We start from the raw sequence: 57,298 nt of genomic DNA on the forward strand, positions 1-57,298 counted from the left end.
TACCTCCAAGATGCTGTTCACCACCCTGACCAACGTGAACTTCGACCCCGCCCGTTTCCAGACCTTCATCAACGAGATCGTCGCCAAGCGTGACGAGATTCTGGCCAAGGGCGGCGCTTCCTTTGCTTCCGGCCCCGCAACCTTCAAGCCCGCCGCCACCATCGACGGCCTTGTTGCCCAGGCCGAAGGCCATGGCGTAGCCGAATTCGACACCAACGAAGACATCCGTTCCGTCAAGCAGCTTCTGGTATACGGCCTGAAGGGTCTTGCCGCCTACACCGACCATGCCGCCGTACTCGGCCAGCAGGATCAGGTAGTATACGACTTCCTCTACAAGGGCCTCGCCGCCGGTTACGACGGCGTTGAACGTGATCTGAATGCATGGGTCGGCCTGCTGCTCGAATGCGGCAACGTGAACCTGCGCGCCATGGAACTGCTGGATGCCGGCAACACCGGCACCTACGGCCACCCCGTGCCCACCGAAGTTCCGCTGGGTCAGAAGAAGGGCAAGGCCATCCTCGTTTCCGGCCACGATCTGAAGGATCTGTTCGAACTGCTCAAGCAGACCGAAGGCAAAGGCATCAACATCTACACCCACGGTGAAATGCTGCCTTGCCACGGCTACCCTGAACTGAAGAAGTTCCCCCACTTCTACGGACACTACGGTACCGCATGGCAGAACCAGCAGAAGGAATTCCCCGCATTCCCGGGCGCAATTCTCTTCACCACCAACTGCATCCAGAAGCCCGCAGACAACTACTCTGCCAACGTGTTCACCACCGGCCTTGTGGGCTGGCCCGGCCTCGTACACTGCGAGAATCAAGATTTCAGCCCTGTCATCAAGCGTGCTCTGGAGCTGCCCGGCTTTGCTGAAGACACCCCCGGCAAGACCGTCCTGACCGGCTTTGGCCGCAACGCGGTTCTCGGCGTGGCCGACAAGGTCATCGACGCCGTAAAGGCTGGCGCCATCCGCCACTTCTTCCTCGTAGGCGGCTGCGACGGTGCAAAGCCCGGCCGTAACTACTACACCGAATTCGTGGAAAAGACCCCCAAGGACACGGTTGTTCTCACTCTCGCCTGCGGCAAGTTCCGGTTCTTTGACAAGCAGATCGGCGACATCGGCGGCATTCCCCGTCTGCTCGACGTGGGCCAGTGCAACGACGCCTACTCCGCGGTACAGATCGCCGTAGCCCTTGCCGGCGCATTCAACTGCGGCGTGAACGACCTGCCCCTGTCCCTGGTGCTGAGCTGGTACGAGCAGAAGGCAGTGGTCATCCTGCTCAGCCTGCTGGCACTGGGCATCAAGGACATCCGCCTCGGACCCAGCCTGCCCGCCTTCGTGAGCCCCAATGTGCTGAACTTCCTTGTAGAAAACTACAACATCAAGCCCATTACCACGGCTGATGAAGACCTGAAGGCAATCCTCGGCTAACCTGAAGTCTTATAGAATAAATCGGGAGGGGAACCTCCTCCCCTCCCGATTATCCCTCTGCCCCCTCGCCAAGGCAGCAGGAATGATTAGCATAGTCAAAGGCGCTCGCCCCTTCCGGCGATGGCCGGTCGAAGCTACCGGCTACCGCCCGAACGGGTGAAACCGACAGAATCAACACTACCGCCGCCCGCAATGCGGCATGAAAACAAACAGACAATCTCTACGGGGGAAATTCATATGTCCAAGCAAGTACGCAAGATCATCGAAATCGACGAAGAAAAGTGCACCGGCTGCGGCCTGTGCATCATAGACTGCGCAGAAGGCGCGCTGGCCATTGTGGACGGCAAGGCCAAGATCGTGAAGGACTCCTTTTGTGACGGCCTTGGTGCATGCCTCGGCGCATGCCCCGAAGACGCCCTGAAGATCATTGAGCGTGAAGCAGACGACTTTGACGAAGAAGCCGCCATGGAATGGGTGGCCCAGCGTGACGGCAAGGCTCCCGCGGCTCACCACGGCACGCCCGCACATGCCCCCATCGCCCCGCACGGCCACGGCCATGCCCATGCACATGGTCAGGCTCAGAATCACGGCGGCGGCTGCGCATGCGCCGGCTCCATGGCCAAACAGGTAAAGCCCATTCAGGCAGCCGTTGTTTCCGGCGGCCCCGTATCCGGCCCCGGCCACTGGCCGCTGAAGATTCGTCTCGTGCCGCCCACGGCTGACTACCTGAAGGGAGCCGATGTGCTGGTGGCCGCAGACTGTGCTTCTGCCGCATCCCCCATCTTCCACAGCGAATTCGCCCGCGGCAAGGTCGTGCTGATCGGCTGCCCCAAGTTCGACGACACCGACGCCTACGTGCAGAAGATCACCGACATCCTCAGCACCAGCGGCATCAAGTCCATCAGCGTGCTGCGCATGGAAGTACCCTGCTGCCGCGGCCTCTCAGCATCCGTATTCGAGGCTGCCAAGCGCGCCTTCGCCAATACGGGCAACAGCACCCCCGTGCAGGAAATCATCATGACCTGCGGCGGCGCCCGCGCCGAACAGACCCTGTTCGGTCAATAACAGGCCCCAACCTCCTTGCCATATACGAAAAAGGCCACCCGATCGGGTGGCCTTTTTCAGTTCAGCAGCAAAAATCGTTACTTGCCGCAGCCGCAAACCTTGCTTTCGAGCGGACCGACGGGCCGCACCTGCACGGGCTGATCTTCTGGCCACACTAAGGCCTGCGCCACGTAGGCAACACCCTTTTCAGGATGAAAGGTGATAGCGGGGGAACCGTGCAACACGTAGCCCTCTTCCAGCGCATCGGAAACACGCTTGCAGAAGGCGGAATCATCGGGACCGGTAAACAATCTGTATTTCTGTTTCATGGCAGTACCTGTCTTGGGGTTATCCGTCTTTCCAGCTCAAAACAAATTACAAACTCTCCAGACCGGATGCCAATGCTTCCAGCGCATTGCGATCCAGAATGGTGATCTGCCTGCCTTCCACACGCACCATGCCTTCTTCAGCCATCTTGGTCAGCGCACGGGAAAGGGTCTCACGGGCCGTGCCGAGCATGCCTGCCAGCAGCCCCTTGGCAATATCAAGGGTGAAGGAATCCGCACCGTCCTTCAGTTCGCTGGCTGTGACAAGATATGCCGCCAGACGCTGCGGAGTCTCTTTGAGCGTAAGGGCTTCAATCTTGTTGGCGAACTGACGCAGGCGGCTTGAAAGCGCCGCCATCATGTTCAAGGCAAGAGCGGGGTCTGAAGAAATGCGGGAAACAAGCCCTTCGCGCGGCAGAAACAGCAGGCGCGATTTTTCCACGGTAACGGCGTGGGCAGGATAGGTGCCGCCCTGAAATACAGCCACTTCACCGAAGGGCTCACCGGGGCCAAACACATGCAGAATGGCCTCGCGACCATCGGGGGCGCTTTTGTAAATCTTCACATGCCCCTGCGCCACAACATAAAACCCCTTTGCCGGGGTTCCTTCAAAAAAGACCATCTCACCCTTCTCATAGGGCTTGTCCACAATGATGGAGGCAAGGCCTTCCAGCTGAGCTTGGGTAAGCCCGTTGAACAGGGGCAGATTGGCAATGACGTTTTGTACGAACATCCGTTGTATCCTGCGCCCTGCAATTCCGTCCGGCCCGCCTTAGCGGCAGGCCGGACAACATTCGGGCGATTAGAAGGTCCTGGCGATCTCCGCCGCCTTTTCCATGGCGGCCTTGCGCCGCTCCGCGGCCACTTCAGGACCGCCGCCGAGAGTGGGTTCCACCACTACGGAGGAGATGTCCGTGAAGCCGACAAAACCGAGAAAGGTTTCAAAATACCGCTTCTGGAAATCATAGTTCTCATACGGCGTACCCGCAGGATACTCTCCGCCGCGGGAATAGGCAACAAAGGCGGGCTTGCCTGTCACAAGGCCAAAGTAGCCGTTTTCATTGTACCCGAAGGTATGAGTGGGATGCGCCACCAGATCGACATACTGCTTCAGGCGGTACGGAATCCCGAAGTTCCACATGGGCACGGCAAACACATACTTGTCCGCAGCCTTGAACTGCTCGATAACGCGGAGCACCTTTTCCCACGCAGCCTTTTCTTCCGGCGTCGCCTCAATGCCCTGCCCCAACTTGTACCGGCCGGATACGGCATCGGCACCGAAGTCCGGCAACTGTTCGTCAAACACGTTCAGCACGGTCACTTCCACAGCGGGGTCCTTTTCCCTGTACGCAGCCACAAAAGCGTCGGCAGCGGCTATGGCGTGAGAACGTTCCTTACGGGGAGATGCCTGTATATACAGAAGCTTGGTCATGACAGCCTCCTATGGTTCAATATTAAATCAATCAAATTTAAATCAAATATAATTCCTTGTTTCACCAAGGCAAGAGGCGTCTCCCCCACAAAACAATCTTACCGGGAGAGAGCCTCTTGCAGGAAAGCGGTTTGCCAGATAGACCACCCTGCCTTATACTCCCCACATATTTCGAGGAGAATGCCAAATGAACAAGATGTCACAAAAGGTGGCTGCCCGCGTTGAGGAACTGCTCCGCGAGCAGCTTGAAGAAATGGGCGTAGATATTTCAAAGCTTGAGCCGCATGTCATTTCCGAAAGCATGCGTTGCGACGTGTATCCCGATGAAAGCATGGTTTACAGCTGGAAGGAAACCCAGCTCCTGCGCGTGGTGCCGGAAAAGGACGAGGAAGGCCTTGTCATCCGGTGGCGCATGTTCACCAAGGACGACACCGAGCCCATGGTCCACTAGTCTCACCGGAAAGACACAAAAAGCCGCCGGAGTATCCTGACTAGCGATACTCCGGCGGCTTTGTCGTATGATTCAATCAACCGCCCCGTCTGACCAAGGCAAGGGGGACAGTCTGCCGTTATGCGTTCACCTTCTCCCAGAAAGCGGGCCACTTTTCCAGCAACGCCTTCAAGGCGTTACCACGGTGCGAACGACGGTTCTTCTCGTCCTTGGGCAACTCGGCAGAATGCTTGCCGTCCACAGGGTCGATGAACAGAGGATCGTAGCCGAAGCCGTTATCGCCCTTGTACGCATGGCCGATACGGCCTTCCCATGCACCGTAGGCGGTGATGTAGTCACCATTGGGGGCGTAGGCGGACATGACGCAGCGGAAACGGGCAGTACGCTTCTCATCCGGCACATCGGCCAATGCTTCCAGCAGCTTCTGGTTATTGCGATCATCGGTGCCCGGCCCGGGCAGGTCAGGACGGTCGTCGCTGTAGCGGGCGGAGTATACGCCGGGGGCACCGTTCAGGGCATCCACTTCCAGACCGGAGTCGTCTGCCACGGCTATATGGCCAGTTGCCTGCGCCACGGTGCGCGCCTTGATAAGGGAGTTGTCCTCAAAGGTCACGCCGTCTTCCACTATCTCGCCAATCTCGGGAAAGGCATCCAGACCGATAACGGTCAGGCCGAAATCGCAAAGAGTGCGCTCCAGTTCAGCTATCTTTCCCTTGTTTCTGGTCGCCAGTACTATCGTCGTTGTCATCAGGCTTCTTGAGTTCCTTGCATGCGTTTAAGAGAATCTGGTCATCGGACGACATGTCACGCGGGACGGCAGACGCAATAGTGACACTCGCCCCCGTTGTTACCGTCTTGGAACGGGTGTGCGGGGAGTCCCCTCCTGCGCCGAGTCCGGATGCCCCAGCCCCGTCGTACGGGGGAATGGCAGAAATACCCTTGCCGGAGCGATCGTCGCCACCTTCAACCGCCAGAGAAGGCAGCAGGTAGAGAGTGACAGTTGTGCCCTCCCCTTCCTTGCTGACCAACTCCACGTAGCCGCCCATTTCTTCCACAATCTTCTTGGTCATGGCAAGCCCGAGTCCGGCCCCCTTGTCCTTGGTTGAGAAGAATGGCGAAAAAACCTTTTCGCGCAGGGTGTCGGGAATACCGTGACCGGTATCTTCCACGGTCACGAACACATGAGTCTGGGTCATTCCCGTAATAACGGTGAGCTTGCCGCCTGCGGTCATGGCCTCCAGCGAGTTCTTCACGAGGTTGATCAGACACTGCTTGATCATGCCCGCGTTCCCCTTGGCAAGGGCGATAGCAGGAGCCAGCCGCACGGAGAAGGTCAACCCGCGCTCGTCACAACCGATGCGCATGAGCTGCAGGGTTTCCGCAGTGACAAGATTGAGGTCCACTTCGCCTTCGTCGGAATCCGTAGGGCGGGCAAAATTCAGGGTAGTTTTGAGAATAGCATCCAGTCTCTTGGATTCCTTGAGAATAATCTCAACCTTCTCACGTGCTGCTTCGTCCAGAGATGGGGACCGCAGCAGCGAGTTGGCGAATCCGCCGATGGCGAAAAGAGGGTTGCGTATTTCGTGCGCAATGTAGGTGGAAAGCTCCCCTATGGCGGCCATCTTCTCGGCCTGCTGCAGACGTTGCTCCATGTGGGTGCGGTGCGTTATATCGCGCCGCATTTCGATAATGCGGGAAATGAGTCCGTCCTGCCCGAACACAGGGTACGTATAGATACGGTAAAATTGCACTTTGCCGTCTTCCGTAACCCTGGAGTGAATACGTTCCGCCTTGCGGCCGGTTTGCAGGGTTTCACGGAAGGTGCACCCGCCCTTTTCAGGCGGACAGCAAAAACTGCCCCCGTCCAGTTCCCAGCAGTTGCGACCTATATAATCCTGTTTAGCGCCCCCGCGCACGGCCATGATCGAGCGGTTCACATCCACGATCCGGCCGTCGGCATCGAGCAGCAAAATATCTTCATCCACCTGATCAATCAGGGTGGCGAATAGATCCTGAGCCCGTCTCAAATCACGCATACAGGTATGGCACAGTTTCTCCGAAATCAGCAGTTCCCAGATAAGGCTGGCGGCATCGCCATGCAGCACGGAACAACCAGAGGGGGCATCCTTGCGTAGCACGTCAATAAACACACCATCGTCGGAAAGGTCGATGACCATGTTGACTTCCGGCAAAGCCTGGAATAGGGCCGTGTGGGTTTCAAACATCGGCAGTGAGTCAAAACAGGGCAAGGCTCGCAAGGACACTTTGGGAATGTGGGCCAGCGCTGCCACGGTCATCCCGGGAAATGCCTCCTGAAAATCCGGCCTGCACACGATCTTTGCGAATGCCTTGAATGGCTTTCCATCTCCCACAAGGGCTATCGCAAAACGCGTTTTCGCTGTAATGTCATTATGATACTTTTGCATGGTGTTCGCCATTCCCGCCTCCGGCAGCCGACACGCGTTTGAAGAGACTATTCCGACGCAAAAACCGGATCCGTACCAAGGCCAACCGCAATGCCCCGCGGCACGCTTGCATGCCTATCCAGCGAGCCAATATACAGTTTATGACACAATAACCGGAATATCGACATATGATAAGCATTTATTCCATCAGCCTGGGCTGCCCCAAAAACAGAGTGGATACTGAATGGCTCCTCGGCGCCGTTCCCGGTGACGTACAGCCTGTTGACGACCCCGCGCAGGCGGACCTTGTGGTCATTAACACCTGCGGCTTCATCCAGCCCGCTGTGGAAGAATCCGTACGCACCATTCTGCAGGCCATCAATGATGTGGAGGACGCGAAAAAACGTCCGTTACTCGCGGTAACCGGTTGTCTTGTGGGCCGCTACGGCCAGAAGGAACTGGCTGCCGAACTGCCGGAAGTGGACCTGTGGCTGACCAACCTCGACATGGTCTGCTGGCCGGATATGGTTGCCAAGGCTCTCGGTCTTCCTCCCAAGGAAAACCCCATGCGCCTGCTTTCCACCGGTCCCTCGTACGCCTATCTCAAAATCAGCGACGGTTGCGACCACAACTGCGCCTTCTGCACCATTCCGTCCATCAGGGGCAAGCTGGCGAGCGCATCCGTGGACAGCATAGTGCGTGACGCCCGCCACATTCTTGATCAGGGCGTGAAGGAACTGATCTTTGTGGCGCAGGACGTAACCGGCTACGGCAAGGATCTTGGCATGAAGCACGGCCTGCGCGACCTGCTGGACCGCATTCTGCCGCTGGACGGTCTTGCCCGGCTGCGCCTCATGTACCTGTACCCTGCAGGGCTGACGAAGGAATTTCTGCACTACCTGCGAGATGCGGGTGCTCCGTTCGTACCTTACTTCGACGTGCCGTTGCAGCATGCCCATCCCGATGTGCTTTCCCGCATGGGCAGACCCTTCGCCCGTAACCCCCGCGAAGTCGTGGACCGCATTCGCGACGTGTTCCCCGAAGCAGCTCTGCGCACCAGCTTCATTGTGGGCTACCCCGGCGAAACCGAAGAGCACTGGGAACACCTGCGCGATTTCATTCTTGAAACCCGTTTCCACCATATGGGCGTTTTTGCCTACAAGGCGGAAGAAGGCACCCCCGCAGCGGAAATGCCGGAGCAGATTGACGATGCCGTCAAGGAATGGCGTCGTGACTCGCTCATGGAGCTTCAGGCCGAAATCAGCGAAGAGATTCTCGCCACCTATGAGGGAGAGCGCATGTCCGTGCTCGTAGATGCCGAACATGAGGAATGGCCAGGTCTGCACGTGGGCCGCACATGGTTCCAGGCACCCGAGGTGGATGGCGTGACCTACATCAGCGGTCCCGGCGTGGAACCGGGGGCTCTTGTCGAGGCGGACATCGTGGAAACCCGCGAATACGATCTTGTGGCTCTGAGTTAACTTTTTTTAAAAAAAATTGTCGGCGAACCGCCCCGCATTCAGTGCATGACGGTTCCGCTTCTGTCAGTGCGTGCCACATCAGGTCGCGATTGCAGGTCTTTTCCGGCAGTCGCGGCCTTTTTTCTCTACAAAGAGTCCGAGCCTTACGCCGCAAAGCTTTTCGGGCTTTTGCGGTTGAGTTTCCTTGCGCAATCTGATAATAGACCCAATCCCGCCGTAAAGGATGGGAAAATATTCGTTGGTTGGAGGATTTCGTATGGAAACCATGGAAAACAACAATTTCGACGCTGACATCAGTTTCGAAGCTGCCCTTGAGGACTACCTTAGCTCGGATTTCGGTGATCTGGACGAAGGTTCCATTGTCAAGGGCGAAGTCGTTCGCGTAAGCGGCGACTATGTCCTCGTGGACGTAAATTTCAAATCCGAAGGGCAGATTCCTGCTGCCGAATTCATCGGCGCTGACGGCAACATGGCCGTTCAGGTTGGTGACAAGGTGGACGTCTTCGTTGTTCGCAAGAACGAAATGGAAGGCACCATCACCCTCTCCTTCGAAAAGGCGAAGCGCATGCAGCTCTTCGACCAGCTCGAAGAAGTTCAGGAAAAAGAAAGCACCATCAAGGGCCGCATCATGCGCCGCATCAAGGGTGGTTACACCGTTGATCTGGGCGGCGTTGAAGCCTTCCTGCCCGGCTCCCACGTGGACCTGCGCCCCGTGCCGGACATGGACGCCCTTGTTAATGAAGAATTCGAATTCCGCGTTCTCAAGATCAACCGCCGTCGCAGCAACGTTATCGTTTCCCGCCGCGTGCTGCTCGAAGAAGAACGCGATTCCAAGCGCTCGGAACTGCTGGTGAACCTGGAAGAAGGCCAGATCGTGAAGGGCAAGGCCAAGAACATCACCGAGTACGGCGTATTCGTCGACCTCGGCGGTCTGGACGGTCTGCTCCACATCACCGACATGTCCTGGAAGCGCATCCGTCATCCCAAGGAACTCGTTTCCCTGGGTCAGGAACTCGAACTGAAGATTCTGAGCTTCGACAAGGAAAACCAGAAGGTTTCCCTGGGCATGAAGCAGCTCATCACCGATCCGTGGCAGGACATCACCACCAAGTTCCCCGAAGGCGCACGCCTCTCCGGCAAGGTTACCAACCTTGTTGATTACGGTGCGTTCGTCGAACTGGAGCCCGGCGTGGAAGGCCTTGTGCACATTTCCGAAATGTCCTGGACCCGTAAGCTGCGTCATCCCTCCCAGATGGTCCGCGTGGGCGACGAAGTTGAAGTCGTCATCCTCGGCGTGGACGAAGACAAGAAGCGCATCTCCCTCGGCATGAAGCAGGTTAAGCCGAATCCGTGGGAAGTTGTGGCCGAGAAGTACCCCGAAGGCACCATCCTTGAAGGTGTCATCAAGAACATCACCGAATTCGGTATGTTCATCGGTATCGAAGACGGCATCGACGGTCTTATCCATGTTTCCGACATCAGCTGGACCAAGAAGATCCGCCATCCCAACGAAATGTACAATGTAGGCGACACCGTTCAGGCCAAGGTTCTGACTGTGGACCAGGAAAACGAAAAGTTCACCCTGGGCGTGAAGCAGCTGACCGAAGATCCCTGGACCAAGGTGCCCACCAACTACCCCGTTGGTGCCATCATTGAAGGCCTGGTAACCAACATCACCGACTTCGGTCTGTTCGTGGAAGTGGAAGAAGGCATTGAAGGCCTCGTTCACGTTTCCGAAATCAGCCAGAAGAAGGTGAAGTCTCCCAACGAAATGTTCAAGGAAGGCGTTACCATTCAGGCCAAGGTCATTCACGTGAGCGCAGAAGAGCGTCGTCTCGGCCTCTCCATCAAGCAGCTCAAGGATGACGAAGACCGCAAGAAGCCCCGTGAGTTCCGCGCCGGCACCGCAGAAGCCGGTCAGAACCTCGGCGACCTTCTGAAGCAGAAGTTTGAAGAGGATGCAGCAGAATAAGCTGCCCTTTTACCAGAAGCATCCGCTTCTGTTCTGCCTCGCGCTAATACTGGCGGCCGTGGCCCTGTTCGCAGGTGCCATGGCCGCCTTGCGGCTTTCCGGCTCCCACGCTACCGGCGGTATCTTCAAGGAAAAGCGTGTGGGGGTCTGCCATATCGAAGGCTTTATCGCCGACTCTTCCAAGGTCAATGCATGGCTGCGCGAACTGCGGGACGACCACTCCATTGTGGGAGTTCTTCTGCGCATTGATACTCCCGGCGGGGCCGTTGCGCCCTCGCAGGAAATGTACAATGCCGTGCGCCGTCTTTCCGCCGAGAAGCCCGTGGTTGTTTCCATGGGCTCGGTGGCTGCCAGCGGCGGATATTACATCGCTGCCGCAGCCGACCACATTGTCGCCAACCCTTCCACCATTACCGGCTCCATCGGCGTAAAGATGGAACTGGCCAACATGCAGGGCCTCATGGACAAGATAGGCATCTCGCACGACGCCCTGACCAGCGGCGACATGAAGAATGCGGGAAGCCCCTTCAAGACCATGACCGATGAAGAACGGACCTACCTGCAGGGGCTGGTGGGCGACATGTACGAGCAGTTCCTTGAAGCCATTGTCAACGGCCGCCACATGCAGATCGAAGATGTGCGCAAGGCAGCTGACGGCAGGGCCTATACGGGACGTCAGGCGCATGCGCTCGGCCTTGTGGATACCCTCGGAGACATGGAAACCGCCTACGACAAGCTCATGGAGCTGTGCAACGCCACCGATCAGGCTCCCCTGCCCTTTGTGGAAGGCCCTGTGGAGGAATCCAGCTTCCTGCGCGACATGCTCCATTCCTATCTGGGACTCGATCCCGCCAATTCCCTCTCAGACTCTCTGCGACGACGATCGGACATCCGTTTCCTGTACTATTAGGAACGCCGGTCGCATAAGCCTCCAGAATTCATCGCCGCATTAGTTCGGCGCATTCACCTCCAGCCATCCGCATTCCTGACAGTACACACTGTCGGCCTTCTGCCGTGACGTTTAGCCATCCGTCACCCATTTCCTCATTCCGGGAACACAACCGTAACCATCCGGTGACAACATCCCACAAACCGCACAGCACAGAAAAACCTCTCTGTCGCAGGCGGCAAGCAGGAATCGACAATGCGGCACAGCAATGCAGTCTTCCCCCCACACGCATCCACCACCATGACGTCGGAATCCGTAGTGCCGACGCCACTCCCCCCCGCATCCCATCCTTCGCCTTCCGTGCTGGAGGCAGCATCCATGAAGGCGTGGCCCGCCTATGAAGAAAGCCCGATGGGCCCCTTGATGCTCCGCTATGCCGGAGGCTTCACCAAACGCGCCAACAGCGCAGTACTCGTCCGGCAGTCCAAGGTAACGCTGACGCAAATCTCCGCCGTAGAAGCATGGTATGGTGCACACGGGCAACAGCCCGTCTTCCGCCTGACGGAACACCAGAACAGCAACCTCGACACCACGCTTGCCAAGCGCGGCTATCAACTTGCAGATCCTTCGCTTGTCATGGCGAACGACCTGTCGCGCATTCCTGAAAACAACCACGCGAACGACGTGCGGATCATACAGGGAGAAGAATGGCTTGAGCATGAGCGCATTCTCAGCAACCGTCACCATGGCGACCAGCAGATGATGAAATACATTCTTGCCTGCAATGCCCCGAGCAACGAGTACGTTGTGCTTGAACATGAAGGGCTGGTTGTGGCCTGCGGTCTTGGTGTCCGGCAGAAAGACCTGTACGCCATCTTCTGCATCCGTACGGGCGAAGCCTACCGCAGGCAGGGTTTCGGCACGGGACTCATCTGCGCCATGCTTCAACGGGCACGGCAATCAGGCGCAAGCTGTGCATGGCTGCAGGTACTGGAATCCAACATTCCGGCCATCAGCCTGTACCGCTCCCTGCACTTTACCTCCCGATACCGCTACTGGTACCGTATGCATCCGTAACGGACTTTTCGCGCTGGCGGCACGCATCTGCCTGTGATATATTGCAGGATGCTTCGCCGCCCGCCTGCAGAGATGCGAGGCATGACACCGCTACAAGCACTACGGAGGGTTACCGCATGTTTACGCGTGCCAGCGGCCTGCTGCTGCATATAACCTCGTTGCCATCCCGATACGGCATTGGCGATATGGGCCCTGCAGCCTACAACTTTGTCCGACTGCTCAGGGATATCGGCCAGCTCTACTGGCAGATTCTCCCGCTGGGGCCTACGTCCACTGCCATCGGCAACTCCCCGTATTCAAGCTGCTCCGCCTTTGCGGGCAATCCCCTGCTCATCAGCCCGGAAAAGCTGGTCGAAGACGGCCTGCTTTCATGGGCCGACATTGAATACCCACCCGGGACGGATCCCTCCCGCGTAGACTTTCACACCGTGGAAAGACACCGCCATCGCATCCTGCGCGCAGCTTTTGAACGTAACCGGCACTGGCTGGAAAAGGACCATACCTTCTCGGCATTCCGGAAAAAACACGATCACTGGCTGCTGGATTATGTGCGCTTTGTCAGCATCAAAAACCACCATGGAGGGGCCATCTGGTCGGAGTGGCCGGAACCGTTCCGCTTCCGGCATGACAACGCCCTTGCCCATTGGGACGAGAAGTACCGCGAAGAACTGCTCTTTGAAATATTCGTGCAGTATGTCTTCTTCCGCCAGTGGCATGACCTCAAGGACTACTGCTCGGAAATGGGGGTCCGTCTCGTGGGCGACGTCCCCATTTATGTCACCTACGACAGCGCCGATGTATGGGAGCACCCCGGATTCTTCAAACTGGACGAGCAGCGCAAGCCAGTCATGGTAGCGGGCGTGCCGCCGGACTATTTCAGCAAGACAGGCCAACGCTGGGGCAACCCCGTGTACAACTGGGACGCCCTCTCGCTCAACGGCTTTGCATGGTGGGTACGGCGCATGGCCCACAACTTTGCCCTTACAGACCTCGTACGTATTGACCATTTCCGCGGATTTGCAGGCTACTGGGAAATTCCGGCCGAAGAGGATACCGCCATCAACGGCGAGTGGGTAGACGCCCCGGGCCAGCAGCTCTTTGCCACGCTCAGCCGCCACTTCACCGTGCTGCCTCTCATTGCCGAGGATCTGGGCATCATCACGCCAGACGTGCGGGAACTGAAGGCGGCCTTCAACCTGCCGGGGATGAAGGTACTACAGTTCGGCTTTGGCGGCGACAAGCTGATCAACAATCCCGACGCCCCGATGAATCATGAACGGCACAACGTGCTCTACACCGGCACCCATGACAACTCCCCCATGCGACACTGGTTCACGCACGAGGCAGGCGATCAGGGGCGCGCCAATTTCAGCACGTATGCAGGGCATGACGTCGTGGAAAGCGGCGCAGCAGAGACGGCCATCCGCATCGCCATGAGCAGCGTTGCCAACACTGCCATTTTTCCCGTACAGGACGTGCTGGGGCTGGATGGTACAACCCGCATGAACACACCGTCCGTTCCCGAGGGCAACTGGGAATGGCGACTGCGGCCGGAAGAACTGGAGTTGCCGTTCTACAAGAGCTTTGCCCGCATGACCGAATTTTACGGAAGATGGACCTGATCCCCGATTCCAGACCGCAGCCGCTCAAACACACACGGAACACGATATGCGCAAACTCTACATAGCCATGGTGGGCCTCCCTGCGCGAGGCAAGACAACCGTTTGCTCCAAGCTCAAGGAAGGACTGGAACAGGAAGACCTCAACGTCCGCATCTTCAATAACGGCGACCTGCGCAGACAGATTCTGGGCGAGGCGTCATCCCGCGCGGAGTTCTACAACCCCGAGAACAGGGACGGCCTTGAAGCCCGTGAAGAGCTGGCGCGCATGAACATGGAGCGTGCACAACAGTTTCTGGCAGAAGACGGTGACGTTGCCATTCTGGATGCTACCAACGTCAGCGCCGAGCGCCGGAAGGTTGTGCAACAAACACTTACAGACCATCCCCTGCTCTGGGTGGAGTGCGTAAACGACGATCAGGATCTGCTGGAGGCAAGCATTCTGCGCAAGACAAAGCTGCCGGAATTCGCCAACCTGAGTGAAGCGGACGCCGTGGCCAGCTTCAAACGTCGCATTGCCTACTACGAGCACATATATTCGCCTTTCGGGCCGGAACCCTGCTGGATCCGCGTGGATTCTCTGCGCAACCGCATCATCGACGAACAGATCAGCCACACCATTCCCTATTACGTAAACATCCGTGACATTCTGGTTTCCGACTGGATACGCAACCTCTACCTCGTACGCCACGGCCAGACCCGCTACAATCTGGAAGGCCGCATCGGCGGCGATTCGGAACTCACGCAGCAAGGACTGGAACAGGCTGATGCGCTGGGGCGCCACTTCAGAGGCTTCAGCATTCCCTACATATTCACCAGCACCCGACAACGCTCTCACCAGACCGCCACGCCCATCTATCAGGGGCAGACCCACTGCACGGTCAAGGCCCTGCCGGAGTTTGACGAAATCAACGCGGGTATCTGCGAGCATATGCGCTATGAGGAGATCAAGCGCACATGGCCCAACGAATACCGTCGACGCCAGAAGGACAAGTACAATTACATCTATCCGGAAGGTGAAGGCTACATCACCATGAAGGAACGGGTGGACAAGGGACTGCGCAAGGCCCTGTACCTTTCCGGCAACGCGGAAGCCCTGATGATTGTCGGGCATCAGGCCATCAACCGCATGATCCTTTCCTACTTCCTGTTCCGCAGGACCGAAGACGTGCCTTTCATCTACATACCGCAGGATCAGTACTTCCACATCGTCTCAACGCAGAAGAAGAAACTGTTTGAGCAGGTACGATTCACAGGCCGGCGGGAACGCCAAGGTATTTGAGCGGTACAGGACGGCAGGACTAGAAAATAATCTCGCGTTCCAAGTCGAAGGAAAAACGCTTGGGCAGGAAAATCGTAAGCCGCGCGCCCTCTCCCGCAGGGCAATGTGCCAGCGCGCGCACAGCCTGCACGGGGCGGTCGCTCAAAGCAGCGGCCCCGGGCATGTCCGGCAGGCAGAAGAGTTCCCCCCAGCTCGTCAGATAAACCAGTGATGCGGTTTCCGGCTTGCGTACATCCTTTGGTGTGCCGTAGTTCACCAGCGCCACCGCCCGCACAAGCGTCTCGCCCATGAGATAGTCCCCCCACGGACGTTCAAAGCTCGCAGGTGTACACAACTCGTACAGAGCTTCCAAGGCTCCCTGCACATCGCCGATGCTCACGTTGGGAGCAAGATTGCTGCCCGTCACAAGCACCCCGGGCTGCCAGTATTCGTTGGCGATGAGCCAGCAGAACAATTTGGCGGGACTCTTCTCGCTCCGCAGCATCTCCCGCGCGGCCTTGCGTCCGGCCAATTTCGGCAATCTGGCCTGCACCGACCACACCGGGGGGAGAGCCGGGCTCATCTCACACTGAAATTCCAGACTCTCGATAAAGCCGTAAGGCGGCTCAATGAAGGGCAGACGCATAATCTTGTACGGGCGCGGTTCGAGCCAGGCAAAAATCTTGCGGCCTGCCATGGTCAGGTCTCTGGCGGAGAGTCCTGATTCTGCCGGAATCTCCATGGATGCAAAATCCGGAGCCCGTCCTTCGGATGCGTGATCTGCCTTCAGCCCGAGCAGTCCACTCACGCGCACATAGGTAGCGAGCAGATAACCATTCAGCCGCTCCCCCAGCTCGCTCATCTCCAGCAGAGTAGGCAGTGAATCATCCCCCTGCATGACAGGGTCGGCCAGCTTGCGCCCCACGGCATCTTCCGAGAAGGGGAGGAAAAATTCCAGAAACTCCGCGCCAAGATGCAGCGTATCTGCAGACCGGATGGTTGCCGTGGACACGCCCGTGGCATAGCCGCACTTGCGCAAAAAGGCCTGCCGGATGAGATCCAGCACATCCAGCCGCCCTTCCTTCTGATAAAAGGCGTACAGGTCGCGCAATGGCACGGCCAGCGGGTCTGCATGCCAGACACCGCAGAACCCGTTATGCAGATTCCGCTTGATGCGGTTGCATATGAGATCAACCATGCTCGCCTGCTCCCCTGCCGCACCGCCCTCTCCCGCAAGAGAAGTCTGACCGGCCACGGCCGCTTCCAGCTGCCCGAAGGCAAGCAGGGAAAGAAACGGGACGGAAAGCGCACGGGCAATGTGCCAGAACAAGGTACCCAGCAACGCCTCTTTTGGTATGTTCTCCAGCGGGCCCAGATCTACCGGAGGCGTCGGAAGCAGCCCCTGCCCCAGATAGGGCAGCCTGCGCACATACTCGGCATCGTCAATGCCCGCAGGGGTGCACCACCACGCGGGCATGCGGCCCGCAAGCAAGACCATGAAGCGGTACAACTCGGCCTTCAGCAACATGGACTGCGAAACACCCGCCTCGGCATCGCCTTCAGATCCATTGAATCCGAAGGTATTGGTACGGATGCTTTCTGCGGACACCACATGGAATCTGATGCTCAGACGCAAATCAACACGCGCCCAACGGGCAATGGCATCCAGCTTCTCACGGAAGCTTTCAAGCAAGCCCTCAGCCCCGTCTTCAGCTGTGTGGATAACCCAGATATCCAGCGGAGCCTCCGCCGTCTGGGCAATGGAACCTGCCGCGCCGGAAAAATACACGGCTTCCACGATCAGATTCATATCTTCCGCAGGAAGGAAGGGAGCACCGATCCGCCGCTCCATGGCATCCAGAGCCCCTCTGTGAGGAACGTACCCCGCGATGCGGCATGGCACCCCGGTCCTCGTGGCAGAAGCCGCTGCGCCTCGTCCCGATGGGGCAGGAATCACGGCACTCTGCAGCAGCAGCGGCAATATGGAAACGATATCGCCATGACGTCCCAGCTTTGCGCGGCACCAATCCAGCCTGCGGCGGTTCTGCACCAGCATCCGCACGGCGCGGCGTTCCCCATCCGCCATCTGCAGCCACCGCTGCAACAAAAGATACAACGCAGCACTGGCAGGAGGCATAGCCCTGTCTGCCGTATCCTCAGCAATGGCTAAAAAGGCGTCTGTCCGCCAAAGCTCCGCCATATCCAGCAGGAAGGGGGAATCCGTCACAAGGCCCTGAGCCCTGCTCATGGGGGCCGCACAGCCGGAAAAGACCGTGCCGTGCGCCGTCAGGGAACGCAGGTCGGCCCGAACAAACATGCAGTCCCCGAACAGGCTGCCATCAAGCACCACATCCCGCATGGCCACGCAGCCGAAGTCGGTGTACTCCGCGATGGAGTTGCGAAACCGGCTTCTGCGCCACCAGCTTCCCCACAGACGAACGCTGCGCAAGGTGGCGTTCCGGAAATCACACCCCGTCAGGCGACTCTCACCAAAATCCACAGTTTCAAGCAAACTGCCGTCAAAAGTTACATCCTGCAGAAGGCAGGTATCCGCAGGCATGAGCGCCAGTTCACAATCCTTGAACGTCACTGCGTTAAAGCGCGATTCCGTGAACCGTACGCCATGCAGGCGGCATTTCTCGAAACGGACCCCGTTCATGGCGCAATAGGAAATATCTACCCCGCTAAATGTGCATTCCTTGAATGTCACATTCTTCAGCTGCAATCGCGCGATGCTCCCCGGGCCGAACTGCTGCCCAGAAACCTGCTCTCCGTCACCGATGGCCGACAAGGGGTGCGGCCCCTCTTCCTGCTTTTTTTCGCGGGAGAAGAACGAACGTACGTTGGCCAGCAACCCTCCGGCATCCGCCTCGTCACCATCGGCCGGCGGTTCCGTGCGGGGCATGGAGGGGGTATGGAAAGGGGTGAACTCCACATTGGCATTAACGGACACAAATCCACGCACGTGGGCTGCGGCCTCTTCCGCCGTGGCAGTGCGCGTGGCGGGAATATCCAACCCTTTGAGCACTTCCAGCAGTCGCTGCTGATCGAACGAAGCCAGCACCACGGCAAGGCGGGACACAAGAGCGGGACGGACAGAGGAATCCAGCCTCTTGAACACATTCTTGAAGGTGTCCGAATCAAGCCTGAGCAACAGGGCGCACAGGGCCGGAGACACTCCGCCCTCTGCAGAACCTGCCAGATTCGCTGCCAACGGCTCATCCGCCTCGGGCAGGCCCAAAGCCACCTGCGCCTCAATGGCGGCATCGCGAACTTCCTGCAGACGGTGGCCAGTAGCCGCAATCAGCAGCTCCCGTATTTTCGCATCCTGCGGTTCGGCGCAGGCAGCAAAACAACGAATGAGCGGAACCAGTTCCTCTTTGCGCATGCGGGGCCAATGACGCACCAAAAGCACGGCCAGCCCATGCGCCCGCAATACGCGTACGGCATTTGCCATGTAGCCGATCTGTTCGGCACTCAGTTCCATGCGGAGCAGCTCTTCCAACCACAGGCCGAAGCGGCTGCCCAGCATGGCATGCTGCACGGCGCAGGCTGGTTCCAGCCCGCGCTTGCCCAGCGCATCCAACAGGACGAGCCCCTCTTCAGGCTCTTCATTGATGGTCTCCGCCAGATTCCGGCGCAGGGAGGGAATAAGGGCCTCACCGCTGCCGCCACGCGGTCGCCGCAACAATGCATTGAGCAGCAGGAGACGGCTTTCCGCCGGTATGGACTGCACCATGCCCACAAGCACTTCAGGGCGCGTCTGCCCCGACAGAAGGTAGCCAACGGCATACGCCTCACCCGCGTCACCGAGTGAACAGAGAAGGCTCAGGCAACGGCGGTGCAAGCCCTCTTCAGCGGAAGAAGCCAGCAACACGGAAAGAATATGGGAAAAGTCCGCCATGTCCCGTTCATGCAGAATGGGATCCGGCGCTTCAGCGGAGTCCGCCTTGAGCAAAGCCGTCTGCGATTTGAGCAGGGATTCCGCCTGATTCAGCAAGCCGGAAAGGCTCTGGGAATCCACATGCTTTCCCGCACGCACAGCCTCGCGCAAAGCCTTCAGGAAGGTTCGGGCGGCATAGGCAGGAACATCGCTCATACGCTATCAGCTCCCCTTGGGCATGGACTCGGCGTAGTAATTGTATTGGGAAACAGGCGACAGGTAGGCATAAACCTCGCGGGGCAGTTCCTCAGCCTTGACCGTTGAGGTCACCTCCAGCTCATCTTCCACGGCCAGATCAACCACCAACGCCTCCTTGCGAGGCACTTCCGCGTGATAGATAAGCACGGTGGGCCGCGCCGCCTTGGCCGGATTGGTGGCGAGCACCATGCCCGTAGCTCCGTTGGACAGCTGCACCAACGTGCCGGGAGGATAGACCCCAAGACAACGGATGAAAATGGATACGATGCGCGCATCCAGCGTGCCCGCCTTCTTGGCCATGGCAAAGAGCTGCTTGAGCGCCTCGTGCGGGGTTACTCCGCCGTCCTCGCCATTCAGCAGGTTCTCGTAGGTATCCACGGCGTGAACGATTCGGGCATACGGCATGATGGCTTCACCGGACAGTCCCTTGGGAAACCCCGAACCGTCCATGGCTTCATGGTGCTCCAGAATGATGCGCACCGAATGGCGGGGGAACCCCGGCATTTCAAGCGCCAGCCGCGCCCCCTGTTCGGAATGCGCCTTGTAGTGGGACTTGAGCACGGAACTCATGGCCGTAGCCTTGCCGCCCTTGAGTTGCTGTATGGGCACCCTGCCCTTGCCAATGTCATGAAACAAGCCACCCATGCCCAGAATATGCATGGTTTCGGCATCAAGGCCCAGTTCCTTGCCGATCATCATGGACAACACTGTGATATTCAGCGCGTGGTAGTGCTTCTTCTCATCCGTGGGCTTGTTGGTCATAAGCCCCACCACCACGTCGGCATCGCCGAGAAAAGTATCCACCATGGATTTGACCAGCTCCGATGCCTCGTCCACCGCTTCACCGGATTTTGCCGAGATGCGGCGCATCACCTTGTTCACGCTGATCATGGTCTGATCATACTTCTTCTCGAAACGGGCGAATCTGGCCTTGCGCTCCTTGTTGCGCTCTATGGTTTCACGCTTAAGGCCCAACAGTTCCTTGGAGACGGGGGTGCGGGGGCCTGCTTCGGCCTCCTTGGAACCTGACTGCGTTTCATCAAAAGGAATGGGGAGTTTGTCGCACTTGTCCAGCACGCAGATGACATGCTTGAGACCAGACGCACGGATGACGTCTATCTGCTCCTGCTTTTCTATCTTGAAACTGCGGGAGGGGAAGGGAAGCGAAATCTCAACCGTATCCAGACGCACAAACACGCCCACACACAGTTGATCCACATGTATCGGATATTCAGTGAAGCCCATCCGCAATACACCTTGAAACGGTTGCAGCCGGACCGGATTGTCCGCGAGGAACCATTTTCCGCGGACAGGTATGGTGATGCATCACCTTGACCAGCATATTGTCTTTCACCCCAACTATATACCACATTACCCCCGGTGGCATGAGGGGTCAACAGGACTTTGTTTTTTGAAAGGTTGTAAACAAACAAAAGCCCCCGATCCGAAGACCGGGGGCTTTGAACTTGTTCCAGCTTTCGTGCTGAGACTGCGCGTAAACTCTACAGAGCCACGGCGCGGTCCATACGGGCGAGGGTGCGTTCCTTGCCGAGCAGTTCCATCACGTCGGGCAGGTTGGGGCCACCCATGGCACCGACAAGGGCCACTCGCAGGGGCGGGCCAACAGCCTTGAACTTCAGGCCGTTGTCTTCCACGTACTTGGCCATCACATCATGCGTGGTCTCCTTGGTGAAGGATTCCAGCGCTGCGAAGAGTTCACGCAGTCCGGCCACGTGCTTTCTGCCTTCTTCGGTCAGGGCCTTGCCCACGGCGGCTTCGTCATAGGCGAGCTCAGCATCGGCAACCAGCATGAAGCGCATGGCTTGTGCAAGCTCCGGCAGATCCTTGGCGCGCTCCTTGAACAGCGGTACCAGCGCGGCGATGAACGCCTTGTCTGCACCGGCGAATCCTGCGGCTTCCACAAAGGGATACACCAGCTCCGCCAGTTCCACATCGGGAGTTGCCTTCATGTAATGGGCGTTCAGCCACTGCAGCTTGTCGGGATCGAAACCGGCAGGGGAACAGCTCAGTCCGTCGGTCGAGAACTTTTCAATAAGCTCCTGCAGTTCGAAGATTTCCTGATCGCCGAAAGACCAGCCCAGACGCACCAGATAGTTCACCAGCGCCTGCGGCAAAAAGCCCATCTTCTCGTATTCCATGACGGAAAGCGCCCCATGACGCTTGGAAAGCTTCTTGCGGTCGGAACCCAGAATCATGGGCACATGGCCGAACTTGGGCACGGGGAAGCCCAGCGCCTCATACAGCATGATCTGCTTGGGCGTGTTGCTCACATGGTCGTCACCGCGCAGCACGTGGGTGATGTTGAGTTCGTAGTCATCCACCACAACTGCGAGGTTGTAGGTGGGCGAACCGTCACTGCGGCGAATGATCATGTCGTCCAGTTCGGCGTTGTCAAAGCCCAGAGGGCCCTTCACAAGGTCAACCCACGAGGTCTTGCCGCTGACAGGGGCCTTGAAGCGTACCACGCGGCCTTCACCGGGGCCGAGGTTCCGCGCACGGCACTTGCCGTTGTACTTGGGCTTGTCGCCAGCTTCGCGGGCAGCCTCGCGCATGGCCTCCACCTCTTCGGGCGAGCATTCGCACCAGTAGGCCTTGCCCTCATCGATGAGCTGGTCGATGTACTTGTTGTAAATATCGTCACGCTGGCTCTGATAGATGGGGTCCGCATCCCAGTCCAGCCCCAGCCAGCGCATGGATTCCAGAATGGCGTCCGTATACTCCTGTCTGGAGCGTTCACGGTCGGTATCTTCAATGCGCAGCACGAACTTGCCGCCCATCTTGCGGGCCAACAGCCAGCTGAAAATGGCGGTACGCGCACCGCCGATATGCAGATGCCCCGTGGGAGAGGGAGCGAAACGGGTGACAACCTGACGGGAATCTTCGGGATTCGTCATGGATATATTCTCCGGAAACCGCACATCACGCCGTCAGCAAGAGACGCATGGCGGATTGAATTCTCATTGGTACTGAACAATCTGAGCGGGCATGAGGGCAGCACTCCGCTGCACTGCTCATGGCTCGGGGCGACTACTCGTCGATGTTCTCCACGCCCTTTACCTCGCGCACTTCCTTGAGCACGAAACGCTCAACAGTGTTGCGCAGGGTAACCTTGGACATGGGGCATCCCTTGCAGCGGCCGGTCAGACGAACCATCACAATGCCCTTGTCGGTGATGTCCACCAGCTCAACGTCGCCGCCGTCGTTCTGCAGATAAGGACGAACCTTGGCCAATGCGGCTTCAACTTTATCTCTCATAAGCCTGCTCCTGAAAGGATGTTCGGGGTATCGCCCCGGGCGCAGTCGTTCTAGCGCCCTTGAAATGGAGTGTCAAACAATGATGGCGTTCATGGCGTTCACGGATTGCACCTAACAGCCTGCGGCGCTTTTCAAAGAAGGTCCGCAGCCGTCACTCCGGCGAGACAGTCACCGTATATTTCTTGAGAAAGTCCACGGGGTGATAGCTCAACTTGGCCTTGCGCAACCCCTCGTCATCAAGATCCTGTTCGCGGTTGATGTAGGTGCAGTCCGCGCCTTCCGCAGAGACAAAAAGGTTGTTGATGGCCTGATACACCCCGCGGTAGCCGTTGCGCCCCTTTTCGAAGTGCACCACCAACGTATCATCGGTGAGCTTTTCGCCCACGGTGTAGGCCACCATTTCCCCGTCAATGTAGATAGCGCCGCCCACAAGGCCGGGAATGACGTCCCACTCTTCCAGCACGCGCACGATAGCCTCGTTTTCCGCGAGCAGGGCTTCAGATTCCTCGCACTCGCGCCACTGGCACCACTCTTCCTGCAGGGCAATCACATGCTCCACGCAGTCGGGGGTAAGCGGGTGATATTCGAAGAGGTACTGCTTTTTGAACTGGTTCACATGGTTCTTTTTCTTGTGGAACTTGTTCCCGCTCAATGAGGCCAGCTCTTCCGCATTGTAAAGATAGTCCCATTGTCCGCGGGCTTCTTCCACGCTCACGCGACCGCCCAGCTGGGTCTGCCAACGCTCCATGAGTTGCTGCGGCACTCGGTGAAACACGCGTTCTTCCACCTTCAGGTGCGGGCACTGAGACCAGTCCACCTCGTGCCATGGGCCCAACGGCGCCCAGTAGCGCACATCAGGTCGGGTCTGGCGCACCCATACGTGTGTTTTGCTCCACGCCCATTCAAGGCCGTACTCATCGGCCCAGCCCCACAGGTTGGTGAAGCTGTAGTCCGAAGACGGCGCAGGACACTTGGCAAAACGTTCGTTGTATTCTTGCATCCGATCCAGCGAGATCGGGCTAAACTGCAGTTCTGACATTGGTCTTCGCTCCTTCAAGCGGGGGAGGACCGCATTCTTCAGCGGCCTTGCACCCCTTGTTGTTGCGCTTGATCATGCTGAACCGGTACCAGTCGCGCCTGAGCAGGATGTACATCATGGCTGTTGACTGGAACACCTGAGAAATCAGCATGGCAAGATAGACACCTTCCGCATCCTGCCACACCCAATGGCCCAGCGTGTAGGCAATGGGCAGACGCACCAGCCACGTGGCGGAACTGTATACCGCAAAGGTGTAGATGGTGGCTCCCGCCCCCATCATGATGCCACCAAGGGTCATGCTGGCCACGGTGAAGGGGATGGAAAGGAGGTTGTAAATCAAATAGTTCACCGCCTGTCTGGCAACGGCGGGTTCCGGCGCCAGAAACGCGGATAACGGATCAATGAACGGATACATGCACACGGCCACCACGGTCATGGAACCGCAGGCTATGCCGATAAGCCGCAGGGCGATACGAAGGGCTTCATCCTTACGGCCTGCGCCAAGGCTGTTGCCCACCAGAATGCTGCCCGTCATGTTGAAGGCGAATGCTGGCAGGAACAGCAGGGATTCCACCCGCATGCCGGCGGTCATGCCCGCCAGCGCGTTCACGTTGTCAAATGGCAGCGAGGCGGTAATGGCAAAGAGCACCATGTAGCCCAGATGCCACAAAAGCTGCATGCCGCCGGAAGGCAGAGCCACCTTCACCAGATACGGCAGGGCCTTTCGTGCCCAGCGCAGGGGCGGGAACGTATCCCGCTTCAGCAGCCCGTAACGGTGCAGCATGCAGACGTTGAAGACCGTGGAGGCCGTAACGGAAAAAAAGGTCGCCCACGCCACGCCCTTGAAGCCGAAATTGGGCAGTCCGAACCAGCCGAGACCGAAACCAAAATCCGTAAAGGCATTCACGCCTGCGGCAATAGCGGTGGAGGCCAGCGGAATGAGCACCAGCTTCTGGGCCCTGAACACCGCATTGGTCACCACCATCAGGTAATAACAGGGCAAGAGCAGCAGGAAGACATCCAGAAAATAGCCGGTTACGGGCAAAATCTCGTCCGGAACCTGCAGAATGGCCAGAAACTGCCACTTGAACAATCGGCCGAAGACCCAGATGGCCGCACCGCACACCAGCCCGATGCCGAGCACCAGCCCGATATACCGCAAGGCACGCCTGCGAAGCCCTGCCCCGAAGGACTGGCTTATGGCAGCCACACTGCCGTTGGCCACGGCAACCGCTATGACCAGAAAGAAGAACAGACTCTGCGAGATAAGCCCCACCGCAGCCTGTACGCCCCGGTCGATCTGCCCAGCCACCCAAACATCGGTAAACCCGATGGTGAAATGAAAGAACATCATCACGACCTGCGGCCATGCGAGATTCCAGATATTCCTGTATGAAGCCTGATCAGTCTCAGGCGCAGCGTTTGTTGCCATCAGGCGAAACACCAATCCGTTACAAAAGATTCATATCCAGCTTGTCATAGTGCCCCACCCGCACACCCCGGTCAACCGACCAAAAGGGAACCATGTACCCGGGCGGAAACCACTGTTGCAGAACGCAGGCAAAAAACACTTGCACAACAAGCACGCAATTTGTACAAAATACGTACAGACATCTCACACATCCCGAATACGGAGGCTGTCATGCGCATATTCAAGGAAGAGCAGGAAACCAAGCGCGTCATATTCAATGTGGATGCAGACATTGCCGCACGACTCGAACACGCCAAGAAAGTGGCGAAGCAGCTGGGCAAGAAGCTCAATGTGGAAGCCGTGATTGACGAGGCACTCGGGCGATATCTGGAAGCGGCGGAAAAACAGTTTTCCCGTCTGAAAGGCGGAACCAGAGGTGTTTCCGACGACCCCATCGTCATGGGGCCCTCCCCTGACGATGCAGGCGAACCGGCCTCCACCACGGCGGTACAGGTACGGCCCACCAGCAATCTGGCGCACTCGTCCGCCAAGCAGCAGAAAAAGTAGACCTATACGGGAAAAAGTCAATCGCGGAGGCGGGAAGAACCTGTCTTTTATACGGGGCAAGGCAGAGAGCACGCCCGCATATGCATCCGCCAGATACAAAACAACAGGGCCGCTTCCGGCAGATGGAAGCGGCCCTGCTTCGTGTAGCAAAGAACGCCACACACAGATCGGCAAGGTGCAGGCAGGCCGAAGCGGAACGGCTCTGCTCGTCCGGCAGCCAGCAGTGCTTCCCTGTTGCGTTCAAACCGTTTCGTCGAGGGGCACACTCTGCGAATACTGGCTCTACGTGCTCCAGCTGCTGCTGCCGTGCATGAGTCGGGCACCTTTGCCGAGTCATGCGGAACGATGGAAAAATACCCGAAACCTTTCGGTTGGCTACGGGAGTGTGGCGATTGACACCGGCCGGCAGACCGGATCGGCAACCACCCACCACTCATGCCGTCCGCCGATGGCAGTCGCCGGACGGCATGAAAGCGGTGTGTCGCACCGGCTGGCATACCGGTGCAGCAGTTCGCTGCGCAGCATCGCCGCATGCGGACTCAGGCCCCCGCCGGATGGACGCATGGTGGCGGACCATGTGTCAGGTGTCATCACGACGGCCGACGCTCCTTCCGATGAACCTTGCAGGGAAACCACGGAAGGGGATCGGGAGTTCGACATACGGGGTTTCGCGAAGCGAATGTCGGTCCGGGCGTGCAAACCGGCAGGGATTGCGTTGTTGGTTTTCTAGGGGAACAACACACCCGGAATCCTGTTCCGTACGGAGGAGGCGGCCTCCGCACGCAACTATCGTCTCCGCCCATGCGGGCGGGAAATCATTATGCGTTATGCGCTGGCGCGAAAGCGTTCGGCCAGTTCTGCCGCTTCAGGGTACATGGCGAGCAGATCGGCGATGGTCTCGCGACGACGGATGAGCTTCGGCCTGCCGTCGGACTGGATCAGCACTTCGGCAGGGCGCAGCCGCTGGTTGTAGGGCGAGCTCATGACATAGCCATAAGCGCCGGCATCCAGCATGCCGATGATGTCGCCTTCCATGATCTCGGGCAGTTCCCGGTCCTTGGCGATAATGTCGCCGGACTCGCAGATGTTGCCCACAATGGACTGCTCCATGGTTTCGGCAACAGGAGAACCATCCTCGCGGTAGATCTCCACGTCATGGAAGGAGTCGTACATGGCGGGACGCACCAGCGTGTTGAAACCGAGATCGGTACCCACGAACCGCTTGGGTCCGTTGTTCTTCACGCTGTAACAGGTACCCAGCAATAAACCGCACTCCGCCACGATGTAGCGGCCGGGTTCGCACATGAAGCGGCCCTTGTAGCCGGTACGCTCGGCATATTCGGAAATGGTGGCGTGGAAGGCCGCACCCAGCTTTTCCATATCAAGGCGGGGCTGCCCTTCGTATTTGCGGTAGGGAATGCCGAAACCGCCGCCGAAATCGATGATCTCAAGCGTATCCCACTGCTCGGCAATGGAGAGCAGCACCTGCATGGCGTCGATGTAGCCGTCGGGCTCCATGAACAGAGAGCCGATGTGCATGTTCACGCCGCACAGGGTAAGGTCGTGGCGCTCCAGAATGGCGCGCACCTCGTCCATGGTTTCGGGATCTACGCCGAACTTGGTCTGCTTGCCGCCGGTAACGACCTTGGCATGATGCCCAGCGCCGATACCGGGGTTGAAACGGATGACCACCTTTCCGCCGGGATTGATCTCGCCGAACAGGTCGAGCTGCGAGAGAGAGTCCACGCTCACGTACACGCCGTGATCAATGGCGAACTTCAGTTCCTCGGCGGAAACGTTGTTGGAGATGAAGAGAATCTGGTCCGGCGTGAAACCGGCGGCAAGATTCATCACGATCTCGCCGGGAGACATGGCGTCTACCACCATGCCTTCCTCGCGAATGATCTTCAGCAGGTGAATGTTCGTGTTCGCCTTGGCGGAGTAGTTGGGCGTGAATCCGGGGTGGCTGGAGAGAGCCTTTATCTCGCGGCAACGGCGGCGGAGCATGTCCTCATTGTACACATACAGGGTGCTGCCGTATTCTTCCACAAGTTCCATGGGCGTGTTGAGCCCGAAAAAATCCACGCTGTCCGTATAGGTGGAACGAACATTCGCCATTGCTAGTCTCCTGTTATACCTCCCCGCAACCTGATCAGCTCTATTTCGTTAAGCAGCGCTTCGCGCATCAGGTATACAAGGTGCTTGTTCTTTGAATACAGGCACTGCCCCTTGTTCACTTCCACCAACCCCACGATCACTTCGCTGGTGTCGGCTATCAGCTTCACATTGCCGGTGCCCGCATTGTTCTTCATATATTGCGCGCCCCTGATGCCGGGGTCCTCGTTGGAGAGGATCACCACCTTCAGCCCGCGTTCCACACATCCGGCTATCTCGTTCCGCAGCAGGGCCACGTTGGTCGAGTGCATCGAGATGTAGATGCGCAGTTCCGCCAGCAGCATCATGTTCCGCATCTTGTCCAGCGTGTTCTCATAGCCGGAAACGGTCAGATACGGAGCCGCGCCCTCCTCCTGCTCGGGGAGGTTCATTTCCAGAAATTCAATGGTCCGTGCACAGGACCGCTTCAAATTCAACAGCAGCTCTTCCTTGGGGGTCGCCACATACTTGCTGGCGTCCTCGCTGGAAACAACCGCCCCGCCCTTTTCCACAAGGCTGGACAGCGCCGCATAAGCATTGGAGCGGGAAATGCCCGCCACCTTGGCAGCTTCGTATCCGGTCATGCCCCCGTGACGGCTGAGCGTCACGTACATGAGCGATTCCTGCTGCGTAAAACCGAACTTCTTGAGTGCTTGGATCAGTTCCATTGCTTCCTCAGTGGTACTAATTGGTACTACTATGCTCCCGATCTCCGGAAGTCAATACCTCAGCCTGCAAATTGATAACTTTTTTCAACGCGAAATCGCGCCGATAATTTCCAGATTCCTTACAGAACAACGGGGCACTATGGCGCGTCGGACAAGCCTTGTCCACCACTGCCGGTCGCAGTGTCATCCCGCGTGCAGCCTCTATCGACCTCAGCCGGCAACGTCAACGGGTTCCAGCTGGGGGGAATGCCGTCCTTTTCCCCTCCGTCCCACGCTCGCCAGCATAGCAAAGTTTCCGTCGCAGGTCGTTACGTAATCATCTTGATTCGCCTTTTGGTTGTTTCCGCCCTGACAACGCTGTACACTCCCCGCATTGAGCTTGATACACCGCTTTGAACGGAGCAGCCACCGCAGCGGCGCTGCTTATGACGGAGACATTGTCATGGACAACATACGCACGCTCGTGCACGAACATACCCCTTTTCTCATTGAGGCCCGCAGGGAACTGCACCGCATTCCCGAGCTTGCCTTTGAAGAAGTGAAGACCGCAGCCTATGTGGCAAAGGCGCTTGAGGATATGGGCCTTTCCGTCCGCACCGGCGTTGCCGGAACAGGCGTTGTGGCCCTGCTGGAAACCGGCCGCCCCGGTCCGGTAGTCATGCTGCGGGCAGACATGGACGCCCTGCCCATGACGGAAGCCACCGGGCTGGATTTCTGCTCCCTGCATGAAGGCTGCATGCACGCCTGCGGGCACGACACCCACATGGCCATTCTGCTGACCGCAGCCAAAGTGCTCACCGCCATGCGCGACGAACTGCGCGGCACGGTCAAGTTCGTGTTCCAGCCGGCGGAGGAGTTTCCCGGCGGCGCGCGCCCAATGATTGATGAAGGCGTGCTCTACAACCCCAAGGTAAATCACTGCTTCGGACTGCATGTCTGGCCCGGAGCCCCTTCCGGCGTCATTGAAGTGAAGTCCGGACCGCTCATGGCAGCCATGGACCGCTTCGAGGTCACCATCATCGGCAAGGGCGGCCATGCCGCAAAGCCCCATGAGTGCGTGGACGCGCTGGAAATCGGCACACAGGCCGTGGGAGCGCTGCAACGCATCATCTCCCGCAAAATCGACCCAGTGCACCCCGCCCTGCTCACCGTGGCGGTCTTCAACGCGGGGCACGCCTTCAACGTCATTGCGGAGACCGCCACATTCGGCGGCACCCTGCGGACCTTCGACCGCACCATCCGCTCCCAGTGGGAAGAGCGGATACGGCAGGTTTTGGGCGGCATATGTGACGCCATGGGCGCAACCTATGAATTCACTTTCATAGACGGCTACCCGCCCCTGCACAACAACCCCGCCATGGCGGACGTCATCCGGCGCGCGGCAAGCGACGCAGTCGGGAAAGAAAACGTCCATGAAGCCACCCCCACCATGGGAGGCGAAGACATGGCCTATTTCCTTGAACAGGTACCGGGCTGTTTCTTCTTCCTCGGCACGGGGTACGAAGGCTGCCACACCATCCACAACCCCGCCTTTACCGTAGATGAAAACGCCCTGCCCGCAGGGGTGGAAACCTTCTGCCGTGCTGTGCGGGAACTGCTTGGAACTGCATGATTTTTCCGATTGCCTGTTGACTTTATCTATTCCAGTGGCGATTCTTAGCGCTTCAAACCTTTAAATGAGGAGACGTGCATGACTCAGGTCAAAGACGGCGATTCCGTAAAAGTTCATTACACCGGCACGCTGAACGACGGCACGGTGTTCGATTCTTCCCGTGACCGTGAGCCTCTGGAATTCACCATGGGTTCCGGCATGCTTATTCCCGGATTCGAATCCGCCGTCCTCGGTATGGGCGTCGGCAACACCACCAAGGTGACCATTGCTCCCGAGAACGCCTATGGCGAAGTGAACGAAGAGCTCATTCTGGACGTTCCCAAGTCGCAGGTTCCCGGCCACATCACCCCCGAAGTGGGCATGATGCTGCAGCTGCAGACCGAAGAAGGCATGATGGAAGTTGTTATCGCAGCCGTGAATGATGATTCCATCGTGCTGGATGCCAACCACCCCCTCGCCGGTCAGGAACTGACCTTCGAGATCGAAGTGGTGGCGATCAACTAGCTCCGGCCTGCATCCCGAAGACAAAAAGCCGCTGTTCCGAAGAGAACAGCGGCTTTTTATTGCATGCAGACATATACCCCCTCTCTGCCGTACCCAGCCTGACGCAAAACAAAGGCCGCCGCTCCTGTTGGAACGGCGGCCTTATTCATGCATGAGTCCGTGAGTTGTCGGGAGTAGCCCGAAGGTCTACAGCGAGCCCAACTGATATACGGCGGTGGCCAGCGCAAGGGCGAAGGCCGTGTTGAACACCGTGGAGAAGATTGCCCAACCCCACGAACCAGCTTCCTGCTTGATGGCGACCACGGTCACGAAGCAAGGGGCGTAGAGCAGCACGAAGAGCAGCAGGGATACGGCGTTGGCCGGAGTCCAGTGCGGGTCGTTGGCGATACGCTCAGCAAGAGGCTGCGCTTCTTCCACGTCCACTTCACCCAGAGAGTATGCGGTACCGAGGGTGGAGACGATGACTTCCTTGGCTGCAAAGCCGCCCACCAGCGCGATGTTTGTGCGCCACTCAAAACCCGCCCACTTGGTCAGGGGTTCGATGGCGATGCCGATGCGACCTGCAACGGAGTTGCGCAGGGCTTCCTCGCTTTCAAGGTTGTCCACTTCCGTCAGCTTTTCTTCAAACTTGGCGATTTCCTTGCCTTCGGCCTTTGCGGCTTCGAGCTGGGCACTGATTTCTGTGCGCTGCGTTTCAAAGGTGGCCAGCTGATCCACGGAAAGCTTGGGGAAGGTCATGGCGAGCCACAGCAGGATGGAGATGGCCAGAATGACGGTACCGGCCTTCTTGATATACTGCCAGGTACGCTCCCAGGTATGGATCATGAGCCCGCGGAAGGTGGGAACGCGGTACGGGGGCAATTCCATGACGAAGGGAGTCGCCTCGCCACGGATGACGGTGGAACGCAACAACTTGGCAACCAGCAATGCGGAGACCCAGCCCACCAGCGTGAGCGAGAACATGACGCCAGCCTGATGCTCTTCAAAGAACACGCCCACGATGAGCAGGAAAACAGGCAGCTTGGCGCCGCAGGCCATGAAGGGCGCGGTCAGCAGCGTTGCCAGCTTTTCCTTGGGGCTGCGCAGGGTACGCGAGGCCATGACGCCGGGCACGGCGCAACCACCGGCAATACCGCCGGAAACAATGAAGGGCATGACAGAACAACCGTGCAGGCCGAAGAAGCGGAACACGCGGTCGAGCATGTAGGCGATTCGGGCCATGTAGCCGGAGTCTTCCAGAAACGCGATCTGCATGAACATGAGCATGATCAGCGGCACAAAGCCCATGACACCGCCCACGCCGTCGATGACGCCGGAAACGATAAGGGACTTGAGCATGCCGTCCGGCAGGATGTTCGATACGGCTTCATTCAGCCAGCCGAAGAAGGCTTCCACCCACCCCATGGGAATCTCGCCGATGCTGAAGGTCACCTGATAGATGAGGAACAGCATGCCGAGCATGATGAGCGGGCCGAACATGCGGTGCGTGAGCACTTGGTCGATCTTGTCGGAAACGGCAAGACGGTCTTCCAGCGCATCAAGGCGGGACACAACGCCCTGACGCAGGATGGAGGAAATGTAGCCGTAGCGGTAGTCAGCGATAACCGCTTCGGGATAGGTTTTCAGGGTCGCCTCAAGGTGCTCGGCCACTTCCCTAGCGCGGGCTTCCAGCTCTGCGGCCACAGCCCCTAAGGGGCGGCCGATGCGCTGAATTTCCTCATCGTTCTCAAGATACTTGATGGCCACCCAACGGGCGGGATAGCGGTCGGTGAGGAACTGTTCGCGGTTGATCAGGGCCACCATCTCTTCCAGCACCGGATCAAGGTCCGGACCATAGGAAATGGTCAGCGGCTCCCACGGTTTGCCCGCCTGCCTGTCGGCATTGGCCACGGCAGTCAGCATGAGGGATTCTATGCCCTCGCCGGTACGGGCCACGGTTTCAACCACGGGCACGCCCAGCAGGGACTGCAGCTTGCGGGCATCGATGCGGATGCCCTGCTTTCTTGCCTCGTCCATCATGTTCAGGGCGATGGTGAGGGGGGCACCCATTTCCATGAGCTGCACGGCCAGATACAGGTTACGCTCAAGCGCGCCTGCGTTGGCCACGTCTATGACCATGTCGGGGCGTTCATCGGCCACAACACTGCGGGCGACAACCTCTTCCATGGTGTATGCAGTCAGTGAGTACGTGCCGGGCAGGTCGATGACCTGTACTTCACGCCCGTCCACAAACGCGGAACCCTGCTTCTTGTCTACGGTGATACCGGGATAGTTGCCCACATGCTGACGGGCACCGGTGATGGCATTGAACGCGGTGGTCTTGCCGGAGTTGGGGTTACCGGCAAGTGCAACGGTTAACTTTCTGGACATTATATACTTCCTGTCTTCCCTAGGCGGATCAGGTTACAGCAGTTCAACGGTAATGTAGTCGGCCTCGTTGTTACGCAGCGAAAGGGTGAACCCTATAAGCCGCAATGCCACGGGGTCACGCAGGGGAGCACGACCGGTGATTTCGATCTCCGCTCCGGAGATGAGCCCCATGTCGCGAATTCTGCGTCCCAGTTCACCGGACGCGGTTACGCTGTGAATCTTTGCCTTCTGCCCTACCTTGAGTTCCCGAAGAGGGAGAATAATGGACATACTGTCTCCTCGCATGCCTCGCTGCCGAACCATGGCAACGCTGACACCGCGCTATCTTTTCATCAAATGATGTTGAAAATCGTTTTCAATTAAGTTGCCAAAAAAAGTGCACCTTGTGCACGAACGTTTTCGGAGATGGCAACGAAACCGGAAACCGTCGTTAACTATTGCCCGCCGCAGCTACCGCCACAACCACAAGAGTGGTTCACGGGCTTGATTTCGCGTTCATCCGAACGGATGTGCCGGGCCGAACCGCAGCCACCGCAACCGCCTGAGCAACCGCATCCGTCAGAAGGCTTCTTCGTAAGCTGTCTTCTGATCAAATACGCAGCGGCAGCTACTACTATCAGGGCAACCGCAAGGGTATCCCACATGTCAAAACTCCTTCCCCCGTTCTGCGGGGGCCGGTGTCAAGCTCCCCGTCCCTCAGGCGCGGGGATCGTTTTCGAGAGGTTCGCAAGTTACCTGTTCTGCCATTTCCATTCCCAGCGCCACGCACGCCTCACGCACCTTGACGCTGCAGGGGCCGCAGACTTCCACAACGGTACCGGGCGTAATGCCCAGCGCGCAGAGTCTGCCCCTCTCTCTGGAACAGCCGCAATAGCCCTTGATGGTGGCCTTGCTGCCGGCAGGTACCTTGTCCAATGTACAACAACTCATGAAGTTCCTCCGAAAACGTGACTTCCTACTATTCCAGTTGAAAATGATTGTCAAGTTCCTCAGCCTCTGAATTGAAAATAATTATCATCGCCCATGGTGTCATGACGCAGGTCACATTTTCGGACAAAATTCAAAAAAAAAGGAAGCCCATGAAGCTTCCTCTTCTTCGTTGCATGTACAACGAAAACCATCTGTAATTCTTGCCTGAAATTCTGCTGAACAAACGGAACCGCCCTGCGCCCTTCCTCTTCTCCAGACCACCAGCCCGCGGATTACAGCTGTCGCTTGTCCACCACCCGACGAATCTTGCCTTCCGTCCGTTCCAGCGTCTTGCGGCCCACAAAGACCACGTCCATGGAAACGCCAAGCTCGGAGGCCAGCTTCCGCTTGATGCCTTCCAGCGCCTCGCGCGCAACGCGCATACGGTCGAAAAGCAGGTTCTCGGAAACCTCCAGATACACCGTCGCCTTGTCGAGACGCCCTTCCCGCTCCAGAACGATCTGATAATGCGGCTCCGCACCTTCCATTGCGAAGAGCACGGTCTCCACCTGCAGGGGGAAGACATTGACGCCGCGAATGATCAGCATATCGTCGCTACGCCCGATGATACGGGCAATACGCCGGAAGCTGCGACCACACCCGCACCGCCCGGGCACAAGGCGGGTCAGGTCGCCGGTGCGGAACCGGATCATGGGAAAAGCTTCCTTGGTCAGCGTGGTGAGCACCAGTTCGCCCACCTCGCCGTCGGCAACAGGTTCTCCCGTTTCAGGATGCACGATCTCCACAAGGAAATGATCCTCGTTCACATGCAGCCCCTGCCGCTCAAGACACTCCCCGGCAACCCCCGGCCCCATGACTTCCGAAATACCGTAGTTGTCAGTGGCGGTCACTTTCAGGCGGGCCTGAATTTCATCGCGCATGGCCTCGGACCACGCCTCCGCGCCGAAGAGACCCCATTTAAGGTGCAGAGAGTTAGGGTTAACGCCCATCTCTTCCATGGTGTCCGCCAGATGCAGGGCATAGCTCGGCGTGCAGCACAGAGCCGTGGTGCGGTAGTCCTGCATGATCATGATCTGCTTGCGGGCGTTGCCACCCGAGCTGGGAATAACCGATGCGCCCAGCGCCTCCGCTCCGTAATGAAGACCGAAGCCGCCAGTGAACAAACCGTAGTTGAAGGCTATCTGCACCACGTCGTCGCGCGTCATGCCGCCCATGCCGAGAATGCGGGCCACCAGACGCGACCAGCGTTTGAGATCGTTGCGCGTATAGCCCACCACGATGGGCTTGCCCGTTGTGCCCGAAGAAGATTGCAGCCGCACGACATCGCGCAGCGGAACGGCAAACAGGCCATAAGGATAGTTGTCGCGGATGTCCTGTTTGGTGGTGAAAGGCAGCCTGCGCAGGTCGTCCAGCGAACGGAAATCGTCCGGGTCAATGCCCAGTTCGGCAAACCGCTGCCGATAGAGCGGCACATTGCGCGCCACGCGGTTCAGCGTTGCCTGAAGACGCTCAAGCTGAAGCTGCTCAAGCTCTTCCCTGTCCATGCACTCGGCATCTTTTTCAAAAAACATAACGATCACCTCTGCTAGGTATGCTGCATGCAAAGCAGGATCACGGCCAGTTCCGGGCCAATTCAGGGCCAGACCGGGGCCGGAATCACGTCAGACAGCAGGCTCCGGCTGCACTTCCCGATCAAGATCGCGCCCAAGATAGGCGCGCTGCACATCATTGTTTGCCAGCAATTCCGCTGCGGGGCCCTGCAGGAGAATGCGCCCCGTTTCCAGCACGTAGCCCCTGTCGGCTATCCGCAATGCGGCACGGGCGTTCTGTTCCACCAGCAGGACGGTGAGCCCCAGCGCATCCCGCAATTTAAGGATATGCCGAAAAATTTCCTTCGTCACCGTGGGGGCAAGCCCCATACCCGGTTCGTCCAGCAACAGCATCTTCGGCTTGGCCATGAGCGCGCGCCCGATGGCCACCATCTGCTGTTCCCCGCCGGAAAGGGTGCCCGCAGGCTGCAGCCTGCGCTCTTCAAGACGGGGGAACATGGCGTAGACCTGATCGATGTCATCCTGCACGTCCGCCTTCCTGCCCAGCCGGTGCCTGCAGAAGGAACCGAGCAGCAGATTGTCCTCCACGGTCATGGGACCGAACACCAGCCTGCCCTCGGGAACGTGGGAAACGCCCGCCCGCACAATGGCGTCCGGCTTGGCCTGCGTAATATCCTTTCCGTCAAATTCTATATTCCCGGATGCAGGCCGCATGAGGCCCGATATGGCCGTCAGCATTGTAGTCTTACCCGCTCCGTTGGCACCGATGAGCGCCACAATCTCTCCCCTGCCCACATGCAGGGAAGCACGGCGCACCGCCTGAATGCGCCCGTAGGCGAGGTCCACGTTCCGCAAGCGCAGCATGCTACACCTCCCCTTCGCCGCTTTCCAGACATTCCGGCTCATCGTCATCACCAAGGTAGGCGGCAATGACAGCGGGGTTACGCTGTATCTCCAGCGGTGTACCGGAAGCCAAAAGTTCGCCGAAGCAAAGCACGTAAATACTGTCGCTGATTCCCATCACCAGCTCCATGTCATGCTCCACCAGTGCCACCGTAATGCCCAGATCATCGCGCATGCGCCTGATGAGCCGTCCCAATTCCTGCGTCTCACGCATATTCAGGCCCGCGGCTGGTTCGTCGAGCAGCAGCAGCTCAGGGTCCGCCACGATGACGCGGGCCATTTCGAGCAGGCGCTGATTACCGTAGGCAAGTTCGCCCGCAGGCAACGAGGCCATTTCCGCCAGCCCCACAAAGTCCAGAGCCCGCATGGCCTCTTCCGCACATTCCCGTTCTTCGCGGCGGTAGCGCGGCGTCTTGAAAAAGGCATCCAGCACGCCGTATGCCCCTTTGCGGTGACGTCCGGCCATGACGTTCTCAAGAACGGTCATGTTCGTGAAGACCTCAAGATTCTGGAAGGTACGCAGAATCCCCTTTCCCGCCCGCACATGCGGCGGCAGGGAATCCACTGTCACACCGTTCAGAACAATGGAGCCCGAAGCCATGGCAACCATGCCGGTCACGGCATTCAGCAAGGTGGTCTTGCCTGCGCCGTTGGGGCCGATGATGGCCGTAATGTGCCCTTTCTCCATGGCGCAGGACACACCCTGCAGGGCCTTCACCCCGCCGAACTGCACCCCGATGCCCTCACACTGCAGCAGGATATCAGCCATGGGAACCCTCCTCCGGAGCCGCCTTCCCGCGCAAGGGACGACGCAACCTTCTGACCAGAGCCCCCAGACCACCAACCAGCCCCTGCGGCATAAACATCATGCACAACACCAGCAGCGCGCCGTATATCAGCGTTTCCACATTCTCGAACACGCGCAGAAATTCGGGCAACGCCGTCAGGAAGAAGGCCCCGGCCACCGCCCCCCAGACCGAGGCCATCCCTCCCACAACCACCATGACGATGAGCTGCACGGAGAAATGGAACCCGAAGGAAGAAGGAGCCACAAAGCCCAGATAATGCGCATACAGAAAGCCAGCCACCGCGGCATACACGGCGGAAAGCACGAAGACGAACAGCTTGTAGCGGGCAATGTCCACTCCGATGCACATGGCCGCCTTCTCGCTGGTGTGAATGGCCATGAGCGCCCTGCCGAAACGCGAACGGATAAGGTTCAGCGACAGCAGCAAAACGAGACTGAGCGCCGCTGCAACCACATAGAAGTATTCGGTATCCTCCCACAACTCGTGCCCGAAGAGCGCAAGGCGGGGGATGCCCACCATACCCGAGGGGCCGCCCGTCAGTTCGATGGATTCATTGAAGAAGATGTAGACGATGATGCCGAAGCCGAGGGTGCCCATGGCCAGATAGTGGCCCGTGAGCTTGAGCGTGGGAATGCCCACCACAAGGGCCACCGCAGCGGCAAGCCCGACAGCGATGAAAAAGCCCGTGCCCATGGAGAGGCCGTATGTGGCGGTGGCAACACCCGTGGCGTAGGCGGCAATGCCGTAGAAGGCCGCATGGCCGAGGGATATCTGGCCCGCAAAGCCGAGCAGCAGATTCAGCCCCACCACGATGATGGCGTTGATGCAGGCCAGTGTGAGCGTGCTGACATAGTAGGGGTTGGGCAGCACATAGGGCATGGCGAGCATGGCCGCAAAGAACAGGGCAACCGGCAGCAGGGAGCCACCCGCAAGACGGGAAAGGAAACCGGAGGAAATCATACGCGCTTCACCTCCGCCTTGCCGAACAGACCGGAGGGCCGCACGAAGAGCAGCAGCAAGAGAATGATGAAGGCGAACGCATCCTTGTAGGCCGAGGAGATCACCCCTGCCCCGAAGGATTCCAGCACGCCGATCACAAGCCCGCCCGCCGCAGCGCCGAAGGGATTGCCCAGACCGCCGAGGATGCAGGCAGCAAACCCCTTGAGCCCGAGCAGGATGCCCACGTCGAAGGAGGTCATGGTCATGGGCGCCAGAATCACGCCCCCAACAGCCCCCACAAGGGCGGAGATCATGAATGAAAGCAGCACCATCTGTTCAACGCCAATGCCCACAAGCCACGCGGCCTTGCGCTGGTAGGAACAGGCCAGCATGGCCTTACCGAAGATGGATTTGCGGAAAAAGGTGCGCAGAGCATAAAGCACCACGGCGGCAATGCCCAGAATCCACAGACTCTGCGGCATCAGCGCTGCCCCGCCGATCAGGATGGGCTCCGTGCCGGAAAAATGCGGCAAAGCATGCGTATCCTTGTCCCAGAGCAGCATGACGATACTGCGGATGAGAATGGAAATACCGATGGTAATGATGACAAGGTTGATGGGCGGCGCGTTCCGCACGGGGCGTATGGCAATGCGCTCCACCAAAGCCCCCACAAGGGTGGCCCCGAGCACCGCAAGCACCACCGAAAGTGGCAGCGGCAGCCCCAGCATGGCCTGACAGATGACGGCCAGCATACCACCGAGCATCACGAACTCGCCCTGTGCGAAGTTGATGAGCCCTGTGGTATTGAAAATGATGGTGAACCCCAATCCCGTAAGACCGTACGTCGCCCCCACGGTCAGGCCGGAAAACAGGTATTGCAGAAAGCTGGAAGAATCCATCTCGTCAACCATGTTCAAAGGTGATGCCTCATGCACTCCAGGGGAATCTGAGACCTTCGGCAACCTGAGCCGCTGCCGGATGACGGGTTCCGGCGAGGGGCCAATCTCGCTTCTTTTTTACCCTTTTGTCAACTTCGAGAATGACGAAAACAAAGTTCCCTCCACAGCTTTCTGCGGATACCCACAATCCACAAAAAAAGCCCCGCCGGAGCGGGGCTGAAAATGCACTATAGGTCGACAATGGATCCCGATCCCTCTCGGGATCGTCCCACCTTGTCCACAAGGTCGTCGAATCCCTCCCCGGTCCATGGCTGCCCGGCCATGCGACCGTAAAGGTCGCGCGCCTCCTCGAAACCACTATTGATGCGCAGGGCGGTCACAAGCGCTTCCATGCCCTTATCCCGCTCTTCCAGCAGGCAGTAGGCTTTGGAAAGGTTGAAATAAATGTTCTCGTCTGACGGCGAAATCTCCAGCGCCTGCAGATAGGCACGCACCGCTCCCTGCAGGTCGCCGTTGCGACGCAGCTTCACGCCCAGCGTATTGAAGGGGTTGGCCGCTGTGCTGTCCACCTTGAGGATGTCGATGAAGAGTTCCTTCACCTCCTCCAGCCGGTCGAACTGCGCATAGGTATCGGCCGCCCTCTTCAGGAAGCGTTTGTACTGCTCCATATCGCCCTTGCCCCGGAAGGCCTCGGCAAGCCCCTGATACGCCTCCGCGAACAGCTCGTTGATCTTGAGCGCCTTGTTGAAGGAGACAATGGCCTTGCCATACTTCTGCTTAAGCAGATAGCGGCAGCCCATGTCGTAGTACTGCTGGGCCTCCTCGTGCAGGGCGAGAATCTCTTCGAATTCCTCGATGGCGTCGTCGTAACGTCCCATGGCGAGCAGCTGCTTGGCATCGCTGATCTGCTGCTCTTCAATTTCGGTGAACGTGGTCAGCTTGAGCGCGGTGCCCACGTGGCGTTCAAAGGTATCCACGGAATAGGGACGAAGGATGTATCCGGCGCATCCGGCGGCAATGGCGTCCAGCACGGCGTTGCGGTCATTCTCCGCCGTGACCATGACCACGGGAACATGCTTGAGGGTAGCGTTCTTCTTGAGCAGGCGCAGGAAACTGCGGCTGTCCATGTCGCCGATATTGGAGTCGCAGAGAATGAGGTCGCAAGGGTTGGCGCACAGGTACCCGAAGGCGTCCATACCGGAAGCAAAGGATGCCCCCAAAGCCAGCCTCTGACGGGCAATAGCTGCTTTATCCTGATCTTCATGCTCCTTACGGGCTGTGACAAGCACTACCTTCGGCGCATTCTCCCTGAACCGCATCATATCTCTCCCGAACCTCCCCGAAACAGCCTGCAGACCAGCCTGTCAGACCTGAAAATCTCAACGTACGTAAGAGTATGCGCTTTTTAGCGCCACATCAAGAGGATGAGCACCGCACAAGCCAGAAAATCAACGTGATACTGCACGAAACGCAAGACGGCACCGCCTTTCGGCTGTCCGCCCTTGCGAAAACCTCCGGCTGCGGGCACAACAGCACAAGCACCTGAACCCAATGCATCCGCATGGCGGGCTTCAGGAATGCTTGTCGCCAATCGCTGAAAGGAGCCTCCATGCCGGAAACCCACGCCCCTGAGACCAATACTGAAGATACATCCACCCCGCTTCTGGACGTCCGGAACCTGACGACGGTGTTTCATACCGCCAAGGGCACGGTCACGGCCGTGGATGGCGTAAGCTTCACACTCAGGGCAGGACGGACATTAGGGCTGGTGGGAGAATCCGGCTGCGGCAAGAGTGTAACGGCCCTTTCCATCATGCGCCTGTTGTCGCTGCCCGCCGGTGAAACCGTTGCGGGAAGCGTGCTGTTCAACGGCAAGGACCTGCTTGCGCTGTCCGAAAAGGAAATGCGCACCGTTCGCGGCAACGATATCTCCATGATCTTTCAGGAACCCATGACCTCGCTCAACCCCGTCTTCAAGGTGGGGGAACAGGTGGCCGAAGTCATTCGCCTGCACAAAAAGACGGACAAACGCGGCGCATGGGGTGAAGCTGTCGAATTGCTGCGCAAGGTGGGCATACCCGCACCGGAACGCCGTGCAGAGGAGTATCCGCACCAGATGAGCGGCGGCATGCGCCAGCGCGTGATGATTGCCATGGCACTGGCCTGCTCGCCGAGACTGATCATTGCCGACGAGCCCACCACCGCGCTTGACGTCACCATTCAGGGACAGATTCTGGATCTCATGAAAGACATGTCGCAGAGTACGGGAGCCGCGCTCATGCTCATCACCCACGATCTGGGGGTTGTGGCGGAAACAGCGGAAGACGTTGTTGTCATGTATGCGGGCAGAATTGTGGAACAGGCTCCGGTGCACTCACTCTTCAGCACCCCGCTGCATCCATACACACAGGGGCTGCTCAAATCCCTGCCCGTGCATCCGGGCACGGGAAACCTGTCGGCAAAAAAGCCCAGAAGCCTGCAGGCAATTCCCGGCACAGTCCCCTCGCTGCACGCACTGCCCCGTGGCTGCAAGTTCAACGACCGTTGCCCGCACGCCTTTGACCGATGCAGGAGTGAAGAACCGGCCCTGCTGACAGGCGGGGCGGAGCATCATGTCAGATGCTGGCTGCATGCCTAGGCCCATCCCCACCGGATCATCTTCAAACAAAAAAAGAAGGGCGGTATATACAACCGCCCTTTCCACTACCCTCCAAGGGTAGTCAGGATCGCCCCAAAATGCTTCAGTCTCCCGAAGCGTGCCACCAATAGAAATCCCGAAAAGCCACACCCGCTTCCATCTCGCGGCAGCTGCCTTCCTTCAACTGCCTTCTGCCCTTTTTTCCAATCCGTGGCTATTAGGCAAAACCCCACTTTTTATGGTAGGGTTTTGCCCCAGCCAGTAACAATTCTTTACATTATGCAGGGAATCCAGCATAATAGACTACAACGCCGAGTCCTTTTCTGCGGAATGTTTATTCTAAGAGAAACAGATGGATACAAGCATACTTCTGGTCGAAGACCTCGATATCGTCCGCCAAGGACTCCGGGCTCTGCTTTCCGCCCGCGAAGGCTACACCATAGTAGGGGAAGCTGCGGACGGACTTGAAGCCGTGCAAATGACCGCCGAAAAGAAGCCGGACATCGTTCTGATGGACCTGCACCTGCCGCACATGGATGGCCCGGATGCCATCCGCCAGATCAAGAAAAGCTATCCGAATACCAAGATCATCGCCCTGACCGCAGACAGCAAAGACCGCATGCTGTTCAAATCACTGAACGCTGGCGTGGATGGGTATATTCTCAAGAAAGCCAACTGCGAAGACCTGATACGCGCCATACAGACCGTATTGCTCGGCAAGGCCTACATCAGCCCGGACCTTTCAGGTCATCTTGTGGAACAATATCGGAGGGAGGGGGCCATTTCGCAGGAGAGTCCGCTGGATGCCCTCAGTGACAGAGAACAGCAGGTGCTCAAGCTCATTGCCGGCGGCATGGGCAACAAGGCCATCGCGGAAAAACTGTGTATCAGCCACAAGACCGTGGAAAAACACAAGGCCAACCTGAAGAAGAAAATCGCCGTCACCAATACGGCCGCACTCGTCTCCTTCGCCATGGACCACGGCCTGCTGGAAGAGCTCTAGCCGTCATAATCAGACCGGAAGCCTGTCCGGTTCTTACGCCCCGTACACAAGCAAACGCAACACGGCTGCCATGCGCGCCGTTTCTTCCGCATTGCCTGCCTGAACCGCGTCCTTCAGAACCTCGGCACATTCCGCCAGTATCTGCTGCCCGAACGACAGGGCAGCCCCCTTCAGCGAATGCGCGGCTCGGGCCGCATTCTCATTATCCCCGTTACGGATGTGCATCTCACACTGCCCCAGAAGCTCATGCACTGTCTCCACGAGCCGTGGAATCAGGGAAAGCAGCGGCTCGGGCACCTGATTCCCGAAGGGGCATCCGGCCTCATCATTCCTGCCAACTACGCCGATGCGCACCGCCGCCTCGGCCAGAATCATTCTGGCGCGCTCCTTCTTCACCGGCCACGGCACAGCCTGCGCGCCCTGCGGCAGCACGCCGGAACCACCATGCACCCAGAGCAGGCAAGCGGCAAAGCCTGACTGTCCGGCGAGAGCTTCAGCCATCATGGGGGAAAGGAACACAAGGGAGGGATGCCGTGACGCGACCACCGGCTCACTGCACCTGCATATTTCACAGGCAATGCCAAGGTCCTCTGCGGCCGCGTTCAGCCAATGAGTGAGAAGCGAACAGTTGCTGGCAACGGGCTCGATCAGCAAAACGGGAAGCACGGGCAAGGCAGACACCGCAGACATGCATACTCCGATACGGCAAAAGGCAAAAGGAAAGCGGAACAGGACAACAATGAAACAGGGCGGGCACCTTTCGGCGCCCGCCCGATCTTTTTGCTATTTGGCGTTCCTGCAGTCCTCGCATATGCCGTAGAGGTACATGCGATGACTGGTCAGGGTGAAACCGTGCCGTTCGGCTAGTTCCTCCTGAAGACGCTCAATCTCTTCGTCAATGACTTCAAGATTCTTGCCGCAGTTTTCGCATATGAGGTGGTCATGATGCTCACTGCCGTATTTCTGCTCATAACGGGCGACACCGTCACCAAAGTGAACTTCCTTGGCAATGCCGGAATCACAGAGCAGTTTCATGGTACGGTATACGGTGGCCTGACCTACGGAACTATCAACCACCTTGACCCGCTCATACAATTCCTCGGTGGTCAGGTGACCGGCTTCGCGAAGAAATACCTCCACAATGCGCAGACGCTGTGGGGTAACTTTCAGACCGTTCTTGCCAATATATTCTGTAAAGACCTGTAATGGTTCCTTCATTGACGCTCTTCCCGTCTGAGTGATTATCGCGGCATGCTACCCTGCCTGCGGCAAAAGCGCAACATGCCCGTTCCGTTACAGGAGTTCGGCAAGCTGCCAGCCCTTATCGGCTGCAGCCTCTTTCACTCCGGCGCCACCCAGCACACAAACAATCCCCTTGTTCGCGGCTTCCGACAGAATCGCGCCAAAGGCCCTGAAGTCGTCCACCGAGGTCGAAAGAATCTCGTCACGCATCTGCTGACGCCGCTCTTCCGTATCGCCTGTGAAGTAACGCGCCATGGAAGCAGCCCCCTTGGCATCGGGCAGCAGGTGGGCATCCAGTTCGCCAATGGCCCCCACGATGGCCTTTTCCAATTCATCGGCACTGAGATTCACGTTGCGCAGGTACTCGGCAGAGGCGTCATAGACATCCAGAGTCTTGAGCAGGTTGGGATCGCGATAGGATACCTGTGCAAGGGTGCCGCTGGCCCTGTCAAACGCGGCAAACGCTCCGTAAGCGCCGCCCTGCACGCGCACCTTGTCCCACAGCCAGCCCATGCGCAGGTGCTTGAAAATGACATTGGCGGAACCGTGATAGGTGTAGCCAAGTTCATACAGGTTGGCAGCCTTGCCCACATAGTTGACCTGTGCGGGAATGGCAAACGCCTCATGCAGCATGGCAGCAGAGAAGGACCACGCGGCACCGGCACTCTCCCGTTCGGGCAACGAAGCCAGAAAAGCCTCGGCATGCGGGAGAACGTTCTTCCATCCGGCATCATCCACGGTAATGTTCATCAACGCGCCGTTCCGGCGCACCAGCATTTCACGCACGGCCTTCAGGTTGGCAAGAATGTTCGGCCACTCCACTTCAAAACTGGAAGCCATGCGGCGCAGGAACTGCAGGTAGGCGATGCCGTCTGTGAGCTCAGTCACCCAGCCAGCCACGCCAAAGTGGGAACGCAGACGGGAAATGACAACCGAATGGCCCGCTGGAACAAGCTGTTCCTCGGCTCTGGCCTTCTCTTCAAGCAGAATGGAACGGAAACGCTCCTTGTCGTCCAGCTGTCCTTCCAGAAGGACTTCACCCAGCAACGAGAACAGAGCTTCCGCATTGTCCACGGTCGCCTTCGCATTCACAAGCAGCTTGACCACCGGAGCGCGGTCCTGCAACGCGGTGGTCACAAGCATATCGCCTTCAATACCACCGGTCTTGGCGGCAATGCGCATCCCCAGCTCCACGAAATCGCGCTTCGCGGTACCCATCTCGGTAAAGCAGCGGGCAAGCAGCGGCACGTAGGGAAGCATGGCCTCATCCACACCGAGCATATCGAACGTAACATCGGCATAGAGGATACCGCCCGTGGGCAGATCATGCGTCATGACACGGACGCCGGAAACTTCGGAAAACTCGGCAGGGATGGTCTTGTTCTTCAGGGGCAGATCATCCTTGGTCACGCGGGGAATGGACGCGACGGCCTCAGGATCGTCAGGCGTCTCCTGCATGGTCCGCAGGTCCTCCGCCATGACCTCAATGGCCTCCAGCGAACGGCCATCAAGCGACTCCCTGACAGCGGCAAGACGTCCTTCCTCTTCCTGCTTGCGCACTTCCTGCAGCTTCTCGTCAGGAACAAGCAATACGGTGGACCGGTGATTGTTGGTCAGGAACGCGCAGGTGACAAGCTCCTCAAACACCCGCTCTCCGGCAGCAAGACGCTGTTTGATAGCGGCAAGCGGCGCTTCGAAGGCCAGCAGAGCCAACGGATCACCATCGTAGAGCCAGGTGGAGAGCGAACGCACCATAACGGCAAGCCCCACAGGGAAGCGGCCGGTATTGTTCTCGCGCAGAGAGAATTCCACAGTGTTCACGGCAGCTTCCACGCAGGCAGGGTCGATGCCCTTTTCCGCCAGCTCGCGCAGGGTATCGAAGATAAGCGCTTCAACCTTGGGGGCATCTTCAGGGTCAATACCCTTGAGGCCCGTGGAAAAATACATCTGACGCAATTCGGATTCCAGCCCGACGCCGGCAATATCCTCGCCGAGTCCTGATTCGATGAGAACCTTGCGCAAGGGGGATGCAGGCATGCCAATGAGGATGTGCTCCAGCATCTGGAAGGCAAAGTTGAGCTCCACTTCCACGGTTTCCGGCAGCAGCCAGTTCACCGTGAACATGCCGCGCCTGCTCTCTTCATCCTGCGCGGGACCGGCGGCATAACCGACGACAGCCGAACGGGGAGCATCAAAGGCAGGCTGCAGCGGCACTGCGGAATCCACCTTGAGCGGGCCGAAGCGATCAAGCAGCTTGCCGAGAATGGCAAGACGCTCTTCCTCGGGATCATCCCCCCAGAAATAGAAACGCCCGTTGGAGGGGTGGTAGTAAGTCTCGTGGAAGGTGTGGAACTGCTCGTAGGTCAGATCCGGAATTGCGGTAGGGTTGCCGCCGGAATCCAGCCCGTAGGTGATGTCGGGGAACAGCGACTGCTGCGACTGTTCTCCCAGCACGCTGTCCGGCGAGCTGTAGACGCCCTTCATCTCATTGAACACGACGCCCTTGTAGCTGAGGCGCTTAGCATCGCCGTCCACTTCATAATGCCAGCCTTCCTGCTGGAAGATGGCTTCCGTGATACGGGGAAAGAAGCAGGCGTCCAGATAGACGTCCACAAGGTTGTAAAAGTCCTGAAGATTGGTGGAGGCTACGGGATAGCAAGTCTTGTCAGGATAGGTAAAGGCGTTCAGGAAGGTCTGGAGCGAGCCCTTGAGCAGTTCGACAAAGGGTTCCTTGACCGGATACTTTTCCGAACCGCAAAGCACGGAATGTTCCAGAATATGCGCCACCCCCGTGGAATCCGTGGGCGGAGTGCGGAATGAAACGCCGAAGACCTTGTTCTCGTCGCTGTTGACCATGGAAAGGAGCTGGGCACCGGTCACGGTGTGTCGCCACAAGCGCGCGACGGAGGCAAGCTCCGCCACCGGTTGTTCATCCACAAGCTCAAACCCGTACATCTTGGTCATGCATATCCTCCGGATAGCCGTAAATAGTAGAGAAGCGGGACGGCTGCAGAGCACCCCGCATGATGTCGTCACAGAAATAATGTTCAGGGTACATAGTACACGGTGTGCCGGTAGACAAGAGCCGCGCTGCCTGTCGGAACCTGATCAGGCGGACTCCGCCAGAAGACGCCCTATCTCGGCGTACACCTTTACTACCTGCGGTTCCATTTCCACGCAGAGCTGTCGTGCCTCCTGCACATCACCGCTCCGTGCGGCATACTCAATCTCGCGGGCCACCAGAGCCGGGCCATCCGCAACGATGTCGAGCGCAGAACCGGCAAGGGAATGGGCCACTTCGGCCACTTCCTCAAGCCAGCCTTCCTCTGAGGCGACCTTCAACGCGGCAAATTCTCTGGGCAGAGATTCCTGCATAAGCGCATACAAACTATATACGTCGTCTTTCTCAAGGCCGAATTCGGAAAGAATGTAATCCAGCTGGCGCAACTGGCCGTCCTTAACCTGAGCCACTTCCTCAGCGCCCCCGGGCTCCACCTGACGTCCCTTATGCAACATGACGTCACGCACGGTTTTCAGCAAAGCCGTAATACGCACAGGCTTGATGAGTACACCGTCAACGCCGGCTTTCATGAACCGCTCCCGGTCACCCTCCGATTGGCTTCCCGAAAGAACGATAACGGGAATGGAGGCATCAACCCTGTCCGTCACCGAGGAGCGGATGGCCTCGGTCGCCTCCACGCCGTCCATTTCCGGCAGCACGGCATCCATGACCAGAACGTCGAAGACGTCCCGAAGCAGCTCCGCCAAAACCTCGCGCCCTTTTGCAACGGACACCACGGTATGCCCGCGACGCTCCAGCATGGCCGTATAAATCCTGCGGTTAAGCATACTTTCATCGGCAATGAGGATACGCAAGGAGCGCAAGGGACTGTCCGGTATCGTCATGAGGCTTCCCCTTTGGGTTTCTTCCGGAGGTTCTCTGCATCTGCGTCTGAAACATTATCCATGACTACCACCCTGTTTCTGCCTTCGGCCTTGGCCACATAGAGCGCCCTGTCCGCAAGGGCATAGACGACATCAGGTTCGTTACGGTGTTCAGCGCGCACGGAAACACCGAACGACGATGTTATGTGTATGCTCTCCCCGCCATGCACGGCGATAGGCGTATCCTGAACCGCCAAACGCATTCGCTCAGCCAGAACCTTGCCCCCAGCCACATCCGTGTCCGGCAGCAGGACGGCGAACTCCTCCCCGCCTACGCGGGCAACCATGTCCGAATCCCGGGCGCAGTCTTGCAAGATGCGGGCTACGGCTTGCAGAACTTCGTCACCCACCTGATGCCCATAGGTGTCGTTCACACGCTTGAAATGATCAATGTCCGCTATGATAAGCGCCAGCGGGTTCTTCTGGCGGGCGCAGCGGGCAACCTCCTGACGGAAGCGTATATGGAAGAAACGGGGATTGCAGAGGCCGGTGAGGGAATCGAGATAACTGAGTTCGGCAAAGCGTTGCTCATGCCTGCCCACAATATAGCCGAACACGGCAAAGACACAGATGGTGCCGATGGCCATGTATCCATAGAGCCAGTACCAGAATGAATCGTCGCATGCTTCAAGCCCCATCCACTGAGACAGAAACAGCCAGCCCACAGGAGCACCAACGCCAAGCAGTATTCCCTGCAGCAGGCGTTTGATCCGGGTTCGTGAAATCCCGAAAAAAAGTCTCAGGGCAGCCAGCCCTGAAAGCAGTAAACGTATCACCCTTCCCACTCCGCGTAGCCAGTCTGTTACCGCATATAGGAACGCGCCACACGGAACACGTCTTCATACTCAAGACGCATGCCTATGGCCACACACATCTCCGTGGACATGAGCATTTTACGGCGGGTTTCCGAAAGCACCGCTGCCTTGTGCTCCTTGAGCCACTTGCGCACGAAGGGGGCATCAAACCCGTCTATAACCATGGAAAGCCCTTCCCTGAAGTAGCGGGAGGACACATAGGCCAGCAAAGGCTGACAGCCGGACTTGCTTTCATGGCGCGAGAGCAGCACGTAGAACAGCAGGGTGACGATGAGCTTATCATCCAGCGACTTGTGTCCCACGTCGAAAAAACGCTCCTGTCCGGCCTGATGCTCGGGCACAAGCTTGAGCAGCTCCTGGGATAACGCCTTGGCCTTGTCTTCCGAAATGGGGGGAGCAGGATACTGGGCCAGCAGTTTGGCCAACGTTCTGTGCGGATTCTCGCCAGTGGCAACGTCGAGTATCGCCACGCGCATAAGATTGAACCGCCGTGCGGTCTCGCCAAGCAGGGTTTCCATCTTGGCATGAGCCAACATGCGCACCCGGTCGTCGGAATAGCCGCAGAATCCGACATCAAGCAGATGTCGTACGAACGGTTCCGTCGTATACTGGGCCTCTTCCTCCAGCGCCTTGAAATTACGCTTGCTGCCCACCAGCTTCTTCAGTGAAAGCCAGTAGGCGGCAACTCCTTCCAGAGGAAGCTCCAGAATATCAAAGTCTTTCTGTACTTCTGACATAAACTACCACCAACCCCGAAAGACAATACGCATTGTCCCCCTGTATTCTAGCCTGAATACAGGACGACAAGCGCATTGGCAAGGTTGGGGTGTTTTTTACAGCGAAATAACCGAGTTATCCGCCATGGCAAAGGAGCAGTATTCGTACCTGTCCGCTTCTGCATCATTATACCACTGACCTTTGCTGAGATAGCGGAAACGATAGTCCTTGCCGGTCTCCAGCTCCACGAGCGCAGAGAAGGAACCGTCCTTGTTTTTCTTCATGGGGCAGGCGTTTTCATTCCATCCGTTGAAATCGCCGACGACGAACAGTTCGTTGCAACCATTCGCTTCATCCTTGTTCAGACTAAATTTTACCTTGCACACGGGACGGCTCTTCAGAAACTGCTTGTTCAGTGACATATACCTCTCCTCACGGGCAGACGGTTTTTACATGATTACGGTGTACATACACCAAATCGCGCGCCATTTCCATGGCAAACCGATTATTATTATCTGCCGACGACCTGAGAAGAACAGCAACACTGTCGAATATGACCTGCAAAACGTATCCAATACGGATTAGTGCAAAAAGCAGGGCCCTGGATGCACAGATAGACAATGGGGAGAGAAAAAAGAAATGCGCCGGACGGCGCACTATGCAGAAAACAGCACTTTACAGAAAGGACTAGAAAAGCGCGGCTCGCGAACTACAAGCCGAAAGGCGGCACCGCACTTGCCGCCCGAAAAGACAGTTGGCCTTCCGATCTGGCGGAAGGCCCGACGCACACTACTGATTAACAGCCTTAAGCGTCTGCTCAAGCGACTGCAGGAACTCTTCGCTACGGCCGGAACCATCCAGCCCGCAAAGCCCCTTCACTGCGGTCATGAGCAGATCAAGCTGCACAGTAACGTCGAAAAGGCCGTTGTTAATGCGGCACATTTCGCCATCAACCTGCAGCAGATACACGCGGCGGTCCTTATTCACACCGTCACTGGTGACAATGGAATACACCTGCTGGTTCTGGTCCGTCACATACAGCCGCTGGCGGGTCATCACGCCGGTCTCTTCGTCATAGTATGAGCTTTCAGAGTACAATCTGCCCCTGAACGTGATGTCGGCACCAACATCATTCAGCAGGGTGATTTCCTCCATCACGGCTTTTGCCTGTTCATTGCTCATACCCGTTCCTCCTTACTTAGGTGGGTAAGGTTAGCTGTTCCGGCCCTTTGGGCTTCTTCGGCTTTTCCTGCACCGGTTCGGGTTCCGGTTCAGGCTCAATCACCTGCTCCGTCTTCTCGAACAGGGCACCTCCGCCCATGGAACTCCAGAACGCCTCCAAATCGGCACGTGAAACACGGTAGCCTCTACCCAGCTTGGCAGCCCTCAGGGTACCATCCTTGATGGCCCTGCGGATGGTCTCCTTGTGGCAGCTCAACAGTTCGGCCGCCTCACCCAATGTGTACGTCTGTTTGGTCATTGTTGCGCAGTAACCCTTGTCAAATCAGCCTTGGCACGAGCAGCAACACAACGAGGAACACACAACTGGGGGATCATGTCCTCTCAACTCACCAAGCCACGGTTATCAGATGCTACGCATGACAATTACCACTCAAAAACAACTATTGTCAACAATGCTCACATAAACTTCGTTTGGGCACGATAATCAACTATGATCAACACTGGACAACATTCAACCACACATCACTCTCATTCGACACACTGTGCCACACCATGAGCGAATAAACACCGGTCAAGACATCTGGAAGCTTACAAACCACACAGAACAACACCTCTTGACGCTTGCGCCCTGTTTGCGCCTTTTTGAGCAAATACTTACAGCCGGAGTCTGCCCAGAGTTGCTCAAAACCTATGCGCAGCAAAAGAAAAGCCCCCGCACCGGGCGGGGGCTTGGATTGTTGCATGAAAAACCCTTATTTTCTGGACGGCATCAGCCTGAAGATCTGCACGCATCCCTGTACTGTTCCGTCGGCAAGGCGTAGCGGGGTAACGGAGTTATAGAACTCCGGACCATCCGGCACAAACCGCACCCAGCCACTATGCTCCTTGCCATCGGCAAGAAAACGGGCAAAGGGGCATTCGCCGCTGCATGGCGCAGAGTCGCCGGCAAAAGGAAAGAGAGACAGGTTCACACCGCCGCTTTCGTCACCCACATGCTTGAAAAATGCTTTATTGGCCGCCAGAACGGATCTGTCCATTCCCATGATGACAACCATGTCGGGTATGGCGTCAATGGTGCTGCGCAACACGTCCAGCTCGGCAGACTCCCCTCCTCCGGCACTGCAACGCGGAACAAGCACGGAACAGTAGTGAACGTCCCGGCCCTGGGCATCAGGCATGCAATCGGCATACTCCATAACGTCCAACGTTCCGCCCCCGCGCAGATACAAGCGTGCGGGTAGCGACTGAGGCGAATCAGGGGCGGTCCGCATGCAGCGGAGCATCATACTTCTATGTTCGGCCGCCTCGTACAGGCTGTCCACAGAAAGTACGGACTCCTGCAACTGTGCCGGGGAATCATACCCGAGCATACGGGCCAAAGCAGCATTACACTCCACAATCGTTCCGGACATGTCGGCCACATACATGCCTACCGGGGCATCATTAAAATACCCCTTGTACCGCGCAGCCTGTTCCCACAATCTTTGCCTCATGGCCTGATGGTGACGCAAAATGCTCAGGTTGACGCGCAGTTCATCCGCACTGACCGGCTTCTTGATCAGGCCAAGCGCACCACTTTCTACCACCTGTTCCAGAACAGCCTTGTCGGATGCCCCCGTGATGAACAACGTGGGAATGGCCAGTTCCGTTACTATGGTGCGGGCCGCATCCACGCCCGAGATCTCATCGCTGAGAAATATGTCCATCAGCACGGCATCCGGTTGCAGGGTGCGCGCAGCTTCCACGGCACTTGCCCCGCTGCTGGCTACACCGCACACGACATGCCCCTCGGCCTCAAGCAGAACCTTGAGCAGGGTCGCACTCAACTTATCATCTTCGGCTATGAGAATACGCAAAGAAACCATGGAGATTTCCAAGCCTCAGCTTACGCCGCAGCCTGCTGGGCAAAAGTTATCGGGAGACGCACCGTGAACTGCGTGCCAGCCTCTTCGCTGGAGACAAAAGCGACATCACCCTTGAGATAGTTCGTAGCAAGAAGCTTGATGCTGTATGTACCAAGCCCCCTGCCCACTCCTTTGGTCGAAAAAGAACGCTGAAAAATAGCGGCTCGCGATTCAAGGGGAATAGCTGCGGGATTCCAGACGAAGAAGGACACTTCCCTGCCTTCAACGCTGTACCCCATCCGGACGTCACCTCCCCTTGCGGTGGCCTCCAGCGCATTTTTGACCAGATTGGCCAACACGCGCTTAAGCAAAGTGGGGTCAGTCACAAGTTCCACATCGCACAGCCCGTGTTCCAGAAGAATGCGTTTGCCCTCTCCAACCTCATGAGAGGCGTAAAGTTCACGCACGGTACGCAACACCTCAGCCGGATTCACACATTGCGTATCCACGCTAAGCTCTGCATTTTCTGCAGCCAGAAGCACACGTTGCGCCATGATTTCCTCCACCAGCTCGCTGGAGAACTTGTGGAGCAAAAGCGTCTCGTCTTTCAAATTGAGGGGCACTTCCTCGAGCACCATACGCGCAAGGTTGCGTAACCCGCCTGCGGTATTGAGAATATCGTGAAAAAAGATACGTTCGAGCGCCCTGCGACGCTTTTCATGACTCATATCCGTAATGGCAAAGGTGACATACCGATCACCTTCGAGGAAAACGGGGCTACCGACCACCTTGAGATCGTAAGCACATATGGCATCGCCTTTACGTTGCGTAAGACGACACTCGTCTTCGGTCCTGTCATTGCCCAGGGCGCACATGATAACCCGGACGGCACCGCAATTACGGCAAAACTCGGAGGTACCGCACCCGCCGGGAACGGAACAGGCATGTTCGCAACTGAAAAGCTCGCCCGGACGCATACCGATAATTTCACGCGCATCCTGCATATCAAGCAGGTTCAGCAGATTCCGGTTGGCATAGACAATCTGTCTGTTGCTGTTCAGGATCATTATCAAGTCCGTGACGGAATCCAGAAGGGTGACAAGCGGGTTGCCTTTGAAGATGGCGGCCTGCTTGAGCAGCATGCATGAAGCGGCACGTTCGGCCGGGGCGAACCTGGTGGGCAGTACCTCGGTCATAAACTTCTCCGTTCGATATCGTTGGCGGGGCAACGCGGAATGCAGTGCCGCGTTCCGCAATGTCCTACCCCATAACCGTTACAAATCCAAGCCGACGAATCGGCAAAAATGTAAAAGGGCCCGCTGCAGAGCGGGCCCTTCAGAGAAAGACAATAATACGGCAACGTTACCCTGCGAACGGAGCTGCGTGGTTTACAGGCCCGATCCCCTTCCCCGGGGTGTAGCTCTTTTCAAGACACAGGTGCAAATACTGCTGGGCCTTTACCACGGCCTCTTCCAGCCCGCAGCCGTGCGCCAGCCATGTGGCGATGGCGGCAGAAAGCGTACAACCTGTTCCGTGATTGTTCGGGGTATCCACCCTTGACTGCGGCAGGGAGCGCGGTGCTTCACCGGGAACGCCCAGCCAGTCCACGAGCGTGGCGCCAGCCTCAAAGTGGCCGCCTTTCAGCAGCACAGCACGGGGGCCCATATCGAGAATGCGGGCAATGGCCTCGGCCACATCCGCTTCGGTATCAATCTTCATGCCCGCGAGCATTTCCGCTTCAGGCCTGTTGGGAGTGAGCAGATCTGCCAGTGGGAGAATGCGCTTTTTGAGAGCCTCCACGGCGTCTTCCTTCAGCAAGGCATGCCCGCTCTGGCTGACAGAAACAGGGTCTACCACCAGAGGAAAATTCTTGTCGGCCAGCCCATCCGCCACGGCTTCGATAATGGGAGCCGAGAACAGCATTCCCGTCTTAGCCGCCGCAACCGGAAAGCCTTCCAGCACAGTACGCAACTGCAGAGCGACAAATTCGGGTTCAGGAGCGTGTATGCCAGTTACCCCCAGCCCATTCTGGGCAGTCAGGGCGGTGATGACACTCATGCCGAATCCGCCAAGCACTGTCATGGTCTTAATATCTGCCTGAATTCCTGCGCCGCCACCGGAATCGGAACCGGCGATGGTCAGTACGCATGGCGGCTTTCTGGTCTGCATGCCCACGTTCACTCCTTCCTGATTAGACCACAACATCCATAAGCAGGTTGTCTCTGTGAATAGCTTCGGGATACTGGTTATCACCCAGCACGGACTTCAACTCGGCACTCTTCATACCGAGCACTTTGCGAAGGTCTGCAGCGGTATAGTTGCACAGCCCAACGCCGATGATCATACCCTCGGCAGTGCTCACACGCACCAGCGCACCTCGCTGAAAGTTGCCTTCCACGCGCACGATACCGGCGGGCAAAAGACTCTTGCCCCCCTTGGAAAGCGCCTTCACCGCCCCGTCGTCCACCACGAGCACACCGGCAGGGTCTGCATTGTAGGCCATCCAGAACTTACGACGGGACACAGCCTTGGCTTCCGGGCGCACCCATGTACCAAGCGTCTCGCCTGAGAAGGCACGTACAATCGCGTCCGGTTCACGCCCGGAGAGAATGAGGGTAGGCACACCAAGCTGAGCCGCACGACGGGCCGCCAGCAGCTTGGAATACATGCCGCCGGAGCCGACGGCCGTCTTGCCTCCGCACATGGCGTTGAGGTCCAGCGCGTGTACATCCTCGATGACTTCGAGGGGGCGCGGATCAGCCACCTTATCCGGATTGTCGGCATAGACGCCGGAAGCGGAAGTCAGGTTGACGTAGAGATCCGCCTCCACCACGTTGATGAGCAGGGAAGCGAGACTGTCGTTATCGCCGAACTCCAGTTCCTGAACGGCGACGGTATCGTTCTCGTTGACGATGGGAATGGCCCGCCACTGCAGCAGCGAAGCAAAGGTGTTGCGGGCATTGAGGAATCTGTGACGGCTCTTGAGGTCGTCCCGTGTAAGCAGAATCTGGGCGGAAAGCTTGCCGTGCTCCTCGAATGCCTCATTATAGAAGTGCATGAGTCGGCTTTGTCCCACGGCGGAAGCTGCCTGCTTGTCAGGCATGCCCTTGATCTCGCAGCAGGAACGAAGGACGTTTCTTCCTGCCGCCACGGCACCGGAAGACACGAGCACCACATCCGTACCCCGGTCGTGCAGCTGTGCAAGCTGCCCCGTAAGGCTACGAACAATACTGATATCCACTCCGAGACCTGTGGTGAGCACTGCGCTGCCCACCTTCACAACCACCCGTTTCGCGCTGTTCAGAACCCGTTCGCGCTCCTGTTTCCACTCCATGATCAAATCCGTACGGCTGGTTGTTGCACAAAGACCCGCTATTCGCGGGTCCAGATAACTTCCACTTCCTCTTCTTCGTCGATCTCCTCAACCCAGTCACGGGCGGAGTTGATGGGGGCATGACGTTCCACAGTTTCCTGAATGCGCCACATCTCCTCGACGATTTCTTCCACGCCCTCTCCGTGCAGAGCGGACATGAAGAACAATTTTCTGCCGTCTTCAGCAGCTTTCTGCTTCAGTGCCTCAACGAATTCCTCATCGACAAGGTCGATCTTGTTGATGACCTGCAGCTGCAGGCGCTCGCCGAGCACAGGGTCGAACTGCACCAACTCTTCGTTAATGAGGTCGAAACCGGCCCAGGGATTCTCAAGGTTGATATCCTCGGCGCTGAGAATGTGCACCAGAAACCGCGTGCGCTCAACATGCTTGAGGAAGCGGATGCCGAGCCCCTGTCCTTCGTGCGCACCTTCGATCAGGCCGGGAATATCCGCGATGACCAGACGCTTGTCATTATCCACTTCATGAATCATCACGCCGAGGTTGGGCGCTATGGTCGTGAAGGGATAGTTGGCTATCTTGGGACGGGCAGCAGACACCTTGGAAATGAAGGTGGACTTGCCTGCATTGGGCAGACCGAGCAAGCCGGCGTCCGCAAGGATCTTCAACTCAAGACGCAGGCGCTTGTAATCCCCTTCTTCGCCGGGCTGGGCGAAACGGGGCACACGCATGGTGGAGGACTTGAAAAATTCGTTACCGTGTCCGCCGCGTCCGCCCTGCGCAACGAGGATGCTGACATCAGGTTCGGACAGGTCGGCAATCATGGTTTCGTGACCGTCTTCGTCTATCTCGAACACCAGCGTACCTACAGGCAGGTCAATGACGAGATCCTCGCCCTTGCGGCCGAACATCTGGCTGCCCTGACCGGGACGCCCGTTTTCGGCACCATAGTTGCGCTTGAGACGGAAGTCATACAGGGAAAGCAGCTTGGTGGAGCCGCGCAGATAGACATTGCCTCCGGCACCGCCGTCACCGCCATCAGGGCCGCCACGGGGAATGAATTTTTCTCTCCGGAAAGACAAACAGCCGTTGCCGCCGTTGCCGGCACGCACGGTAATGGTGGCTTCATCTACAAAACGCATGATACTTGCCTACATTCCTTAGTGAAGTTGTACGAAAACCTAGCACAAGGCTCCGCTCCCGTACAGAAAGCATTGCGGCGGCCACTGGCCGCCTAAAAAAAGGGCGAAAGACGCTTTGCGACTTTCGCCCAGATCTGACTTTGCTGAAAAGGGTTATTCAGCCACTGCGGGAACGATGCTCACGCGGGTCTTAACCTTTTTCTTGCGGGTGTACTTTTCGTACTTAACCACGCCGTCAACCTTGGCGAAGAGAGTGAAGTCTCTGCCCATGCCGACGT

52 protein-coding genes and 1 pseudogene (2 of these 53 cut by a window edge) are annotated in these 57,298 nt (G+C 58.0%); 14 read left to right on the top strand and 39 right to left on the bottom strand.

Going from position 1 to position 57,298, the window contains the following annotated elements; all coding sequences use genetic code 11:
- Both hcp and N1030_RS08480 read left to right on the top strand, forming a co-directional pair.
- Window positions 1-1,432, top strand: the 3' portion of a protein-coding gene (hcp, locus tag N1030_RS08475) for a hydroxylamine reductase (RefSeq protein ID WP_265829042.1). Its footprint begins 173 nt before the window's first position; only the last 1,432 of its 1,605 coding nucleotides appear in the window; the start codon falls outside the window, past its left edge; it ends in the stop codon at window positions 1,430-1,432.
- A 237-nt stretch (window positions 1,433-1,669) separates the two neighbouring features.
- Complete coding sequence (locus N1030_RS08480; RefSeq protein ID WP_265828852.1) at window positions 1,670-2,497, top strand: ATP-binding protein; 828 nt, start codon at window positions 1,670-1,672, stop codon at window positions 2,495-2,497.
- Window positions 2,498-2,574: 77 nt separating this feature from the next.
- On the opposite strand, the gene N1030_RS08485 is transcribed toward N1030_RS08480, so the two are convergent.
- The 3 genes from N1030_RS08485 to N1030_RS08495 all read right to left on the bottom strand — a co-directional run bounded on the left by N1030_RS08485 (window position 2,575) and on the right by N1030_RS08495 (window position 4,234).
- Window positions 2,575-2,805, bottom strand: a complete 231-nt coding sequence (locus N1030_RS08485; protein WP_265828854.1) for a DUF1737 domain-containing protein — start codon at window positions 2,803-2,805, stop codon at window positions 2,575-2,577.
- A 46-nt stretch (window positions 2,806-2,851) separates the two neighbouring features.
- Window positions 2,852-3,535: a Crp/Fnr family transcriptional regulator gene (locus N1030_RS08490; RefSeq protein ID WP_265828855.1), complete on the bottom strand. Its 684-nt coding sequence runs from the start codon at window positions 3,533-3,535 to the stop codon at window positions 2,852-2,854.
- A gap of 69 nt (window positions 3,536-3,604) precedes the next feature.
- Window positions 3,605-4,234, bottom strand: a complete 630-nt coding sequence (locus N1030_RS08495; protein WP_265828857.1) for an FMN-dependent NADH-azoreductase — start codon at window positions 4,232-4,234, stop codon at window positions 3,605-3,607.
- A 187-nt stretch (window positions 4,235-4,421) separates the two neighbouring features.
- Here N1030_RS08495 and N1030_RS08500 point away from each other — a divergent pair, with 187 nt between their 5' ends.
- Window positions 4,422-4,685, top strand: coding sequence for a hypothetical protein (locus N1030_RS08500; protein ID WP_265828858.1), 264 nt, complete (start codon window positions 4,422-4,424; stop codon window positions 4,683-4,685).
- Between the two features lie 118 nt (window positions 4,686-4,803).
- Here N1030_RS08500 and rdgB read toward each other — a convergent pair whose 3' ends face one another.
- Together rdgB and N1030_RS08510 are read right to left on the bottom strand one after the other, a co-directional pair.
- Entirely contained in the window at window positions 4,804-5,436 is a 633-nt protein-coding gene (gene rdgB / locus N1030_RS08505) for an RdgB/HAM1 family non-canonical purine NTP pyrophosphatase (RefSeq protein WP_265829043.1), read from the bottom strand.
- The gene (locus tag N1030_RS08510) at window positions 5,384-7,123 is read right to left on the bottom strand and encodes a two-component system sensor histidine kinase NtrB (RefSeq protein WP_265828859.1); all 1,740 of its coding nucleotides are present in this window, start codon (window positions 7,121-7,123) and stop codon (window positions 5,384-5,386) included. Before N1030_RS08510 ends, rdgB begins: the two co-directional genes overlap by 53 nt.
- A gap of 155 nt (window positions 7,124-7,278) precedes the next feature.
- Between N1030_RS08510 and rimO the strand changes: the two genes are divergently transcribed.
- From rimO to N1030_RS08540, 6 genes and pseudogenes are all read left to right on the top strand, one after another.
- Window positions 7,279-8,571, top strand: coding sequence for a 30S ribosomal protein S12 methylthiotransferase RimO (rimO, locus tag N1030_RS08515; RefSeq protein WP_265828861.1), 1,293 nt, complete (start codon window positions 7,279-7,281; stop codon window positions 8,569-8,571).
- 256 nt (window positions 8,572-8,827) lie between these two features.
- Entirely contained in the window at window positions 8,828-10,543 is a 1,716-nt protein-coding gene (locus tag N1030_RS08520; RefSeq protein WP_265828862.1) for a 30S ribosomal protein S1, read from the top strand.
- Window positions 10,530-11,453: a signal peptide peptidase SppA gene (gene sppA / locus N1030_RS08525; RefSeq protein ID WP_265828863.1), complete on the top strand. Its 924-nt coding sequence runs from the start codon at window positions 10,530-10,532 to the stop codon at window positions 11,451-11,453. The genes N1030_RS08520 and sppA overlap by 14 nt, the downstream gene beginning before the upstream one ends.
- Window positions 11,454-11,687: 234 nt before the next feature.
- Window positions 11,688-12,509, top strand: a complete 822-nt coding sequence (locus N1030_RS08530; protein ID WP_265828864.1) for a GNAT family N-acetyltransferase — start codon at window positions 11,688-11,690, stop codon at window positions 12,507-12,509.
- A 116-nt stretch (window positions 12,510-12,625) separates the two neighbouring features.
- Complete coding sequence (gene malQ / locus N1030_RS08535) at window positions 12,626-14,131, top strand: 4-alpha-glucanotransferase (RefSeq protein ID WP_265828865.1); 1,506 nt, start codon at window positions 12,626-12,628, stop codon at window positions 14,129-14,131.
- A gap of 37 nt (window positions 14,132-14,168) precedes the next feature.
- A pseudogene (locus N1030_RS08540) lies at window positions 14,169-15,410 on the top strand (bifunctional nucleoside/nucleotide kinase/histidine phosphatase family protein); the annotation flags it as partial.
- Between the two features lie 19 nt (window positions 15,411-15,429).
- On the opposite strand, the gene N1030_RS08545 reads toward N1030_RS08540, so the two are convergent.
- The 6 genes from N1030_RS08545 to N1030_RS08570 form a co-directional block, all read right to left on the bottom strand.
- The gene (locus N1030_RS08545; RefSeq protein WP_265828866.1) at window positions 15,430-19,488 is read right to left on the bottom strand and encodes a pentapeptide repeat-containing protein; all 4,059 of its coding nucleotides are present in this window, start codon (window positions 19,486-19,488) and stop codon (window positions 15,430-15,432) included.
- A 6-nt stretch (window positions 19,489-19,494) separates the two neighbouring features.
- The gene (locus N1030_RS08550) at window positions 19,495-20,775 is read right to left on the bottom strand and encodes a cyclic di-GMP phosphodiesterase (RefSeq protein ID WP_265828867.1); all 1,281 of its coding nucleotides are present in this window, start codon (window positions 20,773-20,775) and stop codon (window positions 19,495-19,497) included.
- Window positions 20,776-21,032: 257 nt separating this feature from the next.
- Window positions 21,033-22,445 carry a glutamate--tRNA ligase gene (gene gltX / locus N1030_RS08555; RefSeq protein ID WP_265828868.1) on the bottom strand — a complete coding sequence of 471 codons (1,413 nt, stop codon included), beginning with the start codon at window positions 22,443-22,445 and terminating at the stop codon, window positions 21,033-21,035.
- A 133-nt stretch (window positions 22,446-22,578) separates the two neighbouring features.
- Window positions 22,579-22,806 (bottom strand): NifU family protein, encoded by a 228-nt coding sequence (locus N1030_RS08560; RefSeq protein WP_265828869.1) that lies wholly within the window; start codon window positions 22,804-22,806, stop codon window positions 22,579-22,581.
- Between the two features lie 151 nt (window positions 22,807-22,957).
- Window positions 22,958-23,845: a DUF2156 domain-containing protein gene (locus N1030_RS08565; RefSeq protein ID WP_265828870.1), complete on the bottom strand. Its 888-nt coding sequence runs from the start codon at window positions 23,843-23,845 to the stop codon at window positions 22,958-22,960.
- Window positions 23,826-25,277, bottom strand: coding sequence for an MATE family efflux transporter (locus N1030_RS08570; protein WP_265828872.1), 1,452 nt, complete (start codon window positions 25,275-25,277; stop codon window positions 23,826-23,828). The genes N1030_RS08565 and N1030_RS08570 overlap by 20 nt, the downstream gene beginning before the upstream one ends.
- Window positions 25,278-25,487: 210 nt before the next feature.
- Between N1030_RS08570 and N1030_RS08575 the strand changes: the two genes are divergently transcribed.
- Window positions 25,488-25,823, top strand: coding sequence for a hypothetical protein (locus N1030_RS08575; RefSeq protein ID WP_265828873.1), 336 nt, complete (start codon window positions 25,488-25,490; stop codon window positions 25,821-25,823).
- 825 nt (window positions 25,824-26,648) lie between these two features.
- Here N1030_RS08575 and lysA read toward each other — a convergent pair.
- Both lysA and N1030_RS08585 read right to left on the bottom strand, forming a co-directional pair.
- A complete protein-coding gene (gene lysA, locus N1030_RS08580; protein WP_265828875.1) occupies window positions 26,649-27,941 on the bottom strand; it encodes a diaminopimelate decarboxylase in 1,293 nt (430 codons plus the stop codon).
- A gap of 2 nt (window positions 27,942-27,943) precedes the next feature.
- The gene (locus tag N1030_RS08585; protein WP_265828876.1) at window positions 27,944-28,645 is read right to left on the bottom strand and encodes a TrmB family transcriptional regulator; all 702 of its coding nucleotides are present in this window, start codon (window positions 28,643-28,645) and stop codon (window positions 27,944-27,946) included.
- A 442-nt stretch (window positions 28,646-29,087) separates the two neighbouring features.
- Between N1030_RS08585 and N1030_RS08590 the strand changes: the two genes are divergently transcribed.
- A complete protein-coding gene (locus N1030_RS08590) occupies window positions 29,088-30,257 on the top strand; it encodes a M20 metallopeptidase family protein (protein WP_265828877.1) in 1,170 nt (389 codons plus the stop codon).
- Window positions 30,258-30,335: 78 nt separating this feature from the next.
- Window positions 30,336-30,761 carry an FKBP-type peptidyl-prolyl cis-trans isomerase gene (locus N1030_RS08595; protein ID WP_265828878.1) on the top strand — a complete coding sequence of 142 codons (426 nt, stop codon included), beginning with the start codon at window positions 30,336-30,338 and terminating at the stop codon, window positions 30,759-30,761.
- Window positions 30,762-30,947: 186 nt separating this feature from the next.
- Here the strand turns inward: N1030_RS08595 and feoB are convergent, their stop codons facing one another.
- From feoB to N1030_RS08645, 10 genes are all read right to left on the bottom strand, one after another.
- Window positions 30,948-33,131 carry a ferrous iron transport protein B gene (gene feoB / locus N1030_RS08600; RefSeq protein ID WP_265828879.1) on the bottom strand — a complete coding sequence of 728 codons (2,184 nt, stop codon included), beginning with the start codon at window positions 33,129-33,131 and terminating at the stop codon, window positions 30,948-30,950.
- A 33-nt stretch (window positions 33,132-33,164) separates the two neighbouring features.
- Window positions 33,165-33,401, bottom strand: a complete 237-nt coding sequence (locus N1030_RS08605; protein ID WP_265828880.1) for a FeoA family protein — start codon at window positions 33,399-33,401, stop codon at window positions 33,165-33,167.
- A gap of 164 nt (window positions 33,402-33,565) precedes the next feature.
- Window positions 33,566-33,775, bottom strand: coding sequence for a FeoB-associated Cys-rich membrane protein (locus tag N1030_RS08610; RefSeq protein ID WP_265828881.1), 210 nt, complete (start codon window positions 33,773-33,775; stop codon window positions 33,566-33,568).
- Window positions 33,776-33,827: 52 nt separating this feature from the next.
- Complete coding sequence (locus N1030_RS08615) at window positions 33,828-34,061, bottom strand: FeoA family protein (RefSeq protein WP_265828882.1); 234 nt, start codon at window positions 34,059-34,061, stop codon at window positions 33,828-33,830.
- A gap of 272 nt (window positions 34,062-34,333) precedes the next feature.
- Window positions 34,334-35,632 (bottom strand): phenylacetate--CoA ligase family protein, encoded by a 1,299-nt coding sequence (locus N1030_RS08620; RefSeq protein WP_265828883.1) that lies wholly within the window; start codon window positions 35,630-35,632, stop codon window positions 34,334-34,336.
- Window positions 35,633-35,722: 90 nt separating this feature from the next.
- Window positions 35,723-36,475: an ABC transporter ATP-binding protein gene (locus N1030_RS08625; protein WP_265828885.1), complete on the bottom strand. Its 753-nt coding sequence runs from the start codon at window positions 36,473-36,475 to the stop codon at window positions 35,723-35,725.
- 1 nt (window position 36,476) lies between these two features.
- A complete protein-coding gene (locus N1030_RS08630; protein WP_265828886.1) occupies window positions 36,477-37,283 on the bottom strand; it encodes an ABC transporter ATP-binding protein in 807 nt (268 codons plus the stop codon).
- Window positions 37,276-38,283: a branched-chain amino acid ABC transporter permease gene (locus N1030_RS08635; RefSeq protein WP_265828887.1), complete on the bottom strand. Its 1,008-nt coding sequence runs from the start codon at window positions 38,281-38,283 to the stop codon at window positions 37,276-37,278. The genes N1030_RS08630 and N1030_RS08635 overlap by 8 nt, the downstream gene beginning before the upstream one ends.
- Window positions 38,280-39,173, bottom strand: a complete 894-nt coding sequence (locus N1030_RS08640; protein ID WP_265828888.1) for a branched-chain amino acid ABC transporter permease — start codon at window positions 39,171-39,173, stop codon at window positions 38,280-38,282. The genes N1030_RS08635 and N1030_RS08640 overlap by 4 nt, the downstream gene beginning before the upstream one ends.
- A gap of 215 nt (window positions 39,174-39,388) precedes the next feature.
- A complete protein-coding gene (locus N1030_RS08645) occupies window positions 39,389-40,483 on the bottom strand; it encodes a tetratricopeptide repeat protein (protein WP_265828890.1) in 1,095 nt (364 codons plus the stop codon).
- Window positions 40,484-40,770: 287 nt separating this feature from the next.
- Here N1030_RS08645 and N1030_RS08650 point away from each other — a divergent pair, with 287 nt between their 5' ends.
- A complete protein-coding gene (locus N1030_RS08650) occupies window positions 40,771-41,799 on the top strand; it encodes an ABC transporter ATP-binding protein (RefSeq protein WP_265828891.1) in 1,029 nt (342 codons plus the stop codon).
- Window positions 41,800-42,151: 352 nt separating this feature from the next.
- The gene (locus tag N1030_RS08655) at window positions 42,152-42,802 is read left to right on the top strand and encodes a response regulator (RefSeq protein ID WP_265828892.1); all 651 of its coding nucleotides are present in this window, start codon (window positions 42,152-42,154) and stop codon (window positions 42,800-42,802) included.
- A 33-nt stretch (window positions 42,803-42,835) separates the two neighbouring features.
- Here N1030_RS08655 and N1030_RS08660 read toward each other — a convergent pair whose 3' ends face one another.
- The 16 genes from N1030_RS08660 to rpmA form a co-directional block, all read right to left on the bottom strand.
- Window positions 42,836-43,492 carry an Hpt domain-containing protein gene (locus N1030_RS08660; protein ID WP_265828893.1) on the bottom strand — a complete coding sequence of 219 codons (657 nt, stop codon included), beginning with the start codon at window positions 43,490-43,492 and terminating at the stop codon, window positions 42,836-42,838.
- A 93-nt stretch (window positions 43,493-43,585) separates the two neighbouring features.
- Window positions 43,586-44,020, bottom strand: coding sequence for a Fur family transcriptional regulator (locus N1030_RS08665; protein WP_265828894.1), 435 nt, complete (start codon window positions 44,018-44,020; stop codon window positions 43,586-43,588).
- A gap of 75 nt (window positions 44,021-44,095) precedes the next feature.
- Entirely contained in the window at window positions 44,096-47,008 is a 2,913-nt protein-coding gene (locus tag N1030_RS08670; RefSeq protein WP_265828895.1) for an insulinase family protein, read from the bottom strand.
- 144 nt (window positions 47,009-47,152) lie between these two features.
- Entirely contained in the window at window positions 47,153-47,950 is a 798-nt protein-coding gene (locus tag N1030_RS08675; protein ID WP_265828896.1) for a response regulator, read from the bottom strand.
- Window positions 47,947-48,765, bottom strand: a complete 819-nt coding sequence (locus N1030_RS08680) for a GGDEF domain-containing protein (protein ID WP_265828897.1) — start codon at window positions 48,763-48,765, stop codon at window positions 47,947-47,949. Before N1030_RS08680 ends, N1030_RS08675 begins: the two co-directional genes overlap by 4 nt.
- A 26-nt stretch (window positions 48,766-48,791) precedes the next feature.
- Window positions 48,792-49,541 (bottom strand): hypothetical protein, encoded by a 750-nt coding sequence (locus N1030_RS08685; RefSeq protein ID WP_265828898.1) that lies wholly within the window; start codon window positions 49,539-49,541, stop codon window positions 48,792-48,794.
- Between the two features lie 96 nt (window positions 49,542-49,637).
- Entirely contained in the window at window positions 49,638-49,943 is a 306-nt protein-coding gene (locus tag N1030_RS08690; RefSeq protein ID WP_265828899.1) for an isoamylase early set domain-containing protein, read from the bottom strand.
- Window positions 49,944-50,310: 367 nt separating this feature from the next.
- Window positions 50,311-50,703, bottom strand: a complete 393-nt coding sequence (locus N1030_RS08695; protein WP_265828900.1) for a hypothetical protein — start codon at window positions 50,701-50,703, stop codon at window positions 50,311-50,313.
- 16 nt (window positions 50,704-50,719) lie between these two features.
- Entirely contained in the window at window positions 50,720-51,001 is a 282-nt protein-coding gene (locus N1030_RS08700) for a helix-turn-helix domain-containing protein (protein WP_265828901.1), read from the bottom strand.
- Window positions 51,002-51,197: 196 nt separating this feature from the next.
- Window positions 51,198-51,446, bottom strand: a complete 249-nt coding sequence (locus N1030_RS08705; protein ID WP_265828902.1) for a hypothetical protein — start codon at window positions 51,444-51,446, stop codon at window positions 51,198-51,200.
- Window positions 51,447-51,455: 9 nt separating this feature from the next.
- Window positions 51,456-52,568, bottom strand: coding sequence for a response regulator (locus N1030_RS08710; protein WP_265828903.1), 1,113 nt, complete (start codon window positions 52,566-52,568; stop codon window positions 51,456-51,458).
- 20 nt (window positions 52,569-52,588) lie between these two features.
- Window positions 52,589-53,743, bottom strand: a complete 1,155-nt coding sequence (locus tag N1030_RS08715; RefSeq protein WP_265828904.1) for a PAS domain-containing sensor histidine kinase — start codon at window positions 53,741-53,743, stop codon at window positions 52,589-52,591.
- A gap of 166 nt (window positions 53,744-53,909) precedes the next feature.
- Window positions 53,910-54,716, bottom strand: coding sequence for a bifunctional hydroxymethylpyrimidine kinase/phosphomethylpyrimidine kinase (thiD, locus tag N1030_RS08720; RefSeq protein ID WP_265828905.1), 807 nt, complete (start codon window positions 54,714-54,716; stop codon window positions 53,910-53,912).
- A 22-nt stretch (window positions 54,717-54,738) separates the two neighbouring features.
- On the bottom strand, window positions 54,739-55,881 hold the full coding sequence (proB, locus tag N1030_RS08725) for a glutamate 5-kinase (protein WP_265828907.1): 1,143 nt from the start codon (window positions 55,879-55,881) through the stop codon (window positions 54,739-54,741).
- A gap of 38 nt (window positions 55,882-55,919) precedes the next feature.
- Window positions 55,920-57,020: a GTPase ObgE gene (obgE, locus tag N1030_RS08730; protein WP_265828908.1), complete on the bottom strand. Its 1,101-nt coding sequence runs from the start codon at window positions 57,018-57,020 to the stop codon at window positions 55,920-55,922.
- A gap of 153 nt (window positions 57,021-57,173) precedes the next feature.
- A protein-coding gene (gene rpmA / locus N1030_RS08735) for a 50S ribosomal protein L27 (RefSeq protein WP_265828910.1) crosses the window boundary here: on the bottom strand, window positions 57,174-57,298 show its final stretch. It continues 148 nt past the right edge of the window; the window shows 125 of its 273 coding nt (coding positions 149-273); its start codon lies off the right edge, out of view; the stop codon is at window positions 57,174-57,176.

It is taken from the genome of Desulfovibrio mangrovi, from assembly GCF_026230175.1.
GTDB classification, from domain to species: domain Bacteria; phylum Desulfobacterota; class Desulfovibrionia; order Desulfovibrionales; family Desulfovibrionaceae; genus Halodesulfovibrio; species Halodesulfovibrio mangrovi.

What these genes read in the sequence shown, in the direction of transcription:
- N1030_RS08480 (WP_265828852.1), top strand. Translation starts at nt 1,670, where the DNA reads ATGTCCAAGCAAGTACGCAAGATCATCGAAATCGACGAAGAAAAGTGC.
- N1030_RS08485 (WP_265828854.1), bottom strand. Translation starts at nt 2,805, where the DNA reads ATGAAACAGAAATACAGATTGTTTACCGGTCCCGATGATTCCGCCTTC.
- N1030_RS08490 (WP_265828855.1), bottom strand. Translation starts at nt 3,535, where the DNA reads ATGTTCGTACAAAACGTCATTGCCAATCTGCCCCTGTTCAACGGGCTT.
- N1030_RS08495 (WP_265828857.1), bottom strand. Translation starts at nt 4,234, where the DNA reads ATGACCAAGCTTCTGTATATACAGGCATCTCCCCGTAAGGAACGTTCT.
- N1030_RS08500 (WP_265828858.1), top strand. Translation starts at nt 4,422, where the DNA reads ATGAACAAGATGTCACAAAAGGTGGCTGCCCGCGTTGAGGAACTGCTC.
- N1030_RS08510 (WP_265828859.1), bottom strand. Translation starts at nt 7,123, where the DNA reads ATGGCGAACACCATGCAAAAGTATCATAATGACATTACAGCGAAAACG.
- rimO (WP_265828861.1), top strand. Translation starts at nt 7,279, where the DNA reads ATGATAAGCATTTATTCCATCAGCCTGGGCTGCCCCAAAAACAGAGTG.
- N1030_RS08520 (WP_265828862.1), top strand. Translation starts at nt 8,828, where the DNA reads ATGGAAACCATGGAAAACAACAATTTCGACGCTGACATCAGTTTCGAA.
- sppA (WP_265828863.1), top strand. Translation starts at nt 10,530, where the DNA reads ATGCAGCAGAATAAGCTGCCCTTTTACCAGAAGCATCCGCTTCTGTTC.
- N1030_RS08530 (WP_265828864.1), top strand. Translation starts at nt 11,688, where the DNA reads ATGCGGCACAGCAATGCAGTCTTCCCCCCACACGCATCCACCACCATG.
- malQ (WP_265828865.1), top strand. Translation starts at nt 12,626, where the DNA reads ATGTTTACGCGTGCCAGCGGCCTGCTGCTGCATATAACCTCGTTGCCA.
- N1030_RS08545 (WP_265828866.1), bottom strand. Translation starts at nt 19,488, where the DNA reads ATGAGCGATGTTCCTGCCTATGCCGCCCGAACCTTCCTGAAGGCTTTG.
- N1030_RS08550 (WP_265828867.1), bottom strand. Translation starts at nt 20,775, where the DNA reads ATGGGCTTCACTGAATATCCGATACATGTGGATCAACTGTGTGTGGGC.
- gltX (WP_265828868.1), bottom strand. Translation starts at nt 22,445, where the DNA reads ATGACGAATCCCGAAGATTCCCGTCAGGTTGTCACCCGTTTCGCTCCC.
- N1030_RS08560 (WP_265828869.1), bottom strand. Translation starts at nt 22,806, where the DNA reads ATGAGAGATAAAGTTGAAGCCGCATTGGCCAAGGTTCGTCCTTATCTG.
- N1030_RS08565 (WP_265828870.1), bottom strand. Translation starts at nt 23,845, where the DNA reads ATGTCAGAACTGCAGTTTAGCCCGATCTCGCTGGATCGGATGCAAGAA.
- N1030_RS08570 (WP_265828872.1), bottom strand. Translation starts at nt 25,277, where the DNA reads ATGGCAACAAACGCTGCGCCTGAGACTGATCAGGCTTCATACAGGAAT.
- N1030_RS08575 (WP_265828873.1), top strand. Translation starts at nt 25,488, where the DNA reads ATGCGCATATTCAAGGAAGAGCAGGAAACCAAGCGCGTCATATTCAAT.
- lysA (WP_265828875.1), bottom strand. Translation starts at nt 27,941, where the DNA reads ATGGCGAATGTTCGTTCCACCTATACGGACAGCGTGGATTTTTTCGGG.
- N1030_RS08585 (WP_265828876.1), bottom strand. Translation starts at nt 28,645, where the DNA reads ATGGAACTGATCCAAGCACTCAAGAAGTTCGGTTTTACGCAGCAGGAA.
- N1030_RS08590 (WP_265828877.1), top strand. Translation starts at nt 29,088, where the DNA reads ATGGACAACATACGCACGCTCGTGCACGAACATACCCCTTTTCTCATT.
- N1030_RS08595 (WP_265828878.1), top strand. Translation starts at nt 30,336, where the DNA reads ATGACTCAGGTCAAAGACGGCGATTCCGTAAAAGTTCATTACACCGGC.
- feoB (WP_265828879.1), bottom strand. Translation starts at nt 33,131, where the DNA reads ATGTCCAGAAAGTTAACCGTTGCACTTGCCGGTAACCCCAACTCCGGC.
- N1030_RS08605 (WP_265828880.1), bottom strand. Translation starts at nt 33,401, where the DNA reads ATGTCCATTATTCTCCCTCTTCGGGAACTCAAGGTAGGGCAGAAGGCA.
- N1030_RS08610 (WP_265828881.1), bottom strand. Translation starts at nt 33,775, where the DNA reads ATGTGGGATACCCTTGCGGTTGCCCTGATAGTAGTAGCTGCCGCTGCG.
- N1030_RS08615 (WP_265828882.1), bottom strand. Translation starts at nt 34,061, where the DNA reads ATGAGTTGTTGTACATTGGACAAGGTACCTGCCGGCAGCAAGGCCACC.
- N1030_RS08620 (WP_265828883.1), bottom strand. Translation starts at nt 35,632, where the DNA reads ATGTTTTTTGAAAAAGATGCCGAGTGCATGGACAGGGAAGAGCTTGAG.
- N1030_RS08625 (WP_265828885.1), bottom strand. Translation starts at nt 36,475, where the DNA reads ATGCTGCGCTTGCGGAACGTGGACCTCGCCTACGGGCGCATTCAGGCG.
- N1030_RS08630 (WP_265828886.1), bottom strand. Translation starts at nt 37,283, where the DNA reads ATGGCTGATATCCTGCTGCAGTGTGAGGGCATCGGGGTGCAGTTCGGC.
- N1030_RS08635 (WP_265828887.1), bottom strand. Translation starts at nt 38,283, where the DNA reads ATGATTTCCTCCGGTTTCCTTTCCCGTCTTGCGGGTGGCTCCCTGCTG.
- N1030_RS08640 (WP_265828888.1), bottom strand. Translation starts at nt 39,173, where the DNA reads ATGGTTGACGAGATGGATTCTTCCAGCTTTCTGCAATACCTGTTTTCC.
- N1030_RS08645 (WP_265828890.1), bottom strand. Translation starts at nt 40,483, where the DNA reads ATGATGCGGTTCAGGGAGAATGCGCCGAAGGTAGTGCTTGTCACAGCC.
- N1030_RS08650 (WP_265828891.1), top strand. Translation starts at nt 40,771, where the DNA reads ATGCCGGAAACCCACGCCCCTGAGACCAATACTGAAGATACATCCACC.
- N1030_RS08655 (WP_265828892.1), top strand. Translation starts at nt 42,152, where the DNA reads ATGGATACAAGCATACTTCTGGTCGAAGACCTCGATATCGTCCGCCAA.
- N1030_RS08660 (WP_265828893.1), bottom strand. Translation starts at nt 43,492, where the DNA reads ATGTCTGCGGTGTCTGCCTTGCCCGTGCTTCCCGTTTTGCTGATCGAG.
- N1030_RS08665 (WP_265828894.1), bottom strand. Translation starts at nt 44,020, where the DNA reads ATGAAGGAACCATTACAGGTCTTTACAGAATATATTGGCAAGAACGGT.
- N1030_RS08670 (WP_265828895.1), bottom strand. Translation starts at nt 47,008, where the DNA reads ATGACCAAGATGTACGGGTTTGAGCTTGTGGATGAACAACCGGTGGCG.
- N1030_RS08675 (WP_265828896.1), bottom strand. Translation starts at nt 47,950, where the DNA reads ATGACGATACCGGACAGTCCCTTGCGCTCCTTGCGTATCCTCATTGCC.
- N1030_RS08685 (WP_265828898.1), bottom strand. Translation starts at nt 49,541, where the DNA reads ATGTCAGAAGTACAGAAAGACTTTGATATTCTGGAGCTTCCTCTGGAA.
- N1030_RS08690 (WP_265828899.1), bottom strand. Translation starts at nt 49,943, where the DNA reads ATGTCACTGAACAAGCAGTTTCTGAAGAGCCGTCCCGTGTGCAAGGTA.
- N1030_RS08695 (WP_265828900.1), bottom strand. Translation starts at nt 50,703, where the DNA reads ATGAGCAATGAACAGGCAAAAGCCGTGATGGAGGAAATCACCCTGCTG.
- N1030_RS08700 (WP_265828901.1), bottom strand. Translation starts at nt 51,001, where the DNA reads ATGACCAAACAGACGTACACATTGGGTGAGGCGGCCGAACTGTTGAGC.
- N1030_RS08705 (WP_265828902.1), bottom strand. Translation starts at nt 51,446, where the DNA reads ATGCAACAATCCAAGCCCCCGCCCGGTGCGGGGGCTTTTCTTTTGCTG.
- N1030_RS08710 (WP_265828903.1), bottom strand. Translation starts at nt 52,568, where the DNA reads ATGGTTTCTTTGCGTATTCTCATAGCCGAAGATGATAAGTTGAGTGCG.
- N1030_RS08715 (WP_265828904.1), bottom strand. Translation starts at nt 53,743, where the DNA reads ATGACCGAGGTACTGCCCACCAGGTTCGCCCCGGCCGAACGTGCCGCT.
- thiD (WP_265828905.1), bottom strand. Translation starts at nt 54,716, where the DNA reads ATGCAGACCAGAAAGCCGCCATGCGTACTGACCATCGCCGGTTCCGAT.
- proB (WP_265828907.1), bottom strand. Translation starts at nt 55,881, where the DNA reads ATGGAGTGGAAACAGGAGCGCGAACGGGTTCTGAACAGCGCGAAACGG.
- obgE (WP_265828908.1), bottom strand. Translation starts at nt 57,020, where the DNA reads ATGCGTTTTGTAGATGAAGCCACCATTACCGTGCGTGCCGGCAACGGC.